At 69.6% G+C, this 55,770-nt stretch carries 54 protein-coding genes, 1 tRNA gene and 7 pseudogenes (1 of these 62 only partly in view); 32 read left to right on the top strand and 30 right to left on the bottom strand.

Annotated elements, in window-relative coordinates; translation table 11 throughout:
• Both ABT186_RS18830 and ABT186_RS18825 read left to right on the top strand, forming a co-directional pair.
• Positions 1–227: the end of an RNA polymerase sigma factor gene (locus tag ABT186_RS18830; RefSeq protein ID WP_351234823.1), read on the top strand. 295 nt of this gene lie to the left of the window's left edge; 227 of the gene's 522 nt are visible here — the last part of the coding sequence; its start codon lies beyond the left edge, outside the window; its stop codon occupies positions 225–227.
• Entirely contained in the window at positions 224–676 is a 453-nt protein-coding gene (locus tag ABT186_RS18825; RefSeq protein WP_351234825.1) for a hypothetical protein, read from the top strand. The genes ABT186_RS18830 and ABT186_RS18825 overlap by 4 nt, the downstream gene beginning before the upstream one ends.
• 364 nt (positions 677–1,040) lie before the next feature.
• Here ABT186_RS18825 and ABT186_RS18820 read toward each other — a convergent pair whose 3' ends face one another.
• The 3 genes and pseudogenes from ABT186_RS18820 to ABT186_RS18810 form a co-directional block, all read right to left on the bottom strand.
• Positions 1,041–2,006, bottom strand: coding sequence for a DUF1152 domain-containing protein (locus ABT186_RS18820; RefSeq protein WP_351234827.1), 966 nt, complete (start codon positions 2,004–2,006; stop codon positions 1,041–1,043).
• 54 nt (positions 2,007–2,060) lie between these two features.
• Positions 2,061–2,588, bottom strand: a complete 528-nt coding sequence (locus tag ABT186_RS18815; RefSeq protein ID WP_351234829.1) for an STM3941 family protein — start codon at positions 2,586–2,588, stop codon at positions 2,061–2,063.
• 11 nt (positions 2,589–2,599) lie between these two features.
• Positions 2,600–2,875 (bottom strand): annotated as a pseudogene (locus ABT186_RS18810) (GNAT family N-acetyltransferase); the annotation flags it as partial.
• 196 nt (positions 2,876–3,071) lie between these two features.
• Between ABT186_RS18810 and ABT186_RS18805 the strand changes: the two are divergent.
• The 3 genes from ABT186_RS18805 to ABT186_RS18795 are packed head-to-tail and all read left to right on the top strand — an operon-like array spanning position 3,072 to position 4,676.
• Complete coding sequence (locus ABT186_RS18805; RefSeq protein ID WP_351925928.1) at positions 3,072–3,368, top strand: ATP-binding cassette domain-containing protein; 297 nt, start codon at positions 3,072–3,074, stop codon at positions 3,366–3,368.
• Between the two features lie 34 nt (positions 3,369–3,402).
• Entirely contained in the window at positions 3,403–3,780 is a 378-nt protein-coding gene (locus tag ABT186_RS18800; RefSeq protein ID WP_351925926.1) for an ATP-binding cassette domain-containing protein, read from the top strand.
• Positions 3,777–4,676, top strand: a complete 900-nt coding sequence (locus ABT186_RS18795; protein WP_351925924.1) for a protein kinase domain-containing protein — start codon at positions 3,777–3,779, stop codon at positions 4,674–4,676. The genes ABT186_RS18800 and ABT186_RS18795 overlap by 4 nt, the downstream gene beginning before the upstream one ends.
• A 91-nt stretch (positions 4,677–4,767) precedes the next feature.
• Here the strand turns inward: ABT186_RS18795 and ABT186_RS18790 are convergent, their stop codons facing one another.
• From ABT186_RS18790 to ABT186_RS18780, 3 genes are all read right to left on the bottom strand, one after another.
• A complete protein-coding gene (locus ABT186_RS18790; protein ID WP_351234835.1) occupies positions 4,768–5,523 on the bottom strand; it encodes an anti-sigma factor family protein in 756 nt (251 codons plus the stop codon).
• Entirely contained in the window at positions 5,513–6,097 is a 585-nt protein-coding gene (locus ABT186_RS18785) for an RNA polymerase sigma factor (protein WP_351234837.1), read from the bottom strand. Before ABT186_RS18785 ends, ABT186_RS18790 begins: the two co-directional genes overlap by 11 nt.
• A gap of 176 nt (positions 6,098–6,273) precedes the next feature.
• The gene (locus ABT186_RS18780) at positions 6,274–7,257 is read right to left on the bottom strand and encodes an ArsR/SmtB family transcription factor (RefSeq protein ID WP_351925922.1); all 984 of its coding nucleotides are present in this window, start codon (positions 7,255–7,257) and stop codon (positions 6,274–6,276) included.
• 85 nt (positions 7,258–7,342) lie between these two features.
• Between ABT186_RS18780 and ABT186_RS18775 the strand changes: the two genes are divergently transcribed.
• Both ABT186_RS18775 and ABT186_RS18770 read left to right on the top strand, forming a co-directional pair.
• On the top strand, positions 7,343–8,632 hold the full coding sequence (locus ABT186_RS18775) for an MFS transporter (RefSeq protein ID WP_351925920.1): 1,290 nt from the start codon (positions 7,343–7,345) through the stop codon (positions 8,630–8,632).
• Positions 8,633–8,750: 118 nt separating this feature from the next.
• Positions 8,751–9,203, top strand: coding sequence for a flavodoxin family protein (locus ABT186_RS18770; protein ID WP_351227201.1), 453 nt, complete (start codon positions 8,751–8,753; stop codon positions 9,201–9,203).
• Positions 9,204–9,237: 34 nt separating this feature from the next.
• On the opposite strand, the gene ABT186_RS18765 is transcribed toward ABT186_RS18770, so the two are convergent.
• Together ABT186_RS18765 and ABT186_RS18760 are read right to left on the bottom strand one after the other, a co-directional pair.
• Complete coding sequence (locus ABT186_RS18765; RefSeq protein ID WP_351925918.1) at positions 9,238–10,290, bottom strand: DUF6745 domain-containing protein; 1,053 nt, start codon at positions 10,288–10,290, stop codon at positions 9,238–9,240.
• 20 nt (positions 10,291–10,310) lie between these two features.
• Complete coding sequence (locus tag ABT186_RS18760) at positions 10,311–10,637, bottom strand: DUF8820 family protein (protein WP_351925916.1); 327 nt, start codon at positions 10,635–10,637, stop codon at positions 10,311–10,313.
• Positions 10,638–10,807: 170 nt separating this feature from the next.
• Between ABT186_RS18760 and ABT186_RS18755 the strand changes: the two genes are divergently transcribed.
• The 6 genes from ABT186_RS18755 (at position 10,808) to ABT186_RS18730 (ending at position 17,043) form a co-directional block, all read left to right on the top strand.
• Positions 10,808–11,764, top strand: coding sequence for an STM4015 family protein (locus ABT186_RS18755; protein ID WP_351227195.1), 957 nt, complete (start codon positions 10,808–10,810; stop codon positions 11,762–11,764).
• An 8-nt stretch (positions 11,765–11,772) separates the two neighbouring features.
• Complete coding sequence (locus ABT186_RS18750) at positions 11,773–12,720, top strand: STM4015 family protein (protein ID WP_351925915.1); 948 nt, start codon at positions 11,773–11,775, stop codon at positions 12,718–12,720.
• Positions 12,701–13,894 (top strand): STM4014 family protein, encoded by a 1,194-nt coding sequence (locus ABT186_RS18745; RefSeq protein ID WP_351925913.1) that lies wholly within the window; start codon positions 12,701–12,703, stop codon positions 13,892–13,894. Before ABT186_RS18750 ends, ABT186_RS18745 begins: the two co-directional genes overlap by 20 nt.
• A gap of 76 nt (positions 13,895–13,970) precedes the next feature.
• A complete protein-coding gene (locus tag ABT186_RS18740) occupies positions 13,971–14,798 on the top strand; it encodes an STM4013/SEN3800 family hydrolase (RefSeq protein ID WP_351227189.1) in 828 nt (275 codons plus the stop codon).
• Positions 14,795–16,165, top strand: a complete 1,371-nt coding sequence (locus ABT186_RS18735) for an STM4012 family radical SAM protein (RefSeq protein WP_351227187.1) — start codon at positions 14,795–14,797, stop codon at positions 16,163–16,165. Before ABT186_RS18740 ends, ABT186_RS18735 begins: the two co-directional genes overlap by 4 nt.
• Before the next feature lie 11 nt (positions 16,166–16,176).
• Positions 16,177–17,043 (top strand): STM4011 family radical SAM protein, encoded by an 867-nt coding sequence (locus tag ABT186_RS18730; RefSeq protein ID WP_351227185.1) that lies wholly within the window; start codon positions 16,177–16,179, stop codon positions 17,041–17,043.
• Positions 17,044–17,091: 48 nt separating this feature from the next.
• On the opposite strand, the gene ABT186_RS18725 is transcribed toward ABT186_RS18730, so the two are convergent.
• Both ABT186_RS18725 and ABT186_RS18720 read right to left on the bottom strand, forming a co-directional pair.
• The gene (locus ABT186_RS18725) at positions 17,092–17,874 is read right to left on the bottom strand and encodes a class F sortase (protein WP_351227183.1); all 783 of its coding nucleotides are present in this window, start codon (positions 17,872–17,874) and stop codon (positions 17,092–17,094) included.
• Between the two features lie 147 nt (positions 17,875–18,021).
• Positions 18,022–18,711 (bottom strand): hypothetical protein, encoded by a 690-nt coding sequence (locus ABT186_RS18720; RefSeq protein WP_351925911.1) that lies wholly within the window; start codon positions 18,709–18,711, stop codon positions 18,022–18,024.
• A 265-nt stretch (positions 18,712–18,976) separates the two neighbouring features.
• Between ABT186_RS18720 and ABT186_RS18715 the strand changes: the two genes are divergently transcribed.
• The 4 genes from ABT186_RS18715 (at position 18,977) to ABT186_RS18700 (ending at position 22,394) form a co-directional block, all read left to right on the top strand.
• Positions 18,977–19,288, top strand: coding sequence for a hypothetical protein (locus tag ABT186_RS18715; RefSeq protein WP_351925909.1), 312 nt, complete (start codon positions 18,977–18,979; stop codon positions 19,286–19,288).
• Positions 19,289–19,398: 110 nt separating this feature from the next.
• Positions 19,399–21,120: a serine/threonine-protein kinase gene (locus tag ABT186_RS18710; RefSeq protein WP_351925907.1), complete on the top strand. Its 1,722-nt coding sequence runs from the start codon at positions 19,399–19,401 to the stop codon at positions 21,118–21,120.
• 111 nt (positions 21,121–21,231) lie between these two features.
• Positions 21,232–21,305: transfer RNA gene (locus ABT186_RS18705), tRNA-Met, on the top strand.
• A gap of 255 nt (positions 21,306–21,560) precedes the next feature.
• Complete coding sequence (locus tag ABT186_RS18700; protein WP_351227177.1) at positions 21,561–22,394, top strand: maleylpyruvate isomerase family mycothiol-dependent enzyme; 834 nt, start codon at positions 21,561–21,563, stop codon at positions 22,392–22,394.
• A 432-nt stretch (positions 22,395–22,826) separates the two neighbouring features.
• On the opposite strand, the gene ABT186_RS18695 is transcribed toward ABT186_RS18700, so the two are convergent.
• Entirely contained in the window at positions 22,827–23,387 is a 561-nt protein-coding gene (locus tag ABT186_RS18695; RefSeq protein WP_351227175.1) for a hypothetical protein, read from the bottom strand.
• Between the two features lie 87 nt (positions 23,388–23,474).
• Between ABT186_RS18695 and ABT186_RS18690 the strand changes: the two genes are divergently transcribed.
• From ABT186_RS18690 to ABT186_RS18680, 3 genes are all read left to right on the top strand, one after another.
• On the top strand, positions 23,475–23,987 hold the full coding sequence (locus ABT186_RS18690; protein WP_351227173.1) for a PadR family transcriptional regulator: 513 nt from the start codon (positions 23,475–23,477) through the stop codon (positions 23,985–23,987).
• A gap of 46 nt (positions 23,988–24,033) precedes the next feature.
• A complete protein-coding gene (locus ABT186_RS18685) occupies positions 24,034–24,426 on the top strand; it encodes a helix-turn-helix domain-containing protein (RefSeq protein WP_351925905.1) in 393 nt (130 codons plus the stop codon).
• An 81-nt stretch (positions 24,427–24,507) separates the two neighbouring features.
• Positions 24,508–24,918, top strand: a complete 411-nt coding sequence (locus ABT186_RS18680; RefSeq protein ID WP_351227169.1) for a VOC family protein — start codon at positions 24,508–24,510, stop codon at positions 24,916–24,918.
• Positions 24,919–25,013: 95 nt separating this feature from the next.
• On the opposite strand, the gene ABT186_RS18675 is transcribed toward ABT186_RS18680, so the two are convergent.
• The 4 genes and pseudogenes from ABT186_RS18675 to ABT186_RS18660 form a co-directional block, all read right to left on the bottom strand.
• Positions 25,014–25,238: a hypothetical protein gene (locus ABT186_RS18675; protein ID WP_351925903.1), complete on the bottom strand. Its 225-nt coding sequence runs from the start codon at positions 25,236–25,238 to the stop codon at positions 25,014–25,016.
• Positions 25,222–26,601 (bottom strand): M1 family metallopeptidase, encoded by a 1,380-nt coding sequence (locus tag ABT186_RS18670; RefSeq protein ID WP_351925901.1) that lies wholly within the window; start codon positions 26,599–26,601, stop codon positions 25,222–25,224. Before ABT186_RS18670 ends, ABT186_RS18675 begins: the two co-directional genes overlap by 17 nt.
• Positions 26,602–26,678: 77 nt before the next feature.
• Positions 26,679–30,554: a Pls/PosA family non-ribosomal peptide synthetase gene (locus ABT186_RS18665; protein WP_351925899.1), complete on the bottom strand. Its 3,876-nt coding sequence runs from the start codon at positions 30,552–30,554 to the stop codon at positions 26,679–26,681.
• A 396-nt stretch (positions 30,555–30,950) separates the two neighbouring features.
• Positions 30,951–31,691, bottom strand: a pseudogene (locus ABT186_RS18660) (hypothetical protein).
• 357 nt (positions 31,692–32,048) lie between these two features.
• On the opposite strand from ABT186_RS18660, the gene ABT186_RS18655 reads away from it, so the two are divergent.
• Complete coding sequence (locus ABT186_RS18655; protein ID WP_351925897.1) at positions 32,049–32,981, top strand: SDR family oxidoreductase; 933 nt, start codon at positions 32,049–32,051, stop codon at positions 32,979–32,981.
• A 213-nt stretch (positions 32,982–33,194) separates the two neighbouring features.
• On the opposite strand, the pseudogene ABT186_RS47980 reads toward ABT186_RS18655, so the two are convergent.
• Positions 33,195–33,708 (bottom strand): annotated as a pseudogene (locus ABT186_RS47980) (transposase).
• Complete coding sequence (locus tag ABT186_RS18645) at positions 33,708–34,061, bottom strand: VOC family protein (RefSeq protein ID WP_351925895.1); 354 nt, start codon at positions 34,059–34,061, stop codon at positions 33,708–33,710. The pseudogene ABT186_RS47980 and the gene ABT186_RS18645 overlap by 1 nt, the downstream one beginning before the upstream one ends.
• A 378-nt stretch (positions 34,062–34,439) precedes the next feature.
• Here ABT186_RS18645 and ABT186_RS18640 point away from each other — a divergent pair, with 378 nt between their 5' ends.
• The 3 genes from ABT186_RS18640 (at position 34,440) to tpg (ending at position 38,047) form a co-directional block, all read left to right on the top strand.
• A complete protein-coding gene (locus ABT186_RS18640; protein WP_351925893.1) occupies positions 34,440–34,985 on the top strand; it encodes a GNAT family N-acetyltransferase in 546 nt (181 codons plus the stop codon).
• A gap of 353 nt (positions 34,986–35,338) precedes the next feature.
• Positions 35,339–37,489 (top strand): telomere-associated protein Tap, encoded by a 2,151-nt coding sequence (tap, locus tag ABT186_RS18635; protein WP_351925891.1) that lies wholly within the window; start codon positions 35,339–35,341, stop codon positions 37,487–37,489.
• A 3-nt stretch (positions 37,490–37,492) separates the two neighbouring features.
• A complete protein-coding gene (gene tpg / locus ABT186_RS18630) occupies positions 37,493–38,047 on the top strand; it encodes a telomere-protecting terminal protein Tpg (RefSeq protein WP_351227151.1) in 555 nt (184 codons plus the stop codon).
• 24 nt (positions 38,048–38,071) lie between these two features.
• Here tpg and ABT186_RS18625 read toward each other — a convergent pair whose 3' ends face one another.
• The gene (locus ABT186_RS18625) at positions 38,072–38,302 is read right to left on the bottom strand and encodes a hypothetical protein (protein ID WP_351925890.1); all 231 of its coding nucleotides are present in this window, start codon (positions 38,300–38,302) and stop codon (positions 38,072–38,074) included.
• 236 nt (positions 38,303–38,538) lie between these two features.
• Here ABT186_RS18625 and ABT186_RS18620 point away from each other — a divergent pair, with 236 nt between their 5' ends.
• The 3 genes and pseudogenes from ABT186_RS18620 to ABT186_RS18610 all read left to right on the top strand — a co-directional run bounded on the left by ABT186_RS18620 (position 38,539) and on the right by ABT186_RS18610 (position 40,360).
• Entirely contained in the window at positions 38,539–39,279 is a 741-nt protein-coding gene (locus tag ABT186_RS18620; RefSeq protein WP_351227147.1) for a hypothetical protein, read from the top strand.
• A gap of 53 nt (positions 39,280–39,332) precedes the next feature.
• Positions 39,333–39,512, top strand: a pseudogene (locus tag ABT186_RS18615) (SpoIIE family protein phosphatase); the annotation flags it as partial.
• A 269-nt stretch (positions 39,513–39,781) separates the two neighbouring features.
• Positions 39,782–40,360 carry an HD domain-containing protein gene (locus ABT186_RS18610; RefSeq protein ID WP_351227207.1) on the top strand — a complete coding sequence of 193 codons (579 nt, stop codon included), beginning with the start codon at positions 39,782–39,784 and terminating at the stop codon, positions 40,358–40,360.
• Between the two features lie 548 nt (positions 40,361–40,908).
• Here ABT186_RS18610 and ABT186_RS18605 read toward each other — a convergent pair.
• Together ABT186_RS18605 and ABT186_RS18600 are read right to left on the bottom strand one after the other, a co-directional pair.
• Complete coding sequence (locus tag ABT186_RS18605) at positions 40,909–41,256, bottom strand: DUF1330 domain-containing protein (RefSeq protein ID WP_351227205.1); 348 nt, start codon at positions 41,254–41,256, stop codon at positions 40,909–40,911.
• A gap of 267 nt (positions 41,257–41,523) precedes the next feature.
• Positions 41,524–41,670 (bottom strand): annotated as a pseudogene (locus ABT186_RS18600) (IS5/IS1182 family transposase); the annotation flags it as partial.
• Between the two features lie 545 nt (positions 41,671–42,215).
• Here ABT186_RS18600 and ABT186_RS18595 point away from each other — a divergent pair.
• On the top strand, positions 42,216–43,073 hold the full coding sequence (locus ABT186_RS18595) for an AAA family ATPase (protein WP_351925979.1): 858 nt from the start codon (positions 42,216–42,218) through the stop codon (positions 43,071–43,073).
• Positions 43,070–44,440 carry a vWA domain-containing protein gene (locus ABT186_RS18590; RefSeq protein ID WP_351925888.1) on the top strand — a complete coding sequence of 457 codons (1,371 nt, stop codon included), beginning with the start codon at positions 43,070–43,072 and terminating at the stop codon, positions 44,438–44,440. Before ABT186_RS18595 ends, ABT186_RS18590 begins: the two co-directional genes overlap by 4 nt.
• A 98-nt stretch (positions 44,441–44,538) precedes the next feature.
• On the opposite strand, the gene ABT186_RS18585 is transcribed toward ABT186_RS18590, so the two are convergent.
• Positions 44,539–45,318, bottom strand: a complete 780-nt coding sequence (locus tag ABT186_RS18585; RefSeq protein ID WP_351227143.1) for an SDR family NAD(P)-dependent oxidoreductase — start codon at positions 45,316–45,318, stop codon at positions 44,539–44,541.
• A 142-nt stretch (positions 45,319–45,460) separates the two neighbouring features.
• Positions 45,461–46,117: a DUF6518 family protein gene (locus tag ABT186_RS18580; protein ID WP_351925886.1), complete on the bottom strand. Its 657-nt coding sequence runs from the start codon at positions 46,115–46,117 to the stop codon at positions 45,461–45,463.
• A gap of 339 nt (positions 46,118–46,456) precedes the next feature.
• Here ABT186_RS18580 and ABT186_RS18575 point away from each other — a divergent pair, with 339 nt between their 5' ends.
• Together ABT186_RS18575 and ABT186_RS18570 are read left to right on the top strand one after the other, a co-directional pair.
• The gene (locus ABT186_RS18575; RefSeq protein ID WP_351925884.1) at positions 46,457–46,975 is read left to right on the top strand and encodes an AMIN-like domain-containing (lipo)protein; all 519 of its coding nucleotides are present in this window, start codon (positions 46,457–46,459) and stop codon (positions 46,973–46,975) included.
• Between the two features lie 145 nt (positions 46,976–47,120).
• A pseudogene (locus ABT186_RS18570) lies at positions 47,121–47,231 on the top strand (SAM-dependent methyltransferase); the annotation flags it as partial.
• A 171-nt stretch (positions 47,232–47,402) separates the two neighbouring features.
• On the opposite strand, the gene ABT186_RS18565 reads toward ABT186_RS18570, so the two are convergent.
• From ABT186_RS18565 to ABT186_RS18545, 5 genes are all read right to left on the bottom strand, one after another.
• Positions 47,403–47,636 (bottom strand): hypothetical protein, encoded by a 234-nt coding sequence (locus ABT186_RS18565; RefSeq protein WP_351227138.1) that lies wholly within the window; start codon positions 47,634–47,636, stop codon positions 47,403–47,405.
• Between the two features lie 236 nt (positions 47,637–47,872).
• Positions 47,873–48,514, bottom strand: a complete 642-nt coding sequence (locus tag ABT186_RS18560) for a hypothetical protein (protein WP_351925882.1) — start codon at positions 48,512–48,514, stop codon at positions 47,873–47,875.
• Positions 48,515–49,355: 841 nt separating this feature from the next.
• Positions 49,356–50,828 (bottom strand): MFS transporter, encoded by a 1,473-nt coding sequence (locus tag ABT186_RS18555; RefSeq protein WP_351925880.1) that lies wholly within the window; start codon positions 50,826–50,828, stop codon positions 49,356–49,358.
• Between the two features lie 507 nt (positions 50,829–51,335).
• A complete protein-coding gene (locus ABT186_RS18550; RefSeq protein WP_351925878.1) occupies positions 51,336–51,977 on the bottom strand; it encodes a methyltransferase family protein in 642 nt (213 codons plus the stop codon).
• 222 nt (positions 51,978–52,199) lie between these two features.
• Positions 52,200–52,751, bottom strand: a complete 552-nt coding sequence (locus tag ABT186_RS18545; protein ID WP_351227130.1) for a YciI family protein — start codon at positions 52,749–52,751, stop codon at positions 52,200–52,202.
• Positions 52,752–52,954: 203 nt separating this feature from the next.
• On the opposite strand from ABT186_RS18545, the gene ABT186_RS18540 reads away from it, so the two are divergent.
• Entirely contained in the window at positions 52,955–53,419 is a 465-nt protein-coding gene (locus tag ABT186_RS18540; RefSeq protein ID WP_351227128.1) for a DUF6234 family protein, read from the top strand.
• 203 nt (positions 53,420–53,622) lie between these two features.
• Here ABT186_RS18540 and ABT186_RS18535 read toward each other — a convergent pair whose 3' ends face one another.
• From ABT186_RS18535 to ABT186_RS18525, 3 genes and pseudogenes are all read right to left on the bottom strand, one after another.
• Positions 53,623–54,603, bottom strand: coding sequence for a threonine ammonia-lyase (locus tag ABT186_RS18535; RefSeq protein WP_351925876.1), 981 nt, complete (start codon positions 54,601–54,603; stop codon positions 53,623–53,625).
• A gap of 85 nt (positions 54,604–54,688) precedes the next feature.
• A pseudogene (locus tag ABT186_RS18530) lies at positions 54,689–54,840 on the bottom strand (IS256 family transposase); the annotation flags it as partial.
• Between the two features lie 567 nt (positions 54,841–55,407).
• The coding region (locus tag ABT186_RS18525; protein ID WP_351925874.1) for a transposase at positions 55,408–55,770 on the bottom strand (363 nt) is incomplete at its 5' end.

Raw genomic sequence — 55,770 nt, 5'->3', positions numbered from 1 at the left:
CGGCCGACCTCAGCTCGCTGCCCGCCCGCGGCGACCCCCAACTCTCCGCCGACATCGCAGACGTACTGGACCGGCTTTCCCCCGAGCACCGCGCGGTGCTGATGCTGCGAGACGTGGAGGGCCTGGACGAGCGCACCGCCGCGGCCCTGCTCGGTGTGCGCACAGGCACCGTCAAGTCGCGGCTGCACCGCGCCCGCGACACCTTCCGGAAGGCGTGGACATCATGAACGAGCTCTGGCCCACCACCGACCTCGACCCGGTACGGCGCCTCCACGCCCTGGCCGCCGGCATTCGCGGGGCCCATGTCACCGAAGCGCACATCGACGCGCCCTTCGACCGGGTCTGGGCACTGCTGAGCGACCTGGAGGGCGGGTTCGGTCAGGTCGTGACCGACATGGAGCGGCTGCGCGTCGTCCGCCGTCAAGGCGAGCGAGTCGAAGCACTGGCGCGCAGCAGGTACGGCATGCGCGCTCGCCTGCGCGGCGTGGAGCGGCCCGGCTGGTGCTGGCTGCAGAGCCGCTTCCTGCTGATCGGCGTGGGGGCCGCGCCCGAAGGCCCGGGCACGCGGGTGGCGTTCACCGGTGGCGTACGCCTGCCGACTCGCGCGGCCCTGATCCCGCTGGGTGTACGTCGTGAAGGCAGGCGCAATGTGGAGCGCCTGACGGCCCTGCTGTGAGCCGGACGGAACCGGCTCCGGCAGGGGCGATGCAGTGCGCGTTGATGCAGTGGCTCTGCACGCGATGAACTGCCGGGGGCCGATCCACAGGGCTCGGCCCCCGATGCAGACCCGCTCACTTGCGGTGTTCTGGCACGTGTACGGGATCAGCCATGCGCCGTTTCGGGTGCTGCTGCCCGGTGCGGCGGCGGCCGACAGCGTGCCAGCCGCGCGCCAGGGCTACCCCGCACGCGGCGACGGCGGTCTTGCTGCGCCATCGCATGATGTCCTCCCGTGCGGTCGTACGCGTCGACTGCGCACCGCAGCGTTCCGGACACGCCGCCGGCCTTGGGGGAGGGTGCCGGACGATTTGCTCGCCCGGGGTTCAGTGCGGGAAGGCCCTCGGTGAGCGCTGCTGGGGCAGTTCGTCGCGGAACTCCTCGATGATCGTGCTGATCTGCCGCATGAGTGAGGTCTTTTCCAGTCGATCGAGGTAGAGGTTGCGGCGGGCGAGGCCGGGAGCGTCGACACAGAAGTACAGGGACATCAGCGGGTTGATGAACAGTTCGCTGTTCTTCGTCCGCTCGGTGAAGTGGACGTTGCCGAAGTCACCGCGGACGGCGGCGGCGATGGAGCCGTTCACGATGCTCGGGTGGGTGGGGGTGCACTGCTGGGCGTGGGCCACTGCATCGAGGTAGAGGGCTCCTTCACGGCTGTGGTGGGGGAGGGAGAAGGCGCCGAGGTAGGCGCCGTCGCGTTCCAGGGCGGACAGGTTCTCCAGTACGAGGCTGTGGTTGACGCCGTGGTAGGAGTCCACGCCGAAGCCGAGGCAGGCCACGAGCCGGTGCGGTATCTCGTGGAGTCCGCTCACAGCGGCGAGGCTGGCCATGTCCTCCTCGGGGGTGCCCAGTCCGTGCTCGTCGCCCCGCATGAGGATGTCCGTGCCGCCGTCCACCAGGACGAGGGCGTCGATTCCGCCCAGGTGGCCGGTCAGTGCGCGGTATGCGGCACGCAGCGGCTGCACGCCTGTCCGGGGGAAGGCGTACACGGTGGAGGGCAGGTCGTGTCGGTCGAGCCACCGGGCGAGTGTGCGCTCGGGGAAGTAGTCACCCCGGACGGTGGTGTCGGGGCGGACGGCCGCGACATCCTGCTCGAGCCAGACCTCCAGGTCCAAGCCGTACAGATCGGCGAAGGAGAGGTTGGCGAGGTGCACCTCCTTACCGGCCGAACGCAGGGCGAGGGCCAGGGGGAGGCCGGCGTAGACGTCGAATCCGCCGCCCGCACCGGCGACGAGTACGCGCCGCGCGTCGCTCAGCCGAGTGAAGAAGGGCGGCTCCTGGAGTGAGAACACCCCGGGACGCTAGCAGGGCCCTGGCTGGTAGCCCACCGGTTTGCTGATCAGCCGCTATCGCCTGATCGTCAACCCCGGGTGGTAGCGACGCATGGTGGCCATGACCTCGTTCAAGTCCACCGGGAGCGTGGTCGCGGAGATGTTGGCCGGGCTGTAGCCCATGCGCAGGTTGGCCTTTCCAGCGATACGAGCCATTCGCGGGGCCCGTGCCAGGTAGGCGGCCGGATCGTGCAGCACCAGCTCGAGCACTCGCTGCGAGCTGGACCGGACCTTGATCTCCCTGATCCCGATTGCAGCGATCTCCGTCCAGCCGATCGAGCCCAGCATCACATGTGTCAGGCCCTCGCTGGTAAGCACCAGTTCGGGCCGCCGGCGCACAACGCGTCCGATGGCCAGGCAGGCACAGAGGCCGAAGAACAGCACGGCCGCCGCACCTGCGAGAGTGCCCTTGAGCGAGGCGTGGTTGATCAGCAGCCAGGCACCCAGCGCCACGAACACGATCGAGCCAAGAGCCACGAGCGAGGTGCGGCGTATGGAAGAGGGGTAGGTGGTTCCTGGTGCATTCACAGGATCGGTGGTCACGCGATCACACCTTAGGGCAGTCGTCCCTGGATGACATCCCCGTTCTGCCCCACTCGCACGGCGCGCTCCATGCACACCAGTTGATCCCGATCGTCCCCTGAGGCGGAGATGGTGAAGCCGAACCGTTCGTACAGGGCGACGGCAACTGTCCGCCAGTTCCACACGGACAACCACACGGACAACCGCACGGCGCCTGCACTGCTTTCCGCAGCATGCGCAAGCGCGGCGCCGAGCAGGCCGGACGCAATGCCTCGGCTTCGGAACGCCGGGTCGGTCCAGAGCCGTTGATCTCCGATCGCCCGCCTCGGCAGCACCTTCTACGCCGCGTCGGCCTCCGCGGAACGGATCATCGAGCTTCTGGACCAGCGCCCTCAGGTCCTCGAGGTCGCAGACGCCCGGCGCATTCACCGGGCACGGGGTGACGTCGAGTTCGACGGCGTGTCCTTCCGCTAGCCCGGCACGTCGCGCTGGGCGTTGTCCGGCGTGTCGTTCCACGTCGGCCCCGGCGAGACCCTGGCACTGGTCGGCGTCGGCGGGGCCGGCAAGTCGACCGTCGCGAAGCTGCAGCTGCGCTTCGACGACCCCGATCAGGGCACGGTCAGGCTCGACGGGATCGATCTGCGGAACCTGTTCCTGTCCGACGTGCGGGACAGCGTCGCGGTGGTCCTTCAGGAGACGCTCGTCTTCCACGGAACGGTGCGGGACAATATCGCCTACGGCAGGCGGGGGGGCGACGGAGGCGGAGATCGTCGCCGCGGCGCGCGCCGCGGACGCCCATGAGTTCGTCCAGCTGCTTCCGGAGGGCTACGACACGATGGTCGGACGGCGCGGGCGGACGCTGTCCGGCGGACAACGCCGGCGCCTGGCCATCGCCCGCACGATGATCAGGGACGCGCCCGTACTGCTCCTGGGCGAGCCGACGACCGGCCTCGACGCCCAGTCGGGCCTGAGGATCATGGACCCGCCGCGCCGGCTCATGACCGGGCGGACGACCATCGTCATCTCGCACAACCTGCTCACCGTCCATGACGCCACACGAATCGTGGTGCTCGACCGCGGCCGGGTCGTCGAGTCCGGGACCCACGACGACCCGCTCGTACGCGGCGGGACGTACGGCTGGCTCCACCGGCTCAACGCCGTGACCGGTCCCGCGCAGGCCGGCCCCTCGTTTCCCAGGACGGTGCCGTCATGACCGAGGTACCGACACGGGTGGCCCCGCCCCTGGCACCGGGCGCCCGTCCGGTTCCGGGCCACGAGATCCTGGGGCACCTGGCGCGCACGGGATGGCTGGATGTGTACGACTCCTGGAGCGAGGAACGGGCCTGCCGGTGCGTCATCAAGATGGTGCGTCCGGACCGCCACGACGAGACGCGGCTGCGCGACCGGCTGCTGCGGGAGGGACGTTGGTTGCAGGCATTCACCCGTGCGCACCTGGTGCGTGCGTACGAGACCTTCGAGTCACCCGAGCCGCTCGTCGTCCTGGCAACGCTGACCGGCGAGACGCTGTCCCATCTCGTCCACCGGCTGCGGCGCAGGCCGGCCGCCGACGACGTGGCCCTCCTCGGTGTGCAGCTGTGTTCCGCGATCCACTATCTGCATGGGCAGGGCCTGCTGCACCTGGACCTCAGGTCGTCCAATGTGGTGGTGGACTGCGGGCACGCGAAAGTGCTCGACCTCAGCGTGGCGCGCCCGCCCGGGGTCGCTCCTCCCGGGGTGGGCACGTTCTGCCACCTCGCACCGGAGCAGGCGCGCGGCGGACACCTGTCGGCCGCGGCCGACGTGTGGGGCATCGGCATCACGTTGTACGAGGTGGCGAGCGGTGACGTGCCGTTCGACTGCGGTGAGACCGCCGGAGAGACTTACGACACGGAGACCGCGAAGGCAGCGTACGAGGCGAGGACCGCGGAGGCGGAGGACGACGTCCCAGGGGCGGGGACGACTGGTATCCGCAGCTGGAGGCAAGCGCCCCACCGATCGCATCGCGGCGGCGCCTGCCACGCGGTCTCGCGGTGGCCGTCGACGGCTGCCTGCAGGGCGACCCGTCCGCCCGGCCCACGATCCCCGAGCTTGCCGCGGCCCTTGGCATGACGCTCCCGGGCCAGGGGTCCCGCGCCGCCCGCACCTGAGGTCCGGTACGGCGCGCTGTCGTGGGGCCGCCACCCGTTCGGAATGTGCCGGGCTACACCTGGTGGGCCCCGTCGAAGTGGGCCGTGGCGAGCACGGCGCCGTCGGGTGACGTCAGCCGGGCGCCGGAGAGCACCGAGGGGTCGACGGAGGCCGGGCCACCCCAGTAGCCATAGCCCCCGTGCACGGTGAAGGCGCCGACACGGACCGTGGTGCCGTCATGGCGCTCCAGCAGGCAGGTGACCTTGCCGCTGTAGGGAATCCCGGCGTCCGCGAGGTCGACCGACATGTAGACCCAACCCCGGGACCCGGGGTGGGCGTAGATCTCACCGGTCGGCTTCCCGAGGGCCCCAGAGGTGAGCCCGCCCCACAGCATGCCCATTCCGGCTACGGCGGAGGTGGAAGGACCGGCCGTGAGGTCCTCCTCCATGGCCGTGCCGATCGCCCAGCCGCCGAAGCCGAAGGCAAGCGCGAGCGCGGCCACGGCGGAGGCCATCCGCAGTCGGACCCGGCCGCGGAGGCCCTTGAGCGGGAATCCGGACCCCCGGGCATGCGAACGCCTCTCGTGCGTCGGCGCCCCCCGGCGCAGCGACTGCGCCACCCGGGCCTCGAACCCGACCGGCGGCTCGCTGCCGGGCAGCAGCCCGATCAGCCGGTCGCCCACGAGGGTCAGATGCTCGATGTACTCGCGGCAGTCGGCGCACCGGTCCAGATGGGCGACCGCCTCGGCCCGCTCACGGCCGGGCAGCACGCCGAGAGCCAGTTCGGCGCCGATCTCCCGTAGCTTCTCGCAGGTCACGTCACTCGACATGGTCACCTCGCTTCGGCGCAAGCGTGGTCCGCAGTTTTCCCATCGCGGTCCTGATGCGCGTCTTGGCGGTGCCCAGCGGGATCTTCTCCCAGTCGGCGATCTGTTGGGCCGTCATTCCATAGATGCCCGCCATCACCAGGGCACGGCCCTGCTCTCGCGGCAGCTGTGCCACGGCGGCCCGCAGCCGGGACGACGCCTCGTCGGCCAGCGCATGCTGCTCGGGCGTCTCGCTGACCGCACCCAGGATCGCGTCGAGATCTTCCGGCGCAACCGGCTCCGGCCGCCGCGAACGGACGGCGTCGATGGCGAGGTTGTGGGCAATGGACGTCAGCCAGGTCGCCACCGAACCGCGGCGGGAGTCGTAGATCTGCGCATGACGCCACGCACGCTCGAATGTCTGCTGGGCGATGTCCTCGGCGAGCTGTGGATCCCCGGTGACGGCGAAGGCGACACCGAAGACCGTGTGCTGGAACCTCCGTACGAAGGTCACGGCGAGCTGTGGATCCCCGGTGGCCAGCCCGGACAGCAGAGCCTCGTCCGGGAGACGGCCCACGGGGAACCGAAACCTCTGCATACCGGTATATACGGTCCGCCCCCGCCGGGAGATTGCCCGGCCGTCGCGGAAGATCACGTACTTATTCTCCTCCGCCCGTGCCTACGCAACCACGGGCGGCGGTGGCGGGCATTGCTGTGAACGCCCGCGTAGCCGCGGAGCGGCCTGCGGGCCGGGTCGCTGCGGTGGAGATCGCTTCAGGTTCCGCCGGATGCCAGTGCGATCCCGAGGGGTGTCCTCTCGTACAGGACCTGGTGGCCGTAGCGGCGCGAGACGAGCAGTCCCGCCCCGCGCAGGGCGGACAGGTGTGCCGATACGGACGAGGGAGCGAGCCGGAGGCGGTGGGCCAGGGCGGTGGTGGTGGCCGGTTCGTCGAGCGCGGTGAGCACGGCTGCCCGGCCACGACCGAGGATGCGTACAAGGGCGTCGGATGCCCGGCCCGTCGGCTCGGTCCACAGTCCGCCGATGCCCCGGGCCGGGTACGCGAGGGTCGGTTGCCACGGCGGGTCGAAGCCACTGACCACGTCCGGCCAGGAGAAGACGCTCGGAATCAGCACCAGGCCCCGGCCGTCGAGGTCCCGTACGTGCTCGGCCCTGGCGTCGACTGTGAGCGTCCCCGAATTCCAGGTGAACCGCCGGTCGAGTTCGGGCAGCAGCCCGCCCAGGCCCACCTCGGCGAGACGGCGCGAGTGGAAGGCGACGTCCGCCTCCAGCAGAGCGCGCAGCCTGGGCCAGTCCGGTTCGACCAGCGCGTGCCAAGCGGCCTCCAGCAGGTCGGCCAGCCGCTGGATCGTGCGGGACGGGTCGGCCAGCAGAGCGCGGCCGAGCGCTGACCCACTGGCTCCCGGAGTGTCCGCAAGCGCCCGCGCCGTGTCGTCTCGGGCCGCCTCGGGATCGGCCCCGCGGATCGCAGCGATCTCCTCCTCGAAAGGTGCGGCGGGGCCGATCGGCGGAGGGCCCAGCCAGTCCGGGGTGTGGCCCTGCCGGGGCATCAGCAACCACAGCGGTGCCAGATCGAGCCCCTCGGCCGCAGCACGGATGCGGCGCAGCCACCCGGCGTGGTAGCCGTGCCGGTCCGGACGATTCAGGGTACGCACGGCTTCCTGCGTCTCCCACAAGGGCGACACGGCGAAACGGCAGCGCAGGAGGTCGTCCTTGCCGAAACGGAGCTGGAACGGCACGGCCACCTCCCGGGCGGCGGATCGAAGTTTCGGCTGGTGCCGAAACTTTACGCTCCCCGGCACACCTCGGTGCACGCTGCCGCCCATGCCGTACGAGAACCAGGACACCGCGACGACACAGGCACCGACATCGCCCACCGCACCGCCACCGGAATCGGAATCCGCCCGCACCCGCACCGGCTACGCCCGCCTTTTCGCCGTGGGGGAGTTTCGTGCCGTCTTCCTCGCGCATGCTCTGTCACTGCTCGGAGTGGTCGTCAGCGAGATCGCGCTGTCGGTGCTGGTGTACGGGCTGACCGGGTCGGCGCTGATGAGCGCGCTGGTGTTCGCGCTCGGGTTCCTGCCCTATCTGGTCGGCGGGACGCTGCTCGCGGGGGTCGCCGACCGCTTTCCGGCCCGGCGGGTGCTCGTGCTGTGCGACCTGGTGTGCGCGGGGTGCGTTGCCGTGATGGTGCTGCCGGGCGTACCCGTCGTCGTACTGCTGGCCATGCGGTGTGCGCTGGCCGTGGTGTCGCCCGTGTTCCAAGGGACACGGACCGCCACGCTCGCCGATGTCCTCGGTGACGGGGAACCGTTTGTGCTGGGCCGGTCGCTGCTGCGGATCGTGTCCCAGAGCGCGCTGCTCGCCGGGTTCGGCCTCGGAGGCGTGCTGCTCACCGCGGTGACTCCGCGCGACGCGCTTGTCATCACTGTGGGTACCTTCCTGGCCTCGGCCGCGCTGCTCCGCCTGGGTACCCGGTGGCGGCCCGCGCGGGCCGCCACCGGGTCGGCCCTGGTGCGCGAGTCGCTCGCCGGTGCCTGGCAGCTGGTCGTCGACCGGCGGGTACGAGCGCTGCTCCTGTTGTTCTGGGTGCCGCCGATGTTCGCCGTGGCGCCGGAGGTCCTGGCCGCGCCGTACGCCGACCAGCTCGGCAGTGGCCCGATCGGACTCGGCCTGCTGATGTGTGCCATGCCGGTGGGCGCGATCATGGGCGAGTTGTATGTGGGGGCGGCACTGCGGTCCGCGACCCGCGACCGGATCGCCCTGCCGCTCGTATGCGTGGCCCTGCTGCCATACCTGGGCTACGCGTTGCGTCCCGGTCTGGGGTGGTCCCTGACGCTCCTGCTGCCGGCCGGCGTCGCCTCTGCGTACACGCTGGGCCTCGACCAGCGGTTTCTGGAAGCGGTCCCGCCGGAGCTGCGTGGGCGGGCCATGACCCTCAATACTGCTGGGCTGATGACCGTCCAAGGGGTGGGCATGACCCTTGCCGGGGTGGCCGCGGAGTTCGCCGGGGCAAGGACCACCGTCGTGTGGGCGGGTGCGCTGGGCACAGCGTGCTGCGTACTCCTGGTCTTGTCGGCGTCGCGCAGGGCCGGCTGGACGTCGTGCGTCTGATCTTCACCTTCGACTGGGCCGCAAGGCGGCAGTCATCAGCTCGGCAGGACTGACCAGCCACCTGCGGGACCATGCGACTGGTTGCGGAGGGAAGGGACGCTACGGCAGGGTTCCTGACGTGGCCACTTTGCTGATCGTGCATCACACTCCCTCGCCCAACTGCCAGGCGATGTTCGAGGCCGTCGTCTCGGGTGCGACGGCGCCGGAGATCGAGGGCGTCCGGGTCGTACGACGGGCCGCGCTGTCCGCCACGGCGTCCGATGTGCTCGCCGCCGACGGATACCTGCTGGGCACTCCCGCGAACCTCGGCTATATGTCCGGCGCCCTCAAGCATTTCTTCGACCAGATCTACTACCCATGCCTGGAGGAGACCCGCGGTCGGCCCTTCGGCTACTACGTGCACGGCGGCAGTGACGTCACGGGCGCCGTACGCGGAATCGAATCGATCACGACGGGCCTCGGCTGGCGGCGCGCAGCCGAGGCCGTGACCGTGACGGGCGAGCCGGACAAGGCCGACGTCGAGGCGTGCTGGGAACTGGGAGCGACCCTTGCTGCGGGACTGATGGGCTGATCTCCTCCGTCAGGCCGGTCCGGGCCGCGCCCGCTCAGGTCTCGCGCAGCGGCGCGTACACCTCCGGCTGAAGCCCGAAGGTCCAGGCGACCCCTTCCCTGGCCTCCCGGGTCGTAGGAGGCACCCGAAGCCAGTAGGTACGGCGCGTGCCGTCAGGTTCCGGCGTGGAGTTGACCACCTCCACCATCACCACCGGCTCGTCCCCTACCAGCTCGATCCGCCAGAGCGTTCCGGTCTCGTCGCGGTGGACGGGACGGGCGCCGGATTCGGACAGATAGCGTTCGTAGCCGTAGTACTCCAGCATCACGCGGCGCAGCTCGGCGTTCTCCTCGGCCCGTATCCGCTGCGGAGTCAGGGCTCGCAGTTCGGCCAGGAACTTGGCAGGCACCGGCATGCCACGCCAGGCGTGCAGGGCGAACCCGTCGGGGAAGGCGAGGGCCGGACCGTCCCCGCGGTCGAGGCGGCCGGCTTCGTCCCGGTGCAGGGCGACAGGGCGTTCACACACCACGGCCACCTTCTCGAACGGCCACCACCAGCCTGCGCTGCGGGACACCTGGGCAAGCCCGTCCAGCGGGGGACGGTCGGTCCGGAACGCGGCGAGCCACGGCGCGTCGTGCTGTCCGAGCACGGCGTCCAGCAGAATCAGCCGGATCTCCGTCTCGTCGTCGCTGTTCGCGCCGGCGAGTTCTTCCAGCACGCCTCTGCGGATGCGGTCGACCAGAGCCTGCGTCAGGTCCCACAGGCGGGCGCCGGTCGCCGACCAGCGTGCGGACCAGCCGGCCGGACCCAGCTCCTCGTGTGCGCGGCGGCGTTCAAGTGCCCACGGAGCGGTACGCACCGCATCACGCACACTCCGCCCCGCGCCCGTCAGTTCCCGTACCAGCCTGACGCCCTCCAGCGGCGAGGCGGCCCACACCACACGCTCCGGCTCCCTCAGCCCGGCCCGCCGGTAGGCGAGCCGAATCCCTGCCTCCGCCGCGGTGCGATCCGCAGGTACGGCAGCTGCGGCGGCCTCGCGCCAGGACTGCACCTCCTCCGCCTCAACCGAACCGTCGGCCGTCACTTCCACCGCCGTCTGCTGAGTCATCAACGTCCCCTCCCGTGTCCTCAGTCCGCCACGATCCGTACGGATCCGGGGACGTACTCCCGCTGCCGGATCACCCGGTACCACCCCTTGGGCAACGGGATCGCCGCATGCTCCTCATGGACCACCCGCCCGCCCTCGGGCAGATGGAGCAGCATCGGGCCGTACGGCCCAGGCACCCGCACCAGTTCGCCCGGACCGACCACGGCGTGGGCATGACCGGTGACCTCGCCGAGGGCCAGGACGAGCCGCCCCCTGCCATCACGCGGCTCCTTCGGCGCGTGTGCGACGTGGGCCGGCACCGCAGCTTCCGCGACGGGCACGATCAGTACGTCTCCCTGCCGGTACATGGCTCTCCCCTCCTGCCCGGTGCACAGCACACCGGCTTCGAGACCGACAGTACGAGCCGCCACTGACAACGGGCCGCGGCGACGGCCCCCCGACCGGCGTTGTCAGTGCCTGTTGGTAGAACTGCTGGCGTATCACGGACAACCGCCATCTCACGTCAGGAGCAGCCCGCATGACGATCGGGGACCATCTGCAGGAGCTGTACGACCTGCCCGCCTTCACTTTCCCGGGGCCGGACGTGACGGCGGAACTGCCCGAACCGGACGCCGTCGCCTGGCGGATCACCAGTGACGTGTACGACGCCGACGAGGAGTGGGAGACGGCATTCGCCCGCTTCTGCTCGAACGTGGACACCACCCGCGTACGCGCCCTGATCGTCGGCGCCTGGCAGGAGGCGTACGACACCGACTGCTCCTCGGTGATCGAGGCGCTGCTGGCCGCCCGCGACCGTTTGCCCGCACTGCGGGCCCTGTTCCTCGGCGACATGGTGGTCGAGGAGTGCGAGATCTCCTGGATCAACCAGACCGACGTCACCGGCCTGCTGGGCGGATTCCCGGATCTGGAGGAGTTCGCCGTGCGGGGCGGCTCGGGGTTGAAGTTCCCGGCGTTGCGGCACCACCGGCTGCGTTCCCTGACGGTGCAGACCGGAGGCCTGCCCGTCGATGTCGTACGCGGAATCGGCGCGAGCGAACTCCCGGCGCTCGACCACCTCGACCTGTGGCTCGGCACATCCTGGTACGGCGCCGACAGCGAGGTCGCCGACCTGGAACCGATCCTGTCCGGCACACGCCTGCCCAGCCTGCGTCACCTCGCCCTGCGCAACAGCGAGATCCAGGACGACATCGCCGCCGCCGTCGCTTCAGCACCCGTGGTCGCCCGTCTTGAAGTGCTGGATCTGTCCATGGGCACCCTGAGCGACGACGGTGCGACCGCGCTCCTCGGAGGCCAGCCGCTCACACACCTCAAGAAACTCGACCTGCACCACAACTACCTCAGCGAGCCCGTCCGGCAGCGCATACGCCAGACTCTCGAACCGGCAGGCGTCGAACTGGACCTCGCCAGTGGTGACGCCGACCAGGACGAGGACGAGGACGGCACGATCAACCGCTATGTCGCCGTGGGGGAGTGAACGCGCCCATGAGCTACTACCCCTCGCACCTGACGCGCTTTCACGGACTGCCGGTGTACGCCTTCCCCACCGCCGGGAACGACCGGCCCACCGCGCTGCCCGCGCCCGCGTCGGTCGCCTGGAAGCTCTCTGCAGGGGAGTGCTCCTTCGAGGAGCTGTGGCGCCGGCTCCTCGACGAGGTGCCGACCGAGGAGGTGACCGCGCTCGTCGTCGGCATGTGGTGGGAAGGATGGGACGAGTACGGCAGCGACTCCGTCATAGACCTGCTCACCGCCCAGGCAGACCGGTTTCCGCGCCTGCGCGCGGTCTTCCTCGGCGACGTGGAGTCCGAGGAGTCGGAGATCTCATGGATCAAACAGGGGCACGTGACCCGTCTGCTGCGCGCCTGGCCCGACCTGGTCGAGCTGGGTGTGCGAGGCGCGGAGGGCCTGGTGATCGAGCCGCTGCGGCACGACGGGCTCCGCATGCTGCGGATCGAGTCCGGTGGCCTGCCACGGGAGCCGGTGCGGGCGTTGGGCGCCTGTGAGTTTCCCGCTCTGCAGCACCTGGAGCTGTGGCTCGGCACCACCTGGTACGGCGGCGACTGCTCCGCTGACGACATCGAGCCGCTGCTGACCGCGTCGGGCCGTCTGCCGGCACTGCGTCATCTGGGGCTGCAGAACAGCGACATCCAGGACGACATCGCCGCAGCGGTGGCAGCCGCCCCGATCGTCGCAGGTATCGAGTCGCTCGACCTGAGCATGGGAGCCCTCAGCGACGAGGGAGGCGGCGCGCTGCTGTCGGGCCAGCCGCTGACTCATCTGCGCACGCTCAACCTGCGACACCACTTCATGAGCGGGCAGCTGACCCGACGTCTGAGCGAGGCGCTGGAACCGCACGACGTGAGCCTCGACCTCACACCGGCCCGACGACACAGCTGGAATCCGGAGACGCGCTATGTCGCCGTCGGGGAGTGACACGCTGCCGCGCTGCACAGTGGTCGGCAATCCGGAGAACCGCCGCGTCAGCCTGTTCACCGACGCCGTACGCGCGGCAGGCCTGCCGGCCCCACGCGTCGTGCCATGGCTGGAGGTGCTCCGCGCAGGCGGAGCCGCCTTCGAGCCGCACGAGGTCGTGCGCGTGGACTCTCCCGGCGAGAACACCGACGTCGACGAGCTGCTGCGCGGCACGAAGGAGCCGACTCGCGTCGAGGGCTCGGCCCGCTGGTACACCGGGTTCATGGCGGCGCTGCGGAGCCTGACGGGTGGCATCCGCCTCGACGACCCGGACGAACTGGCCGTCCTGTTCGACAAGCGCCGCTGCCACGCCGTCCTGCACGCGGCCGGGGTTCCCGTTCCGCCGTCACCCACGTCCGGTCCCGCCGGCCCACGGGTGCGCGGCTGGGACGACGTACGGGCACTCATGCGGGAGCACCGCATGCCCCGGCTGTTCGTGAAGCCCGCGCACGGCTCGTCGGCGTCCGGTGTGCTCGCCGTCGAATCGGCGAGCGAGGGCAGGATCAGGGCCACCACGTCCGTCGAGCTCACCCCGGACGGCCGGTTGTACAACTCCCTCAAGGTGCGCCGCTACGAACGGGAGCAGGACATCGCGGCCATCGTGGACGCGCTGGCTCCCGACGGACTCCATCTGGAGCGCTGGCTGCCCAAGGCGTCCCAGCACGGACGCGCCGCCGACCTGCGCGTGGTCGTGGTGGACGGCCGGGCCACCCATGCCGTGGTCCGCACCAGCGCCTCGCCCCTGACCAACCTTCACCTCGGAGGCACCCGTGGTGACCTCGACGCCGCGCGGCAGGCCGTCGAGTCGGCGGGAGGCCGCTGGACCGACGTCCTCGCGGTCTGCGAAGACGCCGCGGCCTGCTTCCCGCGCACCCTGTGCGTGGGCGTCGACCTGCTGCCGGCCGTGGGCTGGCGGCGCGTGGCGGTCGGCGAGGTCAACGCCTTCGGCGACCTGCTGCCCCGCCTCACAGGGCTGCCGGGAAGCGGCGCCGAAGGCCTCGACACCTATGCGACGCAGGTGGCGGCCATCGTCCGCAACGCCCCGCAACGGCGGGCGCCCACCGCCCCGCAACGGCGGCCGAGCACTGCCTCGCTCCACCAGTACAGAACAGGAACCGACCGTGTCATCGCCTGACCCGACGCCCACGTCCACCCACCCACACGGCGGCCTCGCCACTGACATGACGTCCGCCCCGGGTGGGGAGCCGGACATGAACGAGATCGTCGGCAGCCACGACCTGCTGCTCGTCACGCTCGACACGCTCCGCCACGACGTGGCCGCCGAACTGGCCGCAGCCGGCCGCATACCGAACCTGGCCCGCCATCTGCCCGGCGGACGGTGGGAGAAGCGGCACGCTCCGGGCAGCTTCACCTACGCCTCCCACCAGGCGATGTTCGCCGGCTTTCTGCCCACGCCCGCAGCACCGGGCCCGCACCCGCGCCTGTTCGCGGCAAGTTTCGCGGGCAGTGAGACCACCGCCGACCGCACCTACGTCTACGACACCCCGGACCTGGTGTCCGGTCTGGCCGAGGCCGGCTACCACACCGTGTGCATCGGCGGCGTCGGCTTCTTCAACCAGCAGGGCCCGCTCGGCTCGGTGCTGCCCGGCCTGTTCCAGGAGTCCCACTGGGAGCCGGAGTTCGGGGTCGCCTCGCCCACGTCGTTCGAGTCTCAGGTGGCCTGCGCCGAGCGGATCGTGCGGCGCCTGCCTCATGAGCAGCGTCTCTTCCTCTTCGTCAACGTCGCGGCACTGCACCAGCCCAACTGGTTCCATCTGCCCGGTGCCACCCGGGAAGCAGGCGACACCCGTGCGACGCACGCCGCCGCGCTGGAGTACGTGGACCGGCACATCGGGCGCCTCTTCGCCGCCGCGAGCAGCCGGCGCCGCTGCTTCGCGATCGTCTGCTCCGACCACGGCACCGCGTACGGAGACGACGGCTACACCGGCCACCGCATCGGCCACGAGTCGGTGTGGACCGTGCCGTACGCCCACTTCTTCCTGGATCCCGCCGAGCACTCCGTCGAGGCAGCCCGATGACCGTCACGTCCAGCCACCGCCCCGGCAGCGAGCAGCTCGCACACCAGAGCCCCTACCAGAGCTACGTCTACGCCTACCCGCACAAGACCGCCTACCGGAAGCTCCCGGACCGCCCGTCGCTGCGGACGCTGTGGTCGACGGAGCCAAAGGACGCGCTCTCCCTCTATCTCCACATCCCGTTCTGCGAGGTCCGCTGCGGGTTCTGCAACCTGTTCACGCGCATCGGCGCCCCGGACGGTCTGACCGGTGCGTATCTCGATGCCCTGGAGCGGCAGGCGGGCGCCGTGCGGGAGGCGCTGGGGGAGACGCAACCGGTACGGTTCGCCACCGCGGCCTTCGGCGGCGGCACGCCGACCTTCCTCACGGCCGCCGAACTGGAGCGGTTGTGCGACATCGCAGAGACCCGGATGGGCGCCGACCTCCAGGCCGTCCCGCTGTCGGTGGAGGCCTCGCCCGCCACGGCGACCGCCGACCGGCTGGCGGTGCTGGCCGCACGTGGCACCACCCGGCTGAGCCTGGGTGTCCAGAGCTTCGTCGGCTCCGAGGCCCGAGCCGCCGTACGGCCGCAGCGACGCGCGGACGTCGAAGCTGCACTCGCCCGCATCCGCGAGGCCCGGATCCCGGTGCTCAACATCGATCTGATCTACGGCATCGACGGACAGACCGAGCAGACGTGGGTGCACTCCCTGGACGCGGCGCTCGCCTGGCGGCCCGAGGAGCTCTACCTCTACCCCCTGTACGTGCGGCCCCTGACCGGACTCGGCCGCCGCGGCACCGGCCCGGACCCCGCCTGGGACGAACAGCGTCTGCGCCTGTACCGGCTGGGACGCGACCACCTCCTTGCGCACGGCTACGAGCAGCAGTCCATGCGGATGTTCCGCCGCGCGGACGCGCCGCCCCAGGGAGCGGACGACTACGCCTGCCAGACCGACGGCATGATCGGCCTCGGCTGTGGCGCCCGCTCCTACACGGCCGACCTGCACTACTCCTTCGACTACGCCGTCGGCATGCACGAGATCCGCTCGATCATCGACGACTACATCGGCCGTCCTGTGACGGACTTCGGCCACGCCGAGTACGGCCGCCCCATGGACGCCGACGAGGCGCGACGCCGTCATCTGCTGCAGTCGCTCCTACAAGCCGAGGGTCTGCAGGTCGCCGACTACCGCGCCCGCTTCGGCAGCATCCCCACGGACGACTTCGGCACAGAACTGCGATGCCTCACCGACCGGGGCTGGCTGCAGGACGATGCGCTGCACACGATCCTGCGCCTGACCCCGGAGGGCCTGGCACACTCCGACGCCATCGGCCCCGAGCTGTTCTCGCCGTCCGTTCGGGCCGCCATGGCCGCTTACGAAGGCAAGTGAACCCCGTCATCATGGACCTGACGATCCTTTACCGCGGCCCCCTGGCGTCCTGCGACTACGACTGCCCGTACTGCCCGTTCGCCAAGCGGCGCGACAGCCGGGAGCAGCTGCGCGCGGACCGGGACTGCCTCGAGCGTTTCGCCGGCTGGGCCGCGGCCCGGACAGAGGACCGGCTCTCGGTGCTGTTCACCCCCTGGGGCGAGGGCCTGGTCCGCTCCTGGTACCGGCGCGCACTGGCCGAGCTGTCCCATCTGCCGCACATCCGCAGGGTGGCCATCCAGACAAACCTCAGCTGCCGCACCGACTGGCTCGCCGACGCCGACCTCGAAAGACTCGCCCTGTGGTGCACGTACCACCCGGGGCAGACTCCTTACGACCGGTTCCTCGCCAAGTGCCACGACCTGGCACAGCGCCAGGCCCGCTTCAGCGTCGGCATCGTCGGGCTGCCCGAACACCTTGAGCAAGCACGGCGGCTGCGCGCCGATCTGCCCGAGCACGTGTACCTGTGGGTGAACGCCGCAGAAGGCCACACCTACGACGACGCCGAGGCCGAGTTGTGGACGGCCCTCGACCCCCTTTTCCCCTACAGCCGCCATCCCCACGCCAGCGCCGGCTTGCCCTGCCGCACCGGCGATTCGGTGATGTCGGTCGACGGCGACGGTACCGTGCGCCGCTGCCATTTCGTCCGCGCCGAACTGGGCAACCTGTACGACGGCTCGTACCGTGCCGCACTGCGTCCTCGCCCGTGCCCGCTCACCGCCTGCGACTGTCACATCGGTTACGTCCACTTGGAGACGCTGCCGCTGTACGACGTCTTCGCAGGCGGAGTGCTGGAACGGATACCGGCGTCGCTTGCGGGCGTCAGGGCTGCGCCGTGAGTCGGCAGACGCGCGCGGTGGCCCAATCGTCGCAGGAAGGGTCGTCCTTCACGAAGCCCTGACCGAGTCGAGGTGGGCGAACACCACCACATTGTCCTCGTAGTCGTGGACGCTGCGGTTGTAGTTGCCGCCGCAGGTGATCAACCGCAGTTGGGGGGTCGGTGTGTCGGCGTAGACCCGGTCGTCGGGGAATTTGGCCTTGCTGAAGGTTTCGACGGAGTCGACCCTGAATCTGGCGACCATGCCGTCTGCGCGGGTGATCTCCACCTTGCTTCCCGGCACGAGCGTCCTCAGCAGCATGAACACCGCCGGGCCGGTCTTGGTGTCGACATGCCCCACCACGATCGACGCTCCCCGCTCACCCGGCGAGGCCCCGTCCTTGAACCAGCCCACCAGATTTCTGTCGTTCGCGGGCGGCGGATTCAGGTGCCCAGAGGCACCCAGGGTGAGGGGCGTAAAGGGCGCGTCCACCGCGATCTGCGGAATGACAATCCGCGTCGGTGCCGATGGCGGCAGTCCTTGCACCGCAGGGTTCGCCGTCGTATGCCGTCTCGGCTTCGGCGAGGGGATGGCCAGGGGCGGGCGGACGAAGGTGGGCGGGCTGAGATCCACGGGTGCGTCGAGGTCCGCGGGCGCGTCGATGTCCGCAGGTGAAGCGACGGCTGCGGGTGGAGTCGGCGGCTTGGGGTCCGCGGGGCTTGTCAGTGAGTTGTTGATGAGCAGAACGCCCAGCCCCACCGCGGCGGCCGGCCAGAGCAGAGCACGGCTGAGGGTGCGGGACACGGGTTTGCTCCCCGGTTGATCCGGCGGGGTCGGCTGCGAGAGGGCCATGAGTGAATGCCTATTCGTCAACTGGGGCGGTGGTGGGACATCGAAAGGCCGGTGGCAGCCGGCTCCAACGCCGCAGCCGCGACCGCCGTCGCCCTTCCCAGAGCGACGGCGGCCGCGACTGCACAGCAACAGGCGAGCACCGACCGATCAGGCCCTTGCGGCACCGGAAGCGCCGCGACGCCGCAGCATGTACGCACCTGCTCCGAGACCGCCGAGCAGCAGCACCGAACCTGCGGCCAGACCGTTGCCGGACTGCGCCAGCCCGCCGCCACCGGCGTGCACACCACCGCGAGGCTTCTTCGCCTGGGCGCCCCGGGCGCCTTCCTCGCCGCTCCGGCTCTTCTCTTCGCCGCCGCGGCCGCTGTCCTCGCCCTTCTCTTCGCCGCCCCGGCCGCCTTCTTCGCCGCCGTGGCTGCTGTCCTCGCCCTTCTCTTCGCCGCCCCGGCCGCCTTCTTCGCCGCCGTGGCTGCTGTCCTCGCCCTTCTCTTCGCCGCCCCGGCCGCCCTCTTCGGCTTCCGACCCACCGTGGTGGCTGCCCTTCGACTGCTCGTCCTCCTCACTCGACCAGTCACCGTCGTCGGCCCTGGTCATGGACAGGGCGCCGCCACCGGCGCGCACGCCACCGCGCGGCTTGCTCTTGTGCTGGCCGTGGCCGTGGCCGTGTCCTTCTTCCTTCGATTCCTTGCCGTTCTGCCCCTCGTGCCCCTCACTGCCGTAGGAGGTACCGCCGTCCGAAGCCCGAAGCTCGGCCACCGACACGGCATGCGCGGCGGGAGCGGAAAACGCGACGGCCGCGGCAACCGCCGCGGAGGCGAACATGGTCCGGGTCACTCGCATCAGAGGTAGTCCTTTCGTCGCCACCGCGAAGGCCGGCACCACGCCGGCACAGCGGAATCGCAGTAGCAACGTCATCACCCTCAACCCGATCACCGCCTCCCACCACCGCAGGACACGGCAACTGAGCGAGGCCGTACTCCCTCCGGGTGCTTCCAGGCCGAAAATAGACCCGGACGGCAGCACCCCCATCGGCACCAAAGCACCACCACGAAGACCGCGACGCGATCGCGTCTTCCGACACCGATGTGCCTCATCCATACGTTCGATGACGCAGCATCAGATCCTCGTGCAGCCGACTCGTATGGGACACAGCACAAATTCAGCCATACCTCTGCCCAAGGAACGGCGCGTCGGCTTGACTGCCATGTACGCCAAGCGGATGCCGCGAGGTGAGAAATCCCGCCACCGGCCGTCCGGGCGCGGGTCGACCCGAAGGCGCTTGCGTCCTGCCGCGGTCACTTCGCCTGGCTCGTCATTCGCCGAACTCGTCGTCGAAGCCTTCGAGTTCGAGACCGACGACGCCCGACGGATCACCGTCGCGGGGCAGGAGGGCATGAACCGACGTTTGCACTCCTGACGAGCACGAGCGAACCGATATGCGCACCACCGCTCGACATTCGTTCGTGGCGAGCAGGGCAGACGACCTCGCGCGACGCATGATCGTCGGCGCCCTCTATCCTCCTCGGCATGAGTGATGCGGGGAGCGGCAGACGGATCGTCGACGGACGGTTCGAACTGGAGGCGCGGCTCGGGGGCGGCGGCATGGGCACGGTATGGCGTGCCCGCGATCTCCTGTTGCAGCGGAGCGTGGCCGTCAAGGAGGTACGGCCGCCGGATGCCGACCCCGCCGAGTACGACCCGGACGGGGCCCGGATGCTGCGGGAGCGCGTCCTGCGCGAGGCGCGCGCCCTGGCCAGGGTCGAACATCCGAACGTCGTGACGATCCATCACATTGTCGACGGTGGCGAAGCCACCTACCCGTGGATCGTCATGGAACTCGTCGAGGGCGGCTCGCTGGCCGACCGGCTCGGGCGCGGGCCGATGGCTGCCGCCGAGGCCGCCCGCCTCGGCCGCGAAGTCCTCTCGGCCCTGCGCACGGCGCACGCCGCGGGTGTACAGCATCGCGATGTGAAGCCCGCCAATGTCCTGCTGCGCCGCGACGGACGGCCCGTGCTCACCGACTTCGGGATCGCCGCGATCCGCGGGTCCTCCACACTGACGGCCACCGGCGCGATCATCGGCACCCCCGACTACATGGCGCCGGAGCGCGTGTCGGGCAACCCGGGCGGCCCCGACGCGGATCTGTGGTCGCTGGCGATGATGCTGTACGTGGCGGTCGAGGGCCACCACCCGTTGCGCAGAGGGACGACGCTGGCCACGCTGGCCGCCGTGCTCCACGACGACGTACCGCCCCCGGTCCAGGCCGGACCCCTGACGCCCTTGCTGACCCAGGTACTGGTCAGGGACCCCGCGGCGCGCCCGGACGCCGAGGCCGTGGACCGAATGCTCGCCGCCGCGGCGGAAGCCGACACCGCCTCGACCCCCACCTCCTACCCGCTCGCACCACCCGTGCCGCCGGCCACGGCAAGCGGGTTCGGCACTCACGCGTCCACTGCGGCCCCGCGGCCGACAGACCCCGGCAAGGGCCGGGCGCAGCCGACCCGGGAACCCATGGACGCCGTGCCTTTCCCACCTGCGGGCACAACGGTCGGCGCCGGTACGCCCGGAGCGCACACAAGTGCTCAGCGCCCAAGACGGCAGCCGCGTCGGACACGGAGCACCGTGGTGGTGTGTTGCGCCGCCGGCGCGATCCTCGCCGGCGGGCTGATCTGGGGAATACCCGGAGGCCAACACAACGGTGCCGCGGTGTCCTTGGGCGCGTCGCAGCGGAACACATCCGGGCCCACAGCCGCGAACTCGAGCCCGGCCGACTCGGGCACCTCCGAAAAGCCTGCCGACCTGCTCACCCCCGGCGGCATCCGGTCGGCGATCAAGGCCATCGAGAAAAAGACGGGACGCCACAGCTTCGGTGCGTTCTCCGTCTATCCGGGCTACGTCTCGGCGTCGGTCATGGTCGCCGGCAGCCGTACCCAGTACGACACTTACACCTACCGTACGGACCGCGGCGTCGAGAAGGGCATCATCACCGGCAGCCTCTCCGGCGGTGACCAGCCCGTCAGCCTCAAGAACTTCAACTGGGACGCCCTCCCCACTCTTCTGACCCGGGCGGAGAAGAAGCTCAACGTCGACAAGCCCACGAGCCGCTACCTGCTGGTCCGTCAGCCGAACACCACCTTCGACCCCCCGGCGGGTATGGCGGTTTACCTGAGCAATGACCACCAGCAGAGCGGCTACCTGGAGGCCGACACGCACGGCAACGTGACCAAGGTGATGCCGTACGACGGGTGAGCGATGCCGACCGATGGGCTCGCGCTCCGGTGTCATCGGTCGACCGTAGGTGGGTTGCGGGCCCACAAAAACCTGTCGCTCGCTGCGGGCTTGGCGTCCTACAGTGAAGGCCGCCGAGTGGAGCAGGTCGGTAGCTCGCTGGGCTCATAACCCAGAGGTCGTGGGTTCAAATCCCGCCTCGGCCACGAAGCTCGGGCCCGTCGCGTGATGCGGCGGGCCCGAGGCATCGGCTGGGGCGACGCCTCATGAGGTAACGGCCCTCAATCGCAGGTGAGTTGGTGGCAAGGAGTAGAGGGCTGCCGTTAGCCGGTGCGCGGACCTGCCTACCTGCGGATCCCACAGCGGCGTACGGACTCTTGTCCCATGCCCCTCATGCCTGATTGGGTACCGCGCTACCAGCGCGAAGAACGCAACAGGCATGCAGAGGGGAGTCGAGCGACGTGGGACCGGGCACGCGACAGGACACCGGAGGCACCCTGCCCGAAGGGCTCGGTCAGGCGATACGCGAAACCGCCGGTGATATCGCCGCGTTGCTGCACGCGGTGGCCGACACGAGCCTTCCCGTGCCCGGGTCGGAGTGGACCGTCGGCGAGGCGGCGGCCCATCTGGCGCAGGCCAACGAGTTGATGGCCGACCTTGCGGTGGGACACGAACGCCCTTATGGGGACGGCACGCCCCAGAGCCTGGCGGAGGCCAATGAGCGTGCGCTCGCCGTGTTCGGGGAACGAGGGGCCCAAACGCTGGCGGAGATGATCGTGAAGCAGGCAGACGTGTTCCTTGACGCGGTGGCCAGGGCCGCCGTGGACAAGACAGCGGATCGCGCTCTCGTCACGCCACTCGGCCCCATGGACCAGTCCGTTCTCGCCTCGTATCTGCTGACGCACATGCTGGGACACGGTTACGACCTCGCCCGGGCACTGGGCCGACCGCACATGATCGACCGCGTTCGGGTCGAGTTGTGCCTGCCGTTCCTACGGGCTGCCATGCCCCGCGTCGCCGATGCCGCCGCCACTGCCGGGCTGACGGCCTGCTACACGCTCCGCCTCCGGGGCGGCTCGGCGTTCGGCGTCACCTTCACCGACGGGGCGGTCGACGTGGCGCCGGCACCGTCGGCCCGCCCGGACTGCACCATCCTCACCGAGCCGGTCACGTTCCTTCTCATGGCGCTGGGCCGCTGCAACCCGTGGCAGGCCATCGCCCGCGGCCGGGTACTCGCCTGGGGCCGCAAACCATGGCTCGCGCCGCGCTTTCCGACCCTGTTCACCGCGCCCTGACCCACGTCGCGCCTCGCTCGCGGAGGGGCGGGTGGGAGGCTTGCACCAGACGGGACATTGGTGGCTGACGCCTTTTTCCACGGCCCGGCCTCTACGCGATGCTCGACGACCCCTGTCTCACCCCCTGAGCGATGAAGTCTGTTCCGACCGTCGGGGGTGTGGGGACCGAGCCGGCGCGGGTGGCGGCTGCGGCTGCGCCACCGGCACGGCCGCGACATCCCCACCCCGGTATTGGTCACGGTCGGCGTGCGGCGGGAGACGTTGCCCAGCCGTCATACTCTACGCACGGCCTCCCGTCACGTCGGCTGGGTTCGGACGGTTGTGCAGGTGCCGGCCGGCCCGCTCGGTCAGGGGGCGCGGCCGTCTCCGGCAGGTCGTGCGCGGTGAGTTCTTCGGTGGCCGGGGCGTAGTTGCCGGCGACGGGCCGCGGGGTTATCGGGCAACCTGCCCGGCCTTGGCCTGGACGTGGGCGACGTAGCGGATGGTGAAGACCATCGGTACGGCGAAGCCGGCGATCTGGATGAGCGTGGCCGTGGCCGAGTGGGCGTTTCCGGCATGTGCCACAAGGCCGAGGACGACGGCGGTGAGGGCGAAGGCCGCGGTCCATACGGCGGTGATGACGACATTGGTCCGGATGAACGGCTTGAGCGCCCAGACCTCGCGCGGAGTGGTGCGCTTGGCGATGCCCAGAGTGAAGGGCTTGCCCATGGCCAGAGAGGCCCCGGCGATGACCGCCAGGGTGCCGGAGGAGAGGGCCGCGGAGTAGTCGTGCACGCCCGAGCGCGGATCGGTGAAGGCGATGACGGCCAGCACGGCGAAGAAGACCGCCGAGCCCAGTTCGATGATCAGCGCGTCGAATCCGGTGCCGGCGCGTACCTGCTGGGCGATGATCGCCACCGCGACCGCCAGTGCGGCCAGGGCGGCCCACTGCCAGCTGCCCGAGGGGAGTACGGCGAAGACGATCCACGGCAGGAACGTGCGCAGGTAGGACATGATCGCTCCGTTTCGGGGTCCCTTTGGACATGTCAAAAGTAGAAGGTCCAGTAGCGACATGTCAACATTGGAATGTAGAGTGAGGGTATGAGCCTGAGACACGCGCTACTCGGCCTTCTCTCGGAGCGTCCCGCCAGCGGGTACGACCTGCTGAAGCGGTTCGAGACCTCATTGGCCACCGTCTGGCCGGCCACGCAGAGCCAGATCTATACAGAACTGACCAAACTGGCGGGCACCGGACTGATCACGGTGGCGGCCGAGGGCCCACGCGGTCGCAAGGAGTACGCCCTCACTGACGAAGGGCTGGCCGAGCTGCGGCACTGGCTGACGCAGACGAAACCCCAGCGGAACACCCGCAGCGATGTTCTGCTGCGCGTGTTCTTCCTCGGGGTGCTGAAGCCCGAGCAGGCACGCCAGTACCTGAACGGGCTGACCGAGATGTCAGAGCAGGGATACGAAGAACTGCAGCGGCTGGCGGAGACCATCGACTGGGGCGACGACAACCTCTCGGTCTACGGCCGGATCGCCCTGGAGTACGGCCTGCGCTTCAACGCCATGCGCCGCGAATGGGCCGAGTGGGCCGCCGGTCAGATCACATAGGGATCAGCAGCGTCAGCACACATCCGAACTGTGGTGTCATGGCGCCGTGAGCCGCGCTGCAGAAGAGACCAACCGCCGCATGCTTCGGGCACGGGATGCGATGGACCGCGCCTACGCACAGCCACTGGACGTCCCCGCCCTGGCCCGGATCGCCCATGTGTCGCAGGCGCACTTCACACGAACCTTCCGGGCCACGTTCGGCGAAACGCCGCACCGCTACCTCCAGCGCCGCCGTGTCGAGCGTGCGATGTTCCTGCTGCGGGAGACCGACCGCAGTGTGACGGACATCTGCTTCGCTGTCGGCTTCGGAAGCCCGGGAACCTTCAGCCGCACGTTCCGCGACATCGTCGGCCGGTCTCCGAGGGTGTACCGCAAGGAGGCGACGGCCACGGGCGTACCGACGTGCTTCACGATGGCGTGGTTGCGGCCGGGTGCCTGACCGTCCGCACGGTCCGTACCGTCCGTCGGCCGAGCAGTTTTGGATAAGTTTTCGTCCGGCATGCCGAGTAACGTGACGCTCATGTTCAACGCCATCACGCACTCGCAGATATACGTCCTCGACCAGGACGAAGCCCTCGATTTCTACGTCGGCAAGCTCGGCCTGGAGGTCAACGCGGACGTCGACCTGGGCTTCATGCGCTGGTTGACCGTCAGCATCCCCGGTCACCCGAACCGCCAGATCCTGCTGGAGAAGCCGGGGCCTCCGGCGATGTCCGAGGAGACGGCCCAGCAGGTTCGCGAACTGGTGACCAAGGGCGCGATGGGCGGCTCGCTCATCTTCAGCACGGACGACTGCCGCAAGACGTACGAGACGCTGCTGGGCCGGGGCGTCGAGTTCACCGAGGAGCCCACCGATCGTCCGTACGGAATCGACTGCGGCCTTCGCGACCCCTTCGGCAACAGCATCCGCTTCACCCAGCCCAAGGCCTGAGCGCTGCCCAATCGAGCGCGCCGGCCTCCTCGGCACCACGGCAGCTGAGGGTCCGTGCTGCGGGCCGACGCCCCGACCAGCGCAGCCGTGCGTCATCAGCCGAGATCAGAAGCCCGGGCCGAAAAGAAGTCGGCGCTTTGGACGTACTCCATCGCTTTGGTGAACTCCGGTTCGCCGAGGCGGCGTTCCATCTCCTGCGGGCTCACGTCCTCCACGCGGGTCTGGATCCAGTACAGGTTGCCCAGCGGATTGCGCACCCGCCCGACCCGGTCGCGCCCGAGGTGTGGGTCGGGGCGTGGGTACTCATCGGGACTGCGCATTGCTGGGTGGATAGGGCGGCCGTACCGGTACCACGGTCTCCAGGGCCGGCAGTGGCGGCAGTGCCGTCTCATGCAGCCACACGGTGAACAGATCGTCCAGGGGCCGGTCGGCGAACCGTTGGGTGTGGGTGACGAGGCTCTGGGTGGTGACGGCCTTGCCGCGGTGGAGGGTGGCCCAGCTGCGCAGCATACGGTGGAATGCGCTCTCGCCGAGCGCGCAGCGCAGGGCGTGCAGGACGAGGCCGCCGCGTTCGTAGAGGCGGTCGTCGAACATGCGCTTGCGGCCGGGGTCGGACAGGCGCAGGTCCTGGGGCAGCAGGGAGAGCTTGCGGTGCGCGATGGCGGCCAGTTGGGCGGTGGTGGGGCCTCCGGAGCGCTCCGACCAGAGCCACTCCGCGTACTTCGCGAAACCCTCGTTGAGCCAGATGTTCCGCCAGTCGGCGATGGTCACGCTGTTGCCGAACCACTGGTGCGCCAGCTCGTGCGCCACCAGCCGCTCCGAACCGCGGGCCCCGTCCACGTGGTTGGCGCCGAAGAGCGACAACCCCTGCGCCTCGACCGGGACATCGAGCTCCTCCTCGGTCACCACCACCGCGTACTCGCCGAACGGGTAGGGACCGAACAGCTCCTGGAACAGCTCCATCATGGCGGGCTGGCGCGCGAAGTCCCTCGAGAACTGGGGGAGCAGGTGGGCCGGGATGTGCCCGTGCTGCGGCACGCCGTCTTCGCCAGGATCGCCGAGCAGCACGGTCTGGTACCTGCCGATCGACAGCCCGACGAGATAGCTGGAGGTCGGTGCCGGCTGCTCGTACACCCACGTGGTCGTCGACGCCTTGGTGGTACGGGTCAGCAGGCGCCCGCCCGCCACCACCGAGTACGCCGACGGCGTCGTGATCGAGATCTGGTACGAGGCCTTGTCCGCCGGGCGGTCGTTGCAGGGGTACCACGAGGGTGCCCCGACCGGCTGACTGGCCACCAGCGCCCCGTCCTCGAGCTCCTCCCAGCCGATGCCGCCCCAGGGGCTGTTGACCGGCTTGGGATTGCCGGACCAGTGCACCTCGACGGTGAACGGCGCACCCGCCCGGATCGGCTTCGGCGGACGGATGCGCAACCGGCCGCCGCGGTGGGTGTAGTGCGGCGCGCGGCCGTCGACTCGGACCCGGCCGATCCGGAAGTCGGCCAGGTTCAGCTGGAACTCGGTGAGCGGGGCCGGACCGGCTATGGCGTTGAGCCGGGCCGTTCCGGCGAGCCGGTTGGGGCCCGGGCGGTAGTCCAGCGTGAGCTCGTAGCGGTGCACCCGGTAGCGGGGATCACCGTTGTCGGGGAAGTACGGGTCTGCTGCCGCCTTCTGCTGAGGGCTCACTGCTGCGTCTGCTCCCTGCGCTGTGCTCGTACATCGTGCCGGTGCCCCGTCCTCCGACCCGGAACGAGTCACGCCGCTCACTTCCGGGGACGCCATGCCTCGATCGGGTTGCCCAGCCAGCGGGTGTCATCGGGAACCGACTCCGCTGCCATCACGAGCGAGGCGGGACCCAGCGTCGTGCGGGCACCGACCGTGCTGCCGGGCAGGACGATTCCGCCAGGGCCCAGTGTCGCGCCCTCACGGAGGACCACAGTATCCGTCCGCAAGATCCGGTCGTGGAAGAGGTGGGTCTGCAGTACACAGCCCCGGTTGACCGTGGCCCCGTCCTCCAGCGTCACCAGGTCCGTCTCCGGCAGCCAGTAGCTCTCCACCCACACGCCCCGGCCGATGCGGGCGCCGAGCCCGCGCAGCCACAGCGTCATCAGCGGCGTGCCCGGCACCGCCCCGGCCAGCCAGGGCACGGCCACGACCTCGACGAACGTGTCCGCCAGCTCGTTGCGCCACACGAACGAGCTCCACAAGGGGTGCTCCCCGGCCCGGTGCCTGCCCACGAGCAGCCACTTCGCCACGACGGACACGGCACAGGCGGCCAGACCGGCGCCCAGGAGCACCACCCCGCACAGCAGCCATGCCCAGCCGCCCAGAGCACTGAGCGCCCCGGCCGTCAGCACGGCGAGCCCTGCCGAGCAGAACACGGGAACGATCCGGCACAGTTCCACCAGGGCGCGCGCCCACAGAAGCCGGGCCGGCGGGTCGTACGTACGGCTCTGATCGCTTTCGGACACCGAGCGCGGCAGCTTCACCGGCGGCAGCCCAAGGTACGAGCTGCCCTTCTTCGCCTTCTTCGGCGTCGCCGACAGCACACCGACCAGCCCGCCGTCCGGCACGCTGCGGCCCGGGGCGGTCATCCCGGAGTTCCCGAGGAACGCGCGCCGCCCGATCTCCGCGCGCCCGATCCGCACCCAGCCGCCGCCCAGCTCGTACGGCGCGGTCAGTGTGTCGTCCGCCAGGAACGCCCCGTCGCCGACCGTGGTCAGGCTCGGCAGCGCCAGGACGGTCGACACCTCGGCGCCCCGCCCGATCCGCATTCCGAGCAGCCGCAGCCACACCGGAGTGATCAGCCCGGCGTACAGCGGGAACAGGGTCTGGCGCGAGCGGTCCATCAGCTGGGTGACCGTCCAGGCCTGCCAGCCGATCCGGCTGTGCGTGGGGTGCGTGCCCTCGCGCAGGCCGAGACTCATCAGACGTACGGCGATCAGGAGCATCAGCGCGTATGTGAGCCCGAACGCGAGCGTCGAGGGAACCAGCGCCACGGCGGCACCCTGCAGGGCCGCGCCGAGACCGGCGGCCGGGTCGACGAACACATGCGCCACCAGGAGCGCGGCCACACCGGCCGGTACGGGCAGTGCAGTCAGTGCAACGCCGGTTGCGCCGTACATCGCCCGCCACCACGTGCCGCGCTGCGGCCGCTCCTTGGGCCAGTTGCGCTTCGCCTTCCCGAGCTTGACGGCGGGCGCGCCCGCCCAGCGCTGACCGGTCGGGATCTGCCCGGCGACGGCCGATCCGGGCGCCACCTCGGCCCGCTTGCCGACCCGCGCGCCGGGGAAGAGCATGCTGCGCGTCCCGACCACGGCGTGCGCCCCGACCTTGACCGTGCCGATCTCCAGCCGGTCGCCGTCCAGCCAGTAGCCCGCCAGGTCCACCTCGGACTCGACGGCCGCGCCCCGGCCCAGCCTCAGCATGCCGGTCACCGGCGGCAGCGAGTGCAGGTCCACGTCCGGTCCGATCTTGGCGCCCAGCGCCCGCGCATACCGCTCCAGCCACGAGCCGGTCAGCGTGGTCGCCCCGCTGAACTCGGCGAGCCGTTCCGCGGTCCACAGCCTCAGGTGCACGCTGCCGCCGCGCGCGTACCGGCCGGGTGTGACGCCCCGCAGCAGCAGCCGTGCCCCGCCCGCGGCGATCGCGAGCCGCCCCGGCGGACTGAAGAACAGCACCGCTCCGGCCGCCACGGCCCACCAGGAGGTCGTCGGCGCCCACGGATAGGGACCGAACCAGTGCAGTACGTTCCCGAGCACGGCCAGCGCCACCGTCCAGCGCAGCCCGAGCACCGTGAACAGAGGGATCAGCACAAGGAGCTGCAGCGCCCTGGCCCGCGCCGGAACCGGCGCGATCACCCGCTGCGCCCCGTCGCCCTGGGCCGACTCCTCCAGATGGCGGGCCAGCTTGCGCAGCGTGGGCTGCTGGTAGATGTCGAGTACGGCCGCGCTCGGATAACGGGTGCGCAGCCGGGTGGTGAGCTGGGCGGCGGCCAGGCTGCTGCCGCCGATCGCGAAGAAGTCGTCGGATGCGTCGGCCACCGGGATGCCGAGGACCTCGGTCCACTGCTCGGCGAGCCACGCCTCAGTGCCGTAGAGCTGGGCGGCGGGCCCCTCAAGGCCTTCCAGGGGCCAGGGCAGCGCGTTCCGGTCGACCTTGCCGGACGTGCGGGTCGGCAGGTCGTCGACCGGCGCGAGCAGCGGGACCAGGGCGGCGGGAAGCTCGGCACGCAGCTTCTCGACGGCCGCCGTGTGGTCCCACCCCTCCTGGGTGACGACGTACCCGACCAGGAGCTGATTTCCGCTGCGCGCGGTCCGTACGGCGGCGGCGGCACCGGCCACCCCGGGCAGGGCCTGCAGGGCGGCATCCACCTCACCGAGTTCGATCCGCCGTCCGCCGAGCTTGATCTGCTCGTCCGCGCGACCGAGGAAGATCAGCCCCTCGGGATCGGCCCGCACGAGGTCCCCGCTGCGGTAGGCGCGCTCCCAGCCGAGAGACTCCAGGGGCGCGTACTTCTCCGCGTCCTTCTCGGCATCCAGATAGCGGGCGAGCCCGACCCCGCCGATCACCAGCTGCCCGCTGTCGCCCATCGCCACCGGCTGCCCCGCGTCGTCCACGACGGCCAGCTCCCAGCCATTCAGGGGCAGCCCGATCCGGATCGGCTCCTCGCCGGTGAGCAGCGCGGCACAGGCCACCACGGTCGCCTCGGTCGGCCCGTATGTGTTCCAGACCTCGCGCCCCTCGGTGACCAGCCGCTGAGCCAGCTCGGGCGGGCAGGCCTCGCCGCCGAAGATCAGCAGGCGGACGTCGTTGAGGGTCTCGGGCTCCCACAGCGCGGCCAGGGTCGGTACGGTCGACACGACGGTGATCTCCTGGTCGACCAGCCAGGGGCCGAGGTCGGCGCCGCTGCGCACCTGCGCGCGCGGTACCGGCACCAGGCAGGCCCCGTACCGCCAGGCCAGCCACATCTCCTCGCAGGAGGCGTCGAAGGCGACGGACAGGCCCGCCATGACCCGGTCGCCGGGCCCGATCGGCTCCTCCGTCAGGAACAGCTCCGCCTCGGCATCCACGAACGCGGCGGCGCTGCGATGGCTGACGGCGACGCCCTTGGGCCTGCCGGTGGAGCCGGAGGTGAAGATGATCCAGGCATCGTCCACGACGCCGGGGCGGCCGGCGGGGGAGCCGGAGGTGCCGTGGACGGTGATCTGGTGCTCAGCGCCGATCACGGCGCGCACCTGTGCCTCCCCGAACACCAGCTCGGCCCGCTCGTCCGGGTCCTCGGCGTCCACCGGGACGTAGGCGCCACCCGCGGCGAGTACGGCCAGGATCGCCACGTACAGGTCGTTGGTGCCGGACGGGACACGCACCCCGACCCGGTCGCCGAGCCCCACGCCGGCGTCCGCCAGGCGCCGCCTGAGGGCCTCGACCTCGACGGCCAGGGCGCGGTAGGTCAGACAACGGCGGCCGTCGTCAAGGGCCGGCTCGTCGGGGTAGTCGCGCACCGAGGCGTCGAGGATGTCCACGAGCGTCCGCGGCGAGGCGGCGGGGGCGGCAAAGAAACGCGCGCCGTCGCCGAAGGCGGCGCGCATCTCCACCTCGGACAGCGCGAGTGCAGGGCCTTGCTGGAGGGCTGCCATCGGGTCCTCACGTGTCGTTCCCGGAGTGTTCCGGGGCGCTGGTGGGCCGCAGGGATGCCTGGGGATCTTCCGGTCCAGCTCCAAACAAGCGGGAAATTTTAGTACGACGCTAGCCGCGGTCCCGGCCAGCAGCCATCCGAAGGGACGTCCACCAGTACCCGGAAACGGCAGTTCCGGGGCGCTGACGTGGGGATTTGTCGCCGTGACGAGATATGCCCCACACAGGCTCACAACACCCCTGAGGCCGCCGTCCCGCGGTCGGGGCGTCGCTCATTCCGCATGTCCGGTAGGGGACTTGAAACCCCGCCCGGGGCACCCGCTCACGACCGAACCGGCCTACGAAAACCACCCGTCCGGCCCTTCGCCGGCACCGGGGGAGAACCAGCCTTCCTGCCGTCAGATTCTCAACTCCGCCGTGTCTCCCATCACCGCGACCGGATGCTGTTTGGGGTCGAGCGTGCGCAGCAGGTACTCCATCGCCTTCTTGGACAGGGGCACGCACGCCGAGGTGCCGCTGCCGTGGTCCATGTGGCGTCAGATACTGCCGCCCTTCGACTGCCCCTTGTGTCGGGTCATTGGGCGCAGTGCCCCTGACGCGGTTGTCATCGATGGCGATGACGTAGTCGAAATCGTGCCAATACGCTTTGCTTCAGCTGCGGGGGGCCTCGAACGATGCGGATTTCGTGTAGGGCATTGACTCCGGGGGAGTCGAGCACGCCGCCCGCGTCGCTCAGCGTGAACACTCCCATCGGGCTGCACTGGTCGCCCTCGTGATGGTCCGTCATCCAGCCTTTCCTCCCGTTGTGCGCCGCCCAGGAACGTATCCGCTTGCAGGCGGAGTCGTGCTTGGTGAAGAGCGCAACGGTCGAGTCGGGTGAGCTCCTTGCCCGCACCGTGGTCGGCGACCACCTGGAGGGAGTCGGCCGACATCGGCCGGCACCTGTCGCCACAGCCGTCGCCGATTCCGGGTATCCGGTGCAGGGCCGCTCTCGGCGCCGACGCGTGATGTGGCCGGCCGCCCATCGCGGCGCCGCATTTGTGGTCCGAACTGCCGCAAGCCGCGAGGGCCATTGTCACCGCACCGCAGGCCGCAACCGCCACCGTCCGCCTCGCACCACTCTTTCGTATGGGCCCCATGACCGCAGCCTGCCCCGAACGAATATGCGCAGACCCGATGTGCGGATCCCCCTCACCCCGGCCCGGTGGAACGGGCCCGAGGCGGGCGGTTCCTGTCGGGACGCGAGCCGCTGCAGTGAATTGGCGCCCACGAACAGCGCCTCGCGCCTGCCGGCGAAGTGCCGGAAGAACATGCGCACAGTCAGCCCGCCCGCTCAAAACGGGCCACGCGTTCGGCCCCCGGCCGACTCCTGCTGCCGATCCGAAGTGATGACAGCGGATGACATCACCTGCTACGGTCGATGGCAGTGACTGACATCGATCTGTTCCCGCAGCACGCCGTGCGGCAGGACGGTCGACTCACCCGGAGGATTTCTCATGCGCGTATTCGTGACGGGCGCGTCCGGCTGGATAGGCTCCGCCGTCGTTCCCGAACTCATTGGCGCAGGCCATCAAGTCGTCGGGCTCGCCCGCTCGGAGGCCTCGGCCGCCGCCCTCACCGCGGCCGGGGCCGAGGTGTATCCCGGCACGCTTGATGATCTCGACAGCCTGCGCAGCGCGGCTGCGGAGTCGGATGGCGTGATCCACCTCGCCTTCAAGCACGACAGGGCATTCTCGGGCGACTTTCAGGGCGCTGCGGATGCGGATCGCCGCGCCGTCGAGACGATCGGCGAGGCGCTCGCGGGCTCCGGCCGGCCGTTCGTCATCGCCTCCGGGATACTCGGGATCGCACCGGGGCGTGTGGGCACCGAAGAGGACGCTCGTCCCGGCCAGGGTATGGCGCATCTGAACGCCGGACCTCGGACTCGGCTCGCCACAGCGCATCTGACGCTCTCCCTCGCTTCCCGCGACGTCCGCTCGTCCGTGGTGCGACTCCCCCCGACGGTGCACGGCGAAGGAGACAACGGCTTCATGGCGACGCTGGTGAGCATCGCCCGCGCCAACGGCGCCTCCGGCTACATCGGCGACGGGACGAACCGCTGGCCCGCCGTGCACCGGCTCGACGCAGCGCACCTCTTCCGCCTGGCGCTCGAGAAGGCCTCGGCGGGATCGGTACTGCACGCGGTCGCCGACGAGGGGGTGCCGATCCGTGCCATCGCCGAGGTGATCGGACGGCATCTCGACCTCCCCGTGGTCGCCATCCCGCCCGAGGGCTCAGGCGAGCACTTCAACTGGCTGGCCGGCTTCCTCGCGATCGACGGCCCGGCCTCGAGCGCACTGACCCGCGAACTGATGGGATGGCAGCCGACCCTGCCCGGGCTCATCGACGACCTCGACAAAGGCCACTACTTCGACACCCCGACCGCATAACCAGCGGCGCCCTGCACAAAAAACGCCACTGCCACGACCGGCGACAGCGTGACCACCCCCGCCCCGCGGCCGGATTGATCCTCGGCCGACCGGCCGTAGGAATGTCGAAGAATTTCAGTATCACCGGAACCCGGCAAGGTGCCGGGTTCCGGTGATCTCTCAATCCAGAAGCGGCGCGACCGCATCCCGCAGTTGCTCGATGTGTTGGTGATATCAAACGGATCTTGCCCAGAGCAGGAAGGACGCGAGTGCGACCGCTGCTTCGTAGGAGATGGCGGTCTTCTCGTATCTCGTCGCGATGCCCGGAAACCCTTGGGCCGGTTGAAGCAGCGTTCTACGGTGTTGCGTTGAGGGTATGTCGCAATGTCGTGATCAGGGCGGTGGCACGGTCGACCGAGACCGGCGCGGGGCGCGCGGATGCGTTTCAGGGAAGGGCGTGCGCAGACGCTCTTGTGGCGTTGGCCCGGATCTGCTGCAGGGCACGGGTGAACACACCGTCCAGGGCCTGGCGGCGGAAGCGGGTGTACACCGTCTTCCACGGCCCGTAACGGGCCGGAAGGTCGCGCCAGGAGAGCCCGGTGCGGATCTTATGGACCACGCCATTGATGATCTTCCGGTCCTGGAGACGAGGCCGTCCGGTAGTAGCCCGGCGTATCAGCGGAGCGAGTAACTCCCGCTCGTGGTAGGCAAGTTCATGACGGCGTATTACACACCCGTCATGATCCATCACGAGGTGAGTCGGACGAGACAGAACTCGTTCCCTTCTGGGTCGGCCATGACCCGAGCGGTGACACCGTCTTCGGTCGATTCATCGATGACGAGGGCGCCGAGGGTCAGGGCGTGCCGTGTCGCTGCCCCGAGATCCGCCACGGTCAGATCGACATGCGCGCGGTTCTTGCCTGTCTTGGCTTCGCCGACACGCTGGAATGCAAGTGCCGGTGCGCCGTCTTCGGTGGGCTCCAAGATGACGTACTGCCTCCATCTCGTCTTGATCGGGACGCCGACAAGGTCCGACCAGAAGGCCGCGAGTCGCTCCGGGTCTGCGCAGTCCATGACGATGTGGGGCAGATGGATTTCCATCCGCGCAGTCTCACAGAACACTCCGGACGGCCACGTGGCTGGGTGCCGTCCTCACGTCGGCCCCGCCCACAGGAGGCATTCGGCCCGGCAGACTCACTACGTCTGGAAGTCGCAGGGAGTGCCTGCCTGGAGTTCGTTACGGCCTGCGACCCCGCCCCGGACTTCATGGACATGCTTCGCCATCGCCGCGGCCACTTACTCCGGGACTGGATCCAGAAAGCTCCACGGATTGGCCCCGGTGCCATCGGCATCCTTTCTGACTCCATCCGTCAGGATGTCCGCGCCGTTGGCGGGGTCCTTGGGGTCGGCCCGCGCCGCGCGTAGTCTCCGGGGGAGCGCATGGAGGCGCGGCGGAGAAGTCCGGGGGGCAGTCTTGTGGTGATTATTTGGCGTCGGATGGAGGAGCAGGACTTCCCGCTGCTGCGGAGGTGGCTGCAGCAGCCCCATGTGAAGCGCTGGTGGAATCACGAGACCACAGCGGAAGCGGTGGCGCGCGACTTCGGCCCCGCCGCCCGAGGGGAGGAGCCCTCGGAGGATCTCCTCGCATTCCTCGACGGCCGCCCGGTCGGCCTGATACAGCGTTCACGCCTGCACGACTACCCTGAGTACCTGGCGGAGCTGGCGGCCATCGTCCCTGTGCCTGACGGTGCGATGACCATCGACTACCTGATAGGCGATCCCCAGCAGATCGGCCAGGGCATCGGGACGGCGATGATCCGCTCAGTCATCGAGCGAACCTGGGCCGAGCACCCGGCCGCCCCGTGCATTCTCGTCCCGGTGGTGGCAGCCAACCGCGCTTCGTGGAGGGCGTTGGAGAGGGCCGGGCTGCGCCGGGTCGGGGTCGGAAACCTGGAGCCGGACAACCCGGTCGATGACTGGACCCACTATCTGTACCGCGTCGACCGGCCGGGGACCGGCGACTGACGGCGCGCCCGGCCTGCTCTGGTTCCGGCGTTCGGCCGAGCCGTCGCGGGATTCGCTTCGGGTGAGCCGCGACCACCGGCATCCATTCCCGCCTCTGCTCAGTCCTGCGGCTTTGACTGGTCGGCCGCCCAGTGCCTCGCGACGACACGGCCACTCATAGGGATGGAACGTGCGTTCAGCAGAGAACCTTGCCGGCACCGCGCCTTCCCCGCGCGCAACTGCTGCATGACAACGACGATGGGGAATCAATCTCAGGTCGGCGCCACAGCCGGCCCTCACACAGCACCCAGTAGGTTAAATCCATGGCTTAATCCACGGATAAATACTGCTAGTGTCCGGGGTGGAGGTAGCGCATGCCCACTCAGGACGAGCTTTTCGCGGCCGTGGACTCGCTGCTGGCGGGCGAGCCGGAGCTGCCGCTGCCCGCCGAGCGGGCCCGGCTGCGTGAGGCGGCCGGTGTCACGCAGGCTCGGCTGGCCCAGGTGCTGCGGACGACGACGCAGACCGTGAAGAACTGGGAGAACGGCCGGTCGGAGCCCCGGCCGCCGCGCCGCCAGGCGTACCAGCGGCTGCTGGAAGGCTGGGCGGCGAAGTACCCCCAGCCGGCAGACTCCGAGTCCGCCGACTCTGTGACCACCGACTCTGTGCCCACCGACTCCGAGCCCGAGTCCGGGCCCGACACGTTCACTGGCCCGGCCCGGCAGTCGGAGCCGCCGGCCCCGACCACTCCCACCGCTCCCTCGGCCAACCCTGCTCAAGCCGCTCAGGCAGCCACACCGCACCCTGGTTCCGCAACTCGGTCGACGGCACGCCGTACGGCGACGAAGGCGGCCGTGAGGCCGGCCGTCGACCCGCGCTTCCCGCACGGCCCGTTGGCGGTGCTGGACGGGAATGGCGCCGCCTACTGCGCGGGCGGGATCGTTCTGGAGTGCCCGGCCACGACGATCCCGCAGTTGGTGGAGTGGACGCTGCGCGAGTCGGGGATCGGCGCGGCGCGGCTGCACCGCAATGGCAAGGACGCCGACCCGCTGATTGCGCTGACCGAGTCCGCGACCGCTCGGTTCGGACTCCCGGCCCGTCTGGAGGACCGCCGAGGCTTGCGGCTGCCGGAGGACCATCCGGTTGTCAGGGAGATCGCCAGTGCGAAGTGGAAGCTGACGCAGCGTGGGTTCGGCCCGTGGGCCCGGATCTACCGCCCGGCGAAGGGCAATGAGCGGCAGTGTGTGCAGCTCGCCGTGCTGCCGTGGGACGCGCTGGACACCCGCGCGTGGGGCGACGCCGGCGAACTGCCGGCGCCGGAACTCGCCCGCGTCCTGGGCGTGTACGCCACCCGCGTCCTGACCCCGCGCGGGTCCACTGCGGTGACGGGGCTGGAGCTGATGACCGCGATGCGCCCGCCTACTCGCGCCGTGAAGGACACCTCGACCGGCGAGTGGGTCTCCGGCCACAACCCTGGCTCTCTCGGCACCATCCCCGTCGACCCGGCCCCGCCGGAGGCACCTCAGGAACACCCGGTTGCGCAGGGCTGGACGGGCGGGTTCCTGGATGAGGAGGCCTACCAGTGGGTGCGCGACCCGAAGTTGCTCACGGACGAGGAGTGCCTGCTGCCCTACGCCGTGGGCATCGACATCAACACTGCCTTCCTCGCCGCTGCCGCGCGTCTGGCCGTCGGCCTGGGCAGGCCGCGCCGCGTCCAACGGCCGGTGTTCGACAAGAAGGTGCCTGGCTCCTGGTTCGTGGATCTCTCCCACGTGGAGATCGACCCGCGTCTGCCGTCGCCGTTCACGCCCACCGGCGAGCGCCCGACCGGCCCGGCCTGGTACCAGACCAACAGCGTGGCCTACGCCGTCGAACTCGGCTATGACGTCCACCCGATGGAGGCGTTCGTCCGGGACGAGACCGGCCCGTACCTGGACCCGTGGCACGACCGCCTCAAGAACGCCTACGTGACGACCATGGCCGACCTCGGAGTGCCGACCGGTAAGGACGTCGACGAGCGTGCCTTCCTTGAGGCGATGGAGCACCACAAGCAGGTCGACCCGCCTCTGGCGTGTGTGCTGTCGGCGATCAAGGCCACCCTGAAGGGCGGTGTGGGCAAGCTGCGGGAGCGGCCGCAGGGACGGCACTACCGCGACGGCGACCGTTGGCCGGCCCTCGTACGTGCGACCTGGCGGCCGGACATCCGGGCAGCGGTCATCTCCAAGGCCCGCATCAACATGCACCGCAAGATGCTCAACACAGCCAAGGCGGCGGGCCTGTACCCGCTCGCGGTGCTGTCGGACTGCGTCGTATACCCCAGCAAGGGCCCCTCCCCGCTGGACTTCCTCCCCCTCACCGACGAGGGCCACGTCCTGCCCGGCACGTTCCGCCTCGGCGTCGGCCCGGGCCTGGCCAAGCTCGAAGGGGTCCAGGAGATGGCGTGGGCCGTGGACCTGATGGAGCAGGGCTACAACCCTGCCCGCCACATCAAGGGCGGCGACGCGGTCCTGGACGAAGGAGAGTGACCCGTGGGCGATATCGACGACGCCTTGGACCGGGCCGGTCAGGAGGCGTTCACCAGGGAGCCGCCCAAGACTCTCAAAGGGCAGATCAACTACTTGATGAGGCAGCTCAAGACGACGAGGGCCGTCGCCCAGGAGATCGGGGTCAGCCAGCGGTCGGTGGAGCGCTACCGGACGGGCGAGCGGAAACATCCGCCGAAGGCGATCGCCGACCGGATCGACGCCGCCGTACGGATCCGCTGGCAGCCGCAGGTGCGCCGACGGGCCCGCAAACAGGCCGCCACCGCCACCGGCATCACGGTCGAGACGCGCGCCCGGTTCGGCTACACCGCGCCCATCGGCACCACCGACGATCCGCGCATGCGGCGGTTGACCGTGCACCTTCCGCCGGAGTACGCGCGGCGCCTGTTCGACGCACAGCAGCAGGGGGCCACCGACCAGCAGATGCGGTCAATCGTTGCCGAAGGGCTCCAGGAAATCTACTTCAAGGACGGCGGACGCCGCGCTGACAACCTCGAAGTAGAACTCCGCGACATCGACTATTTCGACGTCTCTTTCTAGCTGGTCATCGCTGGTCATCGCTGGTCATCGCTGGTCATCGCTGGTCGAGCGGGAGAGCTCGGCGTGGCGTTTGTGCCGGCGGCCGGTCGCCAGGCCGTCCGCGAGCCGGGTCAGGCGCAGCCCGGCGCCGGGCGCCAGTGCGGCGGCCGCGGTCAGTAGCTCGATCTCGACCAGCGCGCTGATCAGTGGCCGATTTGGGGGCTGGGGCCAGGGCGGACTGTTCCCGGGCCGCTTCGAAGGCGGGGGAGCCGCCACGACCCTGATGATGTATCAGCTCCTCACACCCTTCACCCGGTGCCATCCCGTACGCCCACGGACGGACGCCGGACTCGCCGACACCATGTCAGGCAGACGTGTACCGGGCGGCAGTCGCGGGGCGGCGGTCCCGGCCGTACGCTGTGTGGCCGCGTAGGCACCGTCGCCACAAACCCTGCCCTTGCGTTCGGCAGCCCGGCTCCGACCTCTGCGTCGCCTGACGGCACACTGGGTCCGTGAACGAAGAGTTCAGGACCCTGCATGAACGACTTGGCCGGTTGGAGGAACTGCTCACCGCCGCTCAGGAGAGGCCGGCTGAGCCGGCCTGGCGTCGGCCCACCCCTGGTGAGTCGCGATGGGCCGTCACGGTTGCGGTGCTTGCCGCAGTCGCCCTCCAGCTCCTGCTCCCGGAGCGGCTGGTCTTCCGGCCGGAATGGCTGCTGCCCACGCTGGAGCTGCTTCTGTTGGTTGTGCTCGTCCCGGCTTCCAGAATCCGTACGAGACGGACGATCTCGTTGCTGCGCGGGGGCGGCCTGACGCTCGCTGCCATGGTCAGCCTGGCCAATGGCTGGTCGGCGGTGCTGCTGATCCGTGGCCTGGTGCGCGGGACCGAGGGCAGCGATGCCGGGGCACTGTTGATGACGGGGGCGGGTATCTGGCTGACCAACGTCATCGTCTTCGCTCTCTGGTACTGGGAGTGGGACAGGGGCGGACCGGCGGCCCGCGCCGAGGGCAGCCACGACTACCCGGACTTCCTCTTCCCCCAGATGCAGAGCAAGGAGTTGACGCAAGCGGACTGGGAACCGGCATTCGCCGACTACCTGTACGTGTCCTTCACCAATGCGACAGCCTTCAGCCCCACAGACACCATGCCCATGTCCCGCTGGGCGAAACTGCTGATGGCGCTGCAGGCATCGATCTCGTTGCTCACCCTGGCCCTGGTGGTCGCACGGGCGGTGAACATCTTCCGGGGGTGAGTGACCGTCCCCTGCGTGTGTTCATACGATCACGTTATTCGACTCCGGCGAAGATCGCCCGCGCCAACCGCCTGCTCACCGACCTCGACCCCGGCCTGTTCACAAGCTGCCTCTACGCCCACCTCGACCTCGCACACCAGCGTGCCCACCTGGCCACGGCAGGCCACCCGCCCCCGCTCCTGCGCACGCCCGACGTACACACCGAAGTCCTCGACCTGCCGTGCGGGCCCCTGCCAACGCCAGCCCATGGACACCCTCATCCACCACGGCCAACTCACCGATCCCCGCAACGACGACATCGCCCTGCCACTGCTCCACCCGCAACCGATCGGCGGATGACATGGGAACCGTTGCCCGGTTCGCCGAGCACGACGACGACTGCTCGAAGCGCCACCTCTTGCCGCAGCACGACAGGAACGGCAGTCCGAAGGGCCGGCCGTCCGGCGAACGGCCCCCATTCCAGGCGCCTCACTACCCTGGCACCGTGACACCCCAGACCTTCCTGTTACAGGCCCTCCACGACACCGCAGATCCACCTCTGCGCCTACTGCCGGTTCAAGCGGCGGAGCTTCTGGTGACCCTTGACGCCCCGCCGCGCCTGGCGGCCCACTTGCGGGCCGTCCACGATGTCGCGTACCGAGTCGTCGACTGGATGGCGCAGCGACACCCAGCTCTGCACTTCGATCGCGAAGCTGTGCTCTTCGGAGCTGCCATACATGACATAGGAAAGACAGTGCACGTCGCGGAGTTGACCGGGCCCGGTTCCGCGCACGAAGAGGCCGGACGGCGACTGCTGCTGGCCAGGGGCATCAGCGCGGAGCTGGCCCGCTTCGCGGGGACCCATGCGGCGTGGACCGGGCCGGACATCGAGATCGAAGACCTGCTGGTGAGCACGGCCGACAAGATCTGGAAGAACAAGCGTGTCCCCGACCTGGAGAATCTCGTGGTCACGCGACTCGCCGAGGCGAGCGGCCGGGCAGCCTGGGAAGAGTTCCTGGCGTTCGACGACCTACTCGGGTCCATCGGCGAAGGTGCGGACCGGCGGCTGGCCTTCCAGGCGTCATACCCGGTAGATAGCTGAGGGACGCCAACCACCTGCCGGCCCGCTGCCGGTAGCTGGGGGAGTCGTCCTGCCATGGACGACAGGCTGACGTACGCAGGGACCCCCCCGACTGGCCGGCTGCGGGTAGGCAACGGTGGAGTTGGGCAATCGTCCGGCCGCCGTCCGGTCAGGCCGCCGACCTGCTCGGCGAATGTCCAGCGCGAACAGCCTCTTCGGTTGCCGAGGGATCGAGGGTGCCCAAAGCCGGACTTGACCCGTCAGGAGCCCAAGGGTCGTTCGTACAGGGCGTGTTGACAGTGGCTGTGCACGCAACTCGCCCGCTCCCTGCCGTGCGGGCACCGGACCGCTTGCCAGTGGCACTGCCTTCACCGCCATGGCGTCGGAGGGGTCGATGACGCGCTCCGCTACAGCGTGTCCTCAACCACCTTGCCTGCCAGGCAGGAAACGAGCTGCCAGCCTGAACACCCCACCGGCACCCACCCCGTTCCCGAGAGGCACTCTGGCTCCTCTGCCCGTGCGGGGCAGCGACTGTGTGCGCTGCCGGGGGACCGGCCCGGTGCCGAGGCCTACTGGGCAGGTAGGGTCTCCCGCATCGTCTTCGCGGTGGTAGCCGGGTCGTAGTCCTCGGGGACGCCTGGGACCAGGATGATGTCGCCCTCGATGTGCCGTGAGCGCAAGGGTGCGATTTCCTGATATGCGGGTGAGTCCCACCAGGCCCGTGCCTCGGCGATCCCGGGGAAGCTGATCACCACGACGTGCCCGGGCCAGCTGCCCTCCTTTACCTCGTGTTGTGCGGCGTGCACGAGGAAGCGGCCGCCGTACGGCTCGAAGGTGGCGGTGATGTGCTCGATGTACTCGGCGATCTCCGGGTGCGGGGCGGCTTCCTGCAGGTGAGCTATGGCGTAGGCGGGCATGGCGTCCTTCCGGTCGGTCGAGCTCCGTACGCCGACGATCGTGACATGCGGATGAGTCGGGGTCGATGACCTGGCAGGTAAGCGCCGGGCCGTAGTGCGGACGTGCCACCTTGGTCGGCAAACGCCGCACGTCGACTGCGCCCGAGCACTCTCCTGCGTGCCGCAAATTGAGTCGCCTCGATGCCCTCGACATGTGCTGCTGAGACGGCATCTGATACCCACCGGGCGGGCGGTCCACCAGAGCGTAACCGGTCCCGGCGGGCTCGTGTCCTTGTCGAAACCGGGCGGCCGACCGCAGGCCCTGTCGCGCCGGACGCGGTTGGCGGCCTGATCGGCCTTCTCCGGGATGACGTGCCGGATCCCGCGCTTGCGCAGGTATCGGCGGGTCCGGCGGTTGCTGTAGCCCTTGTCCGCGCGCAACGGCGTCTGACTCTTCCACACATCAAGCCGCGCCCCGGCAGGATGCCCGGCGGCGCGCGCAGGAAAGATCCGCCGGACAGGCCCTGACCGACTTGACACGGTCGTACGCGGTGTCGCCGAGGACTGTGGTGCCTCGGGGTATGACGCTACAGCGGGCGTGTTGGACGCGCCGACAAAGGTGCTGTCGGAGCCCTGGCGCCACAACAACTCTCGCGTCGTGGCGTCCTGTGCGGCGAGTTCACCGGGCCACCCCCCGTAGGCCGCCGCCCAAACCCCGACGGAGCACGGACGACCTGACTCGCACGCCAACTCGCACTGCTCGGCGCCCCACCGCCAACCATGCGCGAGGTCCGCTGCCGCCTGCGCCACCCGACCGGCAAGGCCGGCCCCACAAACTGCCTACCGCGCCGCGGAACGGCGACGCACGCCGAGGTCTACCCGGCGTCGCGTGGGCTCCGTCACACGTGACAGGAGGCGTGAGCAAGCGCTTAGATAGTCGCGCATCATATTTCCGCCGCGCTGAGCTGGAGGCCCGGGTGTTGTTCTCCTCCGTCGATGATGTCTCCATGCGCCTCGCCGAGACCGGGTATCTGGCGTCGCCCGCGGTCGCCACGACGGTCTTCCTGGCCGACCGGCTCGGCAAGCCGCTCCTGGTGGAGGGCCCCGCCGGAGTCGGCAAGACGGAGCTCGCCAAGGCCGTCGCCCAGGTCGCCGGGGCCCGACTGGTCCGGCTGCAGTGCTACGAAGGCGTCGACGAATCACGTGCGTTGTACGAGTGGAACCACGCCAAACAACTGCTGCGCATCAGCGCGGGCCGTGACGAGACGTGGGACGAGACGCGCACGGACATCTTCAGTGAGGAGTTCCTGCTGGCGCGTCCGCTGCTGACCGCCATCCGAGGCGACGACCCGAAGGTGCTGCTGATCGACGAGACCGACAAGGCCGACGTCGAGGTGGAGGGTCTGCTGCTCGAAGTGCTCAGCGATTTCCAGATCACCGTCCCAGAACTGGGTACGGTCACCGCGACCAGCCGCCCCTTCGTCGTACTCACGTCGAACGCGACCCGTGAGCTGTCGGAAGCGCTGCGCCGCCGCTGCCTCTTCCTCCATATCGGTTTCCCCGATGAGGAGTTGGAACGGCGCATCGTCCGGCTGAAGGTGCCGGACCTCGCCGAAGCGTTGACCGAGTCCGTGGTACGCGTGGTCGGAGCGCTGCGCGAGATGGATCTGCGAAAGGCCCCGTCGGTGGCCGAGACCATCGACTGGGCGCGCACCCTGCTGGCGCTCGGGGCCGAGACCCTCGACGAGACCGTCGTACGCGACAGCCTAGGCGTTCTGCTCAAGCACCAGGGCGACGTCCTCAAGGCGGCGGCCAAGCTCGACCTGGACGCCGTGTGAACTCCCCGGCGACGGAGGCGGGGGTCGCGGAGCGGCTGACGGGTCTCGTCGGTGCGCTTCGCTCGCACGGTGTACGGATCGGCACGGGAGAGACCGTGGACGCCGCGCTGGCGATGGAGGCGCTCGGCCTTGCGGACCGCGAGCGGCTGCGCGAGGGGCTGGCCGCCACGCTGCTGCACGGCGAGGCGCAGCGGCGGGTGTTCGATCCGGTCTTCGATGTGTACTTCCCGCGTCGTTTCGGGGCACCGGACACAGAGGCGCCCGTGGACCGGGAGGCTCTGCGGGACCGGCTCGCGACGGCGCTCGCCGCCAACGACGAGGCGATGATGGCCCAGTTGGCGATCGAGGCGGTGAACGGCTTCGGCGGATACGGGTCCTCGCCGGAGTCGGACGGCTGGTCGTCGTACCAGACGCTCGACCGGCTGCGCCCCCAGACGCTGCTGGCACGCGTCCGCGACAGCGTGAGGGCGCAGGCCGGCGGGTCGGGGTTCGCCGACCGGCTGCTGGAGGACGAGATCCGCAGGCGTATCGAGGTCTTTCGCACACAGGTCGCCGCGGAGGCGCGACGACGGGTTGCCGAGCGGCGGGGCAGGGACAAGATCGCCCGGCGGGCGATCTCCCCGACCCCTGACCGGGTCGACTTCCTGTTCGCCGGACGTGCTCAGCTCACCGAGCTGCGCAAGGTGGTTCAGCCGCTGGCGCGCAAGCTCGCCACCCGGCTCGCCGCTCGCCGCCGCCGTGCCGCCCGCGGCACCATCGACCTGCGTCGGACCCTGCGCGGGTCACTGTCGACGGGCGGAGTGCCGATGCAGCCCGTACTGCGCCGACGCCGCCCCGTCCGGCCCGAACTGGTGCTGCTGTGCGATGTATCGGGTTCGGTGTCGGGATTCTCGGACTTCACGATGCTGTTGGTGCAGGCGCTGCACGACCAGTTCAGCAAGGTGCGGGTGTTCGCCTTCGTCAACCGCATCGACGAGGTGACCGGGCTCTTGGTGCATGGCGCGGCCGATCCGGAGGGACTGGGCGCCCGTATCCGGTCGGAGGCGACGCTGACGGGCTGGCACGGCAGCAGTGACTATGGTGTGGCGTTCGGCGAGTTCGCCGAGCGGTACACCGACGCGGTGGGGTCCCGCACAACCGTGTTCGTCCTCGGCGACGCCCGTACGAACATGAGCGACCCGAACCTGCCGGCGGTACGGCTCGTCTCCGAACGGGCCCGCCGTGTGTACTGGTTGAACCCCGAGCCGCGCTCCCAGTGGGGCACCGGCGACTCCGCCGCGTCCGCGTACGCCGAACTCGTCGAGATGCACGAGTGCCGCAACGCCCGACAGCTCAGCGCACTGATCGCTCGCCTGCTGCCGGTCTGACCACGCTCCCACGAGGAGCCCCCAACGCTGCACGGCAACGAGCCGAGAGCCCCTCTGTCGAGTGCCCTGATCGACGTCCGGACTCTTCGGTGGCGGCCTCAGTGGACGGAGAACCCGCCGTCGACGAAGATCGATTGTCCGGTGACGTAGGCGGAGGCTCGGCCGGCCAGGAACACCGCGGCGCCGGCGAAGTCCTCGGCCAGCCCATTGCGCCCCACCATCGTGCGCGCAGCGAGCGCCGTCACCTTCTCGGGATCGGACGACAGGCGTGCGTTGAGCGGCGTCATGACGAAACCCGGCACGAGGGTGTTACAAGTGACGCCATACGCCGACCACGCCTCGGCCTGGGAGCGGGCCAGCGACTCCAACGCCCCCTTGGAGACGCCGTAGGCGCCGCTGTGCACGAACGCCCGGTGCGCCTGCTGGGAGGTGATGTGGATGATCCGCCCGAAGCCTCGTTCGGCCATGCCGGGACCGAACCGCTGGCCCAGCAGGTAGGGCGCCTCCAGGTTCACCGCCATGGTGGTATCCCACACGTCCTCGCCCAGCTCGTCCATCGGCGGCCGCAGGTTGATCCCGGCGGAGTTGACGAGGATGTCGGGCTCCCCGTACACCTTGGCCGCCGCCTCGGCCGCCGCGCGCACGCCGTCGCGGGTGCTCAGGTCGGCGCTGACCCAGTCCGCCCGGCAGCCGTCGGCTGCCAGCCCTTCGACGGTCGCGGCCAGCTCCGCCTCCGTGCGCGCGACAACCACCACGCTCGCCCCGGCCCGCGCCAGCGCCTCGGTGATGGCGCGGCCGATACCGGAACTGCCGCCGGTCACCACGGCGACCAGCCCGTCCAGGGAGAACAGTTCGGAGAGGTAAGCCCGTGAGGTCATGGCTGCACCCTAGAGGGCGTACCCCCGGCCACAGCGCCCGGATGGCGTCACCCTCCAGCAGATTCCCGCTGACTGCACCGAGTGGCTCCCAGTCCGAGTGCCGAGGGGGTGGTTCTCCGAGGCCGGTCGCCGCCTCAGCACCTCACCCCGCCACATGCTGCAGCGGCAGCTCGATCACGGCGTACGCGACAGGCGAGAAGAGTACCGCCGTCAGCAACGTCGATGCGCGCTCTCGATGTTGACGGGCCATCAGTAGCGGTACGAGGACCAGGAGCAGCGCACAGGCCCACGCCTGCGAGGAGTGGTGCAGCGACCACGCCGCCAGGATGGCCTCCATCCCGAACACGCCCGCGAGTGCGGCCAGCCCGATGACGCGGCGGTGCATGCTGTGCCCCCGCTTCCACCACGCCCCCGCGACACCGAACAGCGGACCGCTGAGGAACGCCATCACCAGCCACAGTGACGGCGCCACCAGGCTGCCCATACCGTCGCGGCCGAACTCCGCGTAGCCGTAGTAGCCGACGACCAGACCCATCGTGGCGAACAGGCCGGGGAGCGCGGACGACCGTACGGGCAACCGCCCTGCGACCAGCGCACCTGCGACGAACGCCGGAACGCACCACACCTGACCGTGGGGTACGTCGGCTCGCGCACCGCCGGCACCGTGAGCCTGCTGCGCGACGGCGAGACCGTCGTCGTGGCCCCGGGCATGGTGGCCGACCGCGCGCCGATCCTGGACCCCCTCGCCGCGCCCGGCGGACGGCTTCCAGATCTCCTCCTCGATCCGCCTCGCCGCCACACCCGGTCACACCGCCGAGGACATCAGCACCCTTGTCGACACGGACGAGGGCCTGGTCGTCCTCACCCACCTGTGGTGGAGCGCGGACGGCCCTGCCGAAGATCCCTACGCCACGGATCCCGCCGCACTGCACGCCTCGCGCGCCGCGATCCTCGCCCTGTCGCCGGTGCTCATCGTCCCCGGTCACGGCGTTGCCTTCGCACCGGACGCGAGTACGCCGGCGTAGTACTTCCGGGATTGTGTGAAATCAGGGTTCTGGTGCCGCAACCGTTCGGACCTCCGGAATGTCCCTGATACTGAAGACACCTGTCCCCTTCACCAGGAACATCTGGGGGCGTCATGCATCACCACCCGTCCCGTGCGGCCATTGCCGCGGGCGTCCTTCTCACCGCCGCCGTCGGCGCCACGATCCCCGCCTCCGCCGCCACCCAGTCGGAGGTCTCCCAGAAGGCGCCCGCGACCGCGCGCGTCGTCGACGCCCGATGGGCCGGGCACAGCACCTTCGACCGGCTCGTCATCGACATCCATGGGACCATCCCGCCCGTCACCGTGAAGCCCGTCAAGGAACTCCGCTACGACGCCTCCGGGAAGAAGGTCCCACTGCCAGCCAAGTACTTCCTGGAAATCAAGCTCTCTCCCGCGGCGGCCCACAACGACGCGGGCAAGTCGGTCTACCGGGGCCCCCGGCTGATCGAGATCCAGTTGCCCAAGCTCAAGGGCCTCGCCCTGACCGGAGACTTCGAAGGGGTGGTCACCTTCGGGACCGCCTTCCAGACCAAACCCGCCTACAAGGCCTTCAAGCTGCACAGCCCCGAGCGCTTCGTCCTGGACTTCGCCCACAGCAACCGGTGCACGTGAGCCCTGGGCGTAACGGCGGTCGTCGCTCCTTGGCGACCGCCATCGCGTCGGCCCGTGTGTCGGCTCCCAGCTCGGCGTAGATCCTGGCCGACCGGCTGCCGGCCGATGCGCAACCCGTACGGCCCTCTCCGACCCCGGCCGGGGGCCGCAGCCCGACCCGGCCGCCCGTGAGCTGTTCCCCGACGACTTCCATGACCTTTCGACCAAAGTCAGCTTCCTGTTCTTCGTCGTCGAGGTACCGCTGTTGGCTGCGGGCTCGGGCGTCCAGCCGGAGGGCCTGCCAGGCGGCGGTGATTGTCGCCGCCTACTCCTCGACCGTGCGGTCGTCCGTGGCGATGCACAGGTCCCACGTGCGGCCCGATCAAGGGCCGCGGCTGTCGCGGCCGCCTCTGCGGCGATGCGGAGCAGGTCTGCTGCGGGCCGGCTCTCAGCGGGTCGCCCGGGCGGGCCGGCTGCCGCGCCGGCCACGGGATTGGGTGCGCTCGGTCAGGGTGATACGGCTGGCATGCAGGCGGCACACCGTGACGGCTGCATGCGGCAGTGCGATGGCGTACGTCTTGGCGGTCGTCTCGTCCTCGACCTGGCCGATGATGACGAGGGCGTCGGCGCCCGCGTTGCGGTACGCGTGCTGTTCTCGTAGCGACGGCGAGGGAATCGTCATGCACCTGCCCCGAGTTGAGTGCCGGACGAGAGTGTGCCGAGCATCGGTTGCGACCAGCGCGCATCAGCGTGACATCCCCAAGGCAACAAGTGCCGACATCGGGCGCGACGCATCCCGGGCAAATGCGCTCCTGTCCGCCGTCGACCGTTGTCACTGGGCCACAGCGTGCTGACGCGTGCGGAGGCCGGCTGCCGCCGTCGCGGCAGCGTGCTCCCTGGCCAACGGTCTTGTTCGGCTTACTGCGGCTGCGTCTCGTCCAAAGCTGTTGCCGTCTGCTCGGCCGGGTTGGGGGAGGTGTAGTAGACGGAGGTGCCCTGCTTGGTGCGCTGGGCCTGGTTCTTGGCCACGAGTCCTTCGAGGGTGGTGCGTACGACGGTGGTCTTGATGCCGCGCTCGGGGTGGTTCTGGCCGAGTGCGGTGGCGACTTCGGCTGCGGAGCGCGGTTCGCTCTGTTCGGTGAGGTGGGTACGGACGAGTTCGACCAGCGTGGGCTGGGCCGTCTTCGAGGTTGCTGCCTTGTCCGTGGGCTTCTCGGCCGCCGACTTCCTGCTGTTCGTGGCGCCCCGAGAGCCGGCGGCCTTCTTCGCACGTGTCCGCTTCCCGGCGCCGGGCTCACGAGAAGTCTTCTTGGGGGTAGCGGGCACGGTGGCGCTGTCCGCCGTGGCCGAGGGCTCATCCGGTGCCGAGGTCATACCAAGTGCCTGTTGCACGTTGACCAGCACTGAGTGGTCACGCTGCAGAGCGACCAGCTGCTCCTGCAGCGCGGCGATCTCCGCCTCGATGCGTTCCTGCTCCTTGATATTGCGTTCGAGGTCGCTGGTCACCTGGGCGGTGTACTGCGACGCCAGTTCAGAAGTAGCCGTCGTGCTCTCCGACATGGTGTTGACCTTTCCTCCGGTTTCCTGGTCGGGCGTGCGCCACCTTTGGCCCAGGCCTTGGAGAACCAAGCGCCTATGTCCTCGGGCTGGTCCGAGCGACACAAGAGGTAACTGCTGCGAATGGCCCTGTGTAGGGATAGTACGGACGAGGGAAGCCTGTAGTTCCTCTCGAGTGATGTCTTTTCCTCAAGCTGAGCTTCAGGGTTGGGACGTGTGATGCTGCCCCGGGCGGGCTCAGAGGTTGGGCAGGTGTGAGTTCGTGGGGGAGTTGCTCCGGAACTTCGTGGGTGTCTCGATGGTGGTGCCAGGCGCTGAGCGCGGGGTGGTCGTCGTCAGCCGGTCGAGGAGCTCTGCGGACTGGTGGGGGGTGTCCGCACAGGCAGGACGAGGACGTTCCTGCAGGTGACGTGGCGGACCTCGTCGGCGGTGTGTGCGGCCGACACGAGCGCGGCCAGCAAACCAGGCGGTGCCGCGGGCGGCAGGAGGAGTGGCGCGGCGAACAGTGCCCGGTGGGTGGCGCGGCGAGCAGTTCCCGGTGGGCGGCGCGGCGACGTTCGATGCGATCGGGCCGCTCATCAGGGGCCGGGTTCTCATGGCCGGTCGAGATCGAGATGTTTTGCGCCTTGCTCGGCGCCTGCAGGCCGCCGCCTGAAGTACGTCACTCGCACCGGGCCGCTTTCGCCTTGGCCGGCATCGATCCCTCAGGAAGTCAACGCCAGGCGGCGCGTGGCGGGTGGAGGGGCGGCCGTGTCCAGGTCCGGTCTGTCGGGTGAAGGCTGCCGCCTTCCGGCGACCGCGTCGGTTGCCCCGCCGACCGGCGCACTGTTTCCGCGGTACCCGGTCACGGAGGAGTGACGCGGGGCGCCAGGCGGGTGGCCTGGACGCCGGAGAGTTCGTCGAGGGAGCAGCCGCGTGGTTCGACGCGGAAGGCCAGGGTGATGAGGAATCCGCCTGCGCAGGCTGCGGCCACGGCATAGAGCAATGCGGCTTCACCGATTCCCGCCAGCAGCACCGGGAAGAGGAACGTCCCCAGGGCTGCTCCCAGCTTGCCGCATCCGGCGGCGAAGCCGTGTCCCGCTGCGCGCATCTCCGAAGGAAACACCTCAGCCGGCAGAGCGAACGTCGTCGCGTTCGGCCCCAGGTTCATGAAGGTATTGAACAGTCCGAACCCCACGAGCACCGTACCGATATGAGCGCCGGCCCCTCCGGGCAGCTGGCCGCTCACTGCCAGAATGCAAAGGGAGATGGCCATCATCGCGAATCCGGTCAGTTGCAGGGGCACCCGGCCGACGCGGTCGATCAGCGTGATCGCCAGGGCGAACCCGACGACCAGGAAGACGTCCAGCAGGGCGGTGCCCTTGGTGGAGACGATGTCGTCGGCGATGAATGTGGTGTTCGCGCCGCGCAGTGCGAGCGAGGCCAGCAGGGTAGGGGTGAAGATCCCCACCCCGTAGGTCGCGATGTCCATCAGAAACCACGGTGCCGCGGTGAAGATCGTGCGCCTGCGCCATTGGCGGGAGAAAAGCTGGGGCTGGAGGAACGCCCGCAGTCCTTCCTGCGGCGGCTCGTGCCGCTCCCGGTCCGCGGCGGTCACCTGGACGGGAGCACCGACCAGGGCCCGGCCGACCTCGCGTGCCTGCTGTTCCCGCCCGTTCGGGGCGAGCCAGCGGGGACTCTCGGGCACACGGCGGCGCAGCCAGATGATCAGCAGGGCCGGTACCAGCCCGAATCCAAGCATTAACCGCCATGAGGTCACCTGTGGCCGGACCTCAAGGATCACCACCCCTGCTGCCGCCCCCAGCACGATGCCGGCCGCCTGCAGACTGAAGGCGCTGACCAGCCACCGTCCTCGGTTCTTGGACGGCAGGATCTCCGCCAGGTAACTCGCGGCGATCGGGTAGTCCAGGCCCACCGCGATTCCCAGCGCGAACCGGAAGGCCATCAGGGACCAGACATCCCACGCTGCCGCGCACAGCACCGAGAAGATGACGAACAGCCACAGGTCGACCCGGAAGATCCTGCTACGCCCGATCCGGTCCCCCAGTGGTCCCAGAAGCGCGGCACCGAAGACCGAACCCACGATCGCAGCGGCCGACAGCATGCCCTTCTCAACGGCGTTCACTGAAAAGTTCGCGGAGATGAGCGGGTTGGCGACGCCGATGATGAAGAAGTCGAACCCGTCCAGCAGAATGCCAAGACCGGCCAGCAGCCAGAACCTGACATGCAGACGGGACATGGTGGCGTCGTCCAGCGCTTTGCCGAGGGGCCGCGCCCGGTCGTAGGTGTGCTTCCTGGGCGGTGTCTTGGTGGTCACGTCGTCCTCACCGGCAGCTGCGGAACAGGGGTGGCCGCACGCCATCCTTCCGGACGGAACCTCTACGGGCGCGGGACGACGGGGCCGTTCGGCTCCGCCAAGGCACTCAAACGGCCGAACCTGCCGTGTGCGATACGACGGCAGTTCGGCCGCGCCCTGGCCCTGGTCGTTCAGAAGGCCCGGACGTAAGACCCTGGGCGTTTTTGATCACTATGCGCGGATAGTCGACGCCGCTGGAACGCGGCAGCAGAGAGATGAGAACGCTCGACTGCTGCGGGCGTGGCGCGTCTGGCAGCGCTGTGTCGTGAAGGAAGTACGGCCTCAGCTCGAAGTGTTGTGTGATGACGCCTGCGCAGGTTCGCCCCCGTCGCCGGGAAACCGGTCGATCAGGAGGGCAGACCCAACGAACAGCGCGGCACTGCTGATTCGATCTCCTCTGGGGTCAGGCTCCACTCTCGTCCTTGTCGCGCGAAGAAGCGGAGGCTGCCAGGTTCGCGCAGTCCTGGGCTACTGCTGCTCGCTGTCGGCATGACGGGGGCCGACCCGGGCGGGATGCGTCCACGGGATCAGCGCTGGGACACGGGTGCGGTAGGCAGCGTAGGAAGCACCGAACTGTCCGGCCATCAGTCTGTCCTCGATCCGAACCCGCCGCAGCAGCCAAGGGATGGCTACCGCCAGGAGGACGATCCAGATGCCGAAGCCGCAGGCCAGCATGCCGCCGACGATCAGGCCGAGCAACCCTGTGTAAATGGGATGGCGGACCAGCCGGTAGGGACCGTCCGTACGCAGCTCGTGGTGCTCTTGAAGCATCGGAACACTGGCCCACATCGTGCCCAGAACCCACCGGGCCCACAGCAGCAAGGCGGTGGAGGCGACGGCGAGCAAGCCACCCAGGAGCGCGAGCTCAGGCTGCCAGTACTGGAGATGGCGCCAGAAGTCCCGAGAGTGGCTGACCAGTGTGGAAAACACGTAGGCGCCTGCGATCAGCAGCGCCCGGCGGGGCAGTGTCCGACGCAGTCCACGTGCCCAGCCGCGCAGACCGGCCTGGCTCTTCACACCGAAGTAGACGGCGCCCACGATCCAGGCCACGACAAAGATCAGGACGCACACGCCGGTGAGAACAACCAGTGCCGAGTGAAGAGAGCTCATGCCTCAAGACTGCTCCGCGTGCGAAGCGGATCACCACCACCCACGGGCTGATGGAGAGGTCTCCACCCACAGATGGAGACCCGAAAACGGGCGGCGCCGAGGGCGGCGAGGATCATGCTCTCCCGCCCCGGCGAGCCTTCGGTATGGGCGGGGAAGTCGCTGACGCGCCCCTCTCCCGCCTGGATCAGCCGCCACGCGCCGTCGGCGCGCCACGTCCCCGCTTCATGACGGCCGTCCACCGAACTCCCAGTCGTGGACCTCGATGTCGGCGTACCGGTCCGGGGTCAGGACGGCGCGAGCCGTGTCCGGGTCCGGGGCCCGGACCAGCGCCGCGGTACCCAGCCAGGCGGTGCCGTCGTCGGACAGCAGCGGCCCGTACGCGATCAGCTCGTCCCGGTCGGGCGGCACGGTGAGGTCGGCGGCCTGCCCCGTGCCGAGGCCGAGCACCAGGTACCGGTTGCCACCCGTGCGGCCACCGGGGAAATCCCACATCGTGCGCCCCAGCATGTTGCGCCACCGGCGCAGCAGCACATCCCGGTACACCCCGGCCTGGTAGTTGGGCTCATCGAAGGCGAACGCGCGGGCGGCAGCGGGATCGGGCAGGTCGACGATGTGGACGCTGCCGGTGGGCGCATCGCCGTCGTCGGCGAAGGTCGGGCCGCGAGCGATCATCTCCGTCGCGTACCGGTCCATGTAGGACCAGTGCTCTTCCAGCAGCTCGTCGCGTAACGCCATGGAGCCGGGCCGATCACGGTGAAAGCAGAAGAACTCCATGCCCGCAGACTGTCCCCAACATGCCACGCGGTCGCAACTCAAAATCAAAAGGTGGCCCAGCGCGGGAGCTCAAGCGTCTGGGTGAAGGCAGCATCTCAACATGGACGAAAGCGCCGTCACAGCCCCTGAGCTGCCAAGTCCCAGCGCCGGCACTGGTCAGCCATGGGTTCAGAGATGAGTACACGCACTGAGTGCGCGTACTCATGCGCACCGTTCGACCGGCCCGGGAACGTGTGGCCATGATGTACGCACCCCCCAAACCTCCGCTCCGGCGCAGATGGCCCTGGTCAAGGCGGACGCCTCTTGCCCCGGACGTAGCCACTGGCCTGGTGCTGTTCGTCGTCGAGGCCGCCGTATCCATGTGGAAGAGTTTCGGCTACGGCATGCAGATCTGGGCTGCGCAAGGGGCGCAAGCGGAGATCGACGCGTCGCTGCTCGCGAGTATCGCCTGGACAGAACACTTCCTCCTCGCCACGCTCGTCCTCGCCGGGCTCGCGGCCCTGGCCCGCGCACCGTGGACAGTGCTGTCACAAGTCCTCGCTGCCGGAACGCTGGCTGTGCTGCTGGTGCTCTCGCAGCACGACTACGACCGCACTCACCCGGGCCCTGCGCCTACCCCGAGCGTTGGGTACTCGCCCTGCTACAGCGGCAGCGGGAGGTGCAACTGAGTCGCTCAAGCCCGTCCACCCGGATACTGAGTTGCTCGCGGGCACCTTCACATTCGCCTCGGGAGACTCCGGCGGTGGCCCTCTCCGGCTCAGTGTGACTCAGGCAGCACGCTCGGACGCCGCCGCTCATGCTGCCGGCTCCTCACGTGCGACGAGCGGGCCGCTGTGGTGACCTTCCCCGCCTGGTGGTAGCCGAGTAATGGTCAAGGCCTGTGGATGGGTGCCGTGCCGACCCAGCGGTGGTAGGCGTCTACGTCGACGTTGCTGCCGCACACGATGGTCACTACGTGTCGGCCGGCGAAGCGGTCGGGGTCTTCGAGGACCGCCGCGATGCCGAGCGCGGCCGACGGTTCGACGACGAGGCCGGCGTGGTCGAGGAGCATCCGCATACCGGCGATGATCGACGCCTCCTGGACCAGGACGGCGTCGTCAGCGACCAGGAGAAGGTCGTCCAGGACGGCCGGGATGGGACGCCGGCCGGCGACGCCGTCAGCGATGGTGTTGGTCGAGTCGGTGGTGACGACGCGCCGTTGGCGCCACGAGTGTGTCATCGCCGGTGCGCCCAGCGGCTGGACACAGATCACCTCGACCTCGGGCGCCCAGGCCTTCACCACATGACCCACACCGGTGGCCAGCGCTCCGCCGCCGAGAGCAATCAGGACGGCGTCGAACGACGGCACGGTGTCCGCCAGTTCCAGGCCGATGGTCGCCGCGCCCTCGCAGGTCTCGATGTCCAGGCTGTCTTCGAGCAACCGGATGCCGTCGTAGCGCGCGATGGCCGTCGCCCGCTCGCGAGCCAGCTCGTGGTCGCCGTCCACCAGTTCCAACCTGGCGTCCAGCGCGCGGATGCGATCAAGCTTGGCCGCAGTCGCGAAGCGGGATGCCACGACGGTGACGTCGAGCCCCCGGCCGCGACCGGACCAAGCGAGGGCTTGGCCAAGGTTGCCCGCGCTGGCGCACACCACGGCTCGCGAGCCATTGTTGGCGAGCAGGCTCGCGACCACCTCGGTGCCGCGGGCCTTGAAGCTGCGGACCGGGTTCGCCGTTTCGAGTTTGATGCTCACCGTGCACCCGAGGGTGGGCTCCAGCGCCTCGCAGCGGTACAGCGGAGTGTCGAGAAAAACCGGGTCGATCACCCGGCGAGCCGCCCGGATCCGAACAGTGTCGAGGCGCGTCTCCTGCATGACACAGCAGCCTAGCGCCGCCCGTGCTGTTCTCTTTGAGGGAACGCCCGGCGACCGGTGCCGGTCTGGCAGATGAGCTGAGCCCGGGTCGCTCGACAAGCTGACCGCGTTCGAGGCGGGTTCCTGCGCGAACGAGCGCGACGAGGTGCGGTGCGTTCACGGCCCGCCACCGCTGCTGCGCGGACCCGACGAGCTGAAAGCCATCGCGAGGGCGGCGGTGCGCGAGCCGGCGCCACGAGGGCGTTCCCGGCCACGACCCCGGCGCCCACACTGGCCCGGCCGCGATCCGGCGCATCGGCCATATGACGCGCAACGATGAGGCCCGGCGCCTCCAGGTGGCAGGGTGTCCGGCCGCCCGCTTCGGAACACGGCGAGGAGGTCATGACCCCGGCTACGGCTTCGTTGACGGCTCGTGAGCCGACGCTGCCTGCCGGCTGCGACGACAGCGATCTTCATCGAGGCGTCCTGTCCGGCGCTTATACCGCCGGTGCGGCTCGAGCGTGCTTCACCCCTGTGATGCAGGTTCGACCAGCTCAGGAATGGTCCCTGACCGCCGCTCGGGACAACAGATGTGATGCATCGTCTGTGACGATGTCTCTGTTCCGCTTATGTGTCAAGTTCAGGGGTGTTGCCTTCAGTTTGCCTCTAGGCGGGCGGTACGAACCGGCCTCCCCCGGGCCGACACATGATGCCGTCGAACAGCCGATCGTGACCGGGACAGCACATCCAGGCCACTGGCTGCCAGCCGCACCAGCCTGCCCGGCAAGGAGCAGCTACCGGTAGTTCGTTACTGACTTCGGCTCGTCAAGGTGATGCTGGCTCGTCGAGAGTCAGGCCGGTGCCCGCTATGAAGCCGTCGAGGGTGTCGGCCCGGTACTGGAGGCGTTTGAGCCGGTTGCGGACGAGTGCTTCCAGGCGGTCGAGGGCGACGACGGCGAGGTTGGCCAGGCTGCGTTTGACGTGTGCCCACAGGCCCTCGACGGGATTGAGGTCGGGTGAGTACGCGGGCAGCAGGAACACCGTCAGCCATTCACGCTCGGCGATCAGCTCACGCATGGCGTGGGAGACGTGGGTGTTGAGCCGGTCCCACACCAGCACGATCGGCGCCTTGACGAGCTGGTGGACGCCGTCGATCAGTGCGATGAAGTCACGCTCGCCCATGCTGCG

The sequence above is a fragment of the Streptomyces sp. NPDC001634 genome, assembly GCF_040298185.1.
Taxonomy (GTDB): Bacteria; Actinomycetota; Actinomycetes; order Streptomycetales; family Streptomycetaceae; genus Streptomyces.
This window is presented reverse-complemented; position numbering and strand designations above follow the sequence as displayed.

Coding starts and splice junctions, on each gene's coding strand:
- ABT186_RS18825 (WP_351234825.1), top strand. CDS start 224: ATGAACGAGCTCTGGCCCACCACCGACCTCGACCCGGTACGGCGCCTC.
- ABT186_RS18800 (WP_351925926.1), top strand. CDS start 3,403: ATGGTCGGACGGCGCGGGCGGACGCTGTCCGGCGGACAACGCCGGCGC.
- ABT186_RS18795 (WP_351925924.1), top strand. CDS start 3,777: ATGACCGAGGTACCGACACGGGTGGCCCCGCCCCTGGCACCGGGCGCC.
- ABT186_RS18790 (WP_351234835.1), bottom strand. CDS start 5,523: ATGTCGAGTGACGTGACCTGCGAGAAGCTACGGGAGATCGGCGCCGAA.
- ABT186_RS18785 (WP_351234837.1), bottom strand. CDS start 6,097: ATGCAGAGGTTTCGGTTCCCCGTGGGCCGTCTCCCGGACGAGGCTCTG.
- ABT186_RS18775 (WP_351925920.1), top strand. CDS start 7,343: ATGCCGTACGAGAACCAGGACACCGCGACGACACAGGCACCGACATCG.
- ABT186_RS18765 (WP_351925918.1), bottom strand. CDS start 10,290: ATGACTCAGCAGACGGCGGTGGAAGTGACGGCCGACGGTTCGGTTGAG.
- ABT186_RS18760 (WP_351925916.1), bottom strand. CDS start 10,637: ATGTACCGGCAGGGAGACGTACTGATCGTGCCCGTCGCGGAAGCTGCG.
- ABT186_RS18755 (WP_351227195.1), top strand. CDS start 10,808: ATGACGATCGGGGACCATCTGCAGGAGCTGTACGACCTGCCCGCCTTC.
- ABT186_RS18750 (WP_351925915.1), top strand. CDS start 11,773: ATGAGCTACTACCCCTCGCACCTGACGCGCTTTCACGGACTGCCGGTG.
- ABT186_RS18745 (WP_351925913.1), top strand. CDS start 12,701: ATGTCGCCGTCGGGGAGTGACACGCTGCCGCGCTGCACAGTGGTCGGC.
- ABT186_RS18740 (WP_351227189.1), top strand. CDS start 13,971: ATGAACGAGATCGTCGGCAGCCACGACCTGCTGCTCGTCACGCTCGAC.
- ABT186_RS18735 (WP_351227187.1), top strand. CDS start 14,795: ATGACCGTCACGTCCAGCCACCGCCCCGGCAGCGAGCAGCTCGCACAC.
- ABT186_RS18730 (WP_351227185.1), top strand. CDS start 16,177: ATGGACCTGACGATCCTTTACCGCGGCCCCCTGGCGTCCTGCGACTAC.
- ABT186_RS18725 (WP_351227183.1), bottom strand. CDS start 17,874: ATGGCCCTCTCGCAGCCGACCCCGCCGGATCAACCGGGGAGCAAACCC.
- ABT186_RS18720 (WP_351925911.1), bottom strand. CDS start 18,711: ATGCGAGTGACCCGGACCATGTTCGCCTCCGCGGCGGTTGCCGCGGCC.
- ABT186_RS18715 (WP_351925909.1), top strand. CDS start 18,977: ATGACGCAGCATCAGATCCTCGTGCAGCCGACTCGTATGGGACACAGC.
- ABT186_RS18710 (WP_351925907.1), top strand. CDS start 19,399: ATGAGTGATGCGGGGAGCGGCAGACGGATCGTCGACGGACGGTTCGAA.
- ABT186_RS18695 (WP_351227175.1), bottom strand. CDS start 23,387: ATGTCCTACCTGCGCACGTTCCTGCCGTGGATCGTCTTCGCCGTACTC.
- ABT186_RS18690 (WP_351227173.1), top strand. CDS start 23,475: ATGAGCCTGAGACACGCGCTACTCGGCCTTCTCTCGGAGCGTCCCGCC.
- ABT186_RS18680 (WP_351227169.1), top strand. CDS start 24,508: ATGTTCAACGCCATCACGCACTCGCAGATATACGTCCTCGACCAGGAC.
- ABT186_RS18675 (WP_351925903.1), bottom strand. CDS start 25,238: ATGCGCAGTCCCGATGAGTACCCACGCCCCGACCCACACCTCGGGCGC.
- ABT186_RS18665 (WP_351925899.1), bottom strand. CDS start 30,554: ATGGCAGCCCTCCAGCAAGGCCCTGCACTCGCGCTGTCCGAGGTGGAG.
- ABT186_RS18655 (WP_351925897.1), top strand. CDS start 32,049: ATGCGCGTATTCGTGACGGGCGCGTCCGGCTGGATAGGCTCCGCCGTC.
- ABT186_RS18645 (WP_351925895.1), bottom strand. CDS start 34,061: ATGGAAATCCATCTGCCCCACATCGTCATGGACTGCGCAGACCCGGAG.
- tap (WP_351925891.1), top strand. CDS start 35,339: ATGCCCACTCAGGACGAGCTTTTCGCGGCCGTGGACTCGCTGCTGGCG.
- ABT186_RS18605 (WP_351227205.1), bottom strand. CDS start 41,256: ATGCCCGCCTACGCCATAGCTCACCTGCAGGAAGCCGCCCCGCACCCG.
- ABT186_RS18585 (WP_351227143.1), bottom strand. CDS start 45,318: ATGACCTCACGGGCTTACCTCTCCGAACTGTTCTCCCTGGACGGGCTG.
- ABT186_RS18575 (WP_351925884.1), top strand. CDS start 46,457: ATGCATCACCACCCGTCCCGTGCGGCCATTGCCGCGGGCGTCCTTCTC.
- ABT186_RS18565 (WP_351227138.1), bottom strand. CDS start 47,636: ATGACGATTCCCTCGCCGTCGCTACGAGAACAGCACGCGTACCGCAAC.
- ABT186_RS18560 (WP_351925882.1), bottom strand. CDS start 48,514: ATGTCGGAGAGCACGACGGCTACTTCTGAACTGGCGTCGCAGTACACC.
- ABT186_RS18550 (WP_351925878.1), bottom strand. CDS start 51,977: ATGAGCTCTCTTCACTCGGCACTGGTTGTTCTCACCGGCGTGTGCGTC.
- ABT186_RS18545 (WP_351227130.1), bottom strand. CDS start 52,751: ATGGAGTTCTTCTGCTTTCACCGTGATCGGCCCGGCTCCATGGCGTTA.
- ABT186_RS18540 (WP_351227128.1), top strand. CDS start 52,955: ATGCGCACCGTTCGACCGGCCCGGGAACGTGTGGCCATGATGTACGCA.
- ABT186_RS18535 (WP_351925876.1), bottom strand. CDS start 54,603: ATGCAGGAGACGCGCCTCGACACTGTTCGGATCCGGGCGGCTCGCCGG.